The organism is Variovorax sp. V35 (assembly GCF_041154465.1).
Lineage (GTDB): Bacteria > Pseudomonadota > Gammaproteobacteria > Burkholderiales > Burkholderiaceae_C > Variovorax > Variovorax boronicumulans.
The window spans coordinates 5798025-5855167 of the sequence record NZ_AP028666.1; the positions used below are offsets into that span (position 1 = coordinate 5798025).

A 57143-nucleotide genomic window follows, 5' to 3' on the forward strand; every position below is an offset into this window, starting at 1 on the left:
CTGCCGCAGGTCGGGCACTTCGGCGTCGTCGCGCCAGTTGCGGCGAAGGAAGCGCGTGAGCGCGGCTTCCATCGGCAGCACCTCGCTGACGAACCAGGCATCCAAGTCACTGAGAACCACGAAGCGCTCCTGGAAATTGAAGGGCCGACACACAAAGCGGCAGGTCGCCGGGATTGGCGACAGACAGTGAGACGAACGGCCCGAAGATTTCCGGTAACGCGCGAAGGCCCGCCGGCGAAATTTCCTTGAATTCCCATGCCCGGCGGCGGACCCGGAAATTCTAGAAGGCCGGGCCCGAGGGCTTTTCCCCCTTGCCCCGTTACCGGAAAGTGCGCTCGAACTCGTCTCACCGGGGGCAGAAGAAAAACCAATTCGCGGAAAACAGACCGACATGATTCGAATCCGGAGGCAGCCCCCCACCTTCCTTGCCCTCTTGCTCACCCGCCCCCGCCTTGCCCTCGTGGCCGCCGCCGGCCTGCTGGCGACGGGGCTGGCCTGCGCCCACGCGCGGGAGTTCGACGTGAAGGGCGGCGAGCTGCGGCCCGCGCTCGACGCCTACATCGCGCAGTCGGGCGTGCAGCTCATCTACAAGATGGAAGACGTCAAGGACCTCTCGACCCGGGGCATCAGGGGAAAGATCGCCGCCGACGCGGCGCTGGAGCGCCTGCTCGACGGCACGCGCCTGCGCGTGCGGCGCGGACAGGACGGCGCGATGGTGCTCATCGCGCCGGCCCGCTCGCCCGCGGCCGCCCGATCGGAGCCGCCGCCGCGCGTCGAGTAATACGATTGGTTTCCCTCGCGCACCTGCGCAACACTCCGGCCCCCAGGAACCCCGCGAGATGCACCGCAATGGCGCGCATTTCTCGCACTTTCTGACACACTAGCTGCGCAACGCGCGAAGGGTGTGTGCCGTGCCCCCCTGGCCGGCCCGGCCGGTGGTCCCCGCCGCTTCGCTGCACCGCCCGCACGACGCCCATGAAACTCTTCGCGACCGCGAAACGCCGCATCAGCCTGAACACGCGCCTCAGCGTCGGCGTTGCGGCCGTCGTGCTGGCCACCACCTTCGTCATCGCCACGGTGGCGCTGCACCTGGTCAAGAGCCGCATGCAGGCCTCGATCGCCAACGAGGAGTTCGCGCGGCTGTCGGCCATCGCGAGCGCGGTGGAGCAGAAGTTCGCCAGCCGGCGCATCCTGCTGAAGACGATCGCCGAGAGCGTGGGCTCGCACGGCATCACGAACGCCGCGCCGCTGCAGGCCTTTCTCGAGAAGCACCAGTCCCTGCGGGCGGCGTTCGACAACGTCGCCTTCCTGGACACGGACGGCGAGCTGGTCGCCAACCTGAACGGCGCGCGACAGATCGGCAAGGTGAACGTGAAGGACCGCGCGTACTTCAAGGACACGGTCGCCGCGCGCACGGGCGTGATCTCCGAGCCTTACCGCAACCGGCTCAACGGCCTGGCGCAGGTCGCCATCACCGAGCCGGTGCTCGATGCGGCCGGCCGGGTGCTGTTCGTGATCTCGGGCTCCATCAACCTGAAGGACCGCAACATCCTGGGCGAACTGGCCGACGTGCGCTTCGGCCAGACGGGCTACGTGTTCATCACCACCGCCGACGGCATCGTGATCGACCACCCGCTGGCCGACCGCGTGCTCAAGCAGGCCAACATGGCCATGGCCGACGACGCGCCCGACCTGGACCGCGCGATCGGCGGCTTCGAAGGCACCATCGAAGGCGTGAACCATGCGGGCGTGCCCGGCCTGTACGCCTTCAAGCGCATCCGCCAGGCCGACTGGATCATGGGCTCGATGTACCCGCGCCACGAGGCCTTTGCCCGCATCGACGCCATCGAGCGCACCGCGTGGATCGGCGCCATCGTGCTGGCGCTGCTGGCCGGCGCGCTCGCGCTGGCCGTGGTGCGCCAGCAGCTGCGCCCGCTCACCGGGCTGCACCGCCACATGCTCGACGCCCACGCGGCGCCCGCGCAAACGGCCGTGGCGCGCACCTACCCGGACGACGAGATCGGCGACCTCTCGCGCACCTTCGACCGGCTCATGCAGCAGCACCAGGCCAGCGAGAAGTTCCTGCGCGACATCACCGACAACCTGCCGGCCATGATCTCGCACGCCGACGCGCAGGGCCGCTACACCTTCGTGAATGCGCGGCTGTGCGAGGAGCTGGGCTACAGCGCCGAGGAGCTGGTGGGCCAGCCCGTGCAGAGCATGAGCGGCCTGCACGACGACCCGACGCTCGAGCACAACCTGCGGCGCGTGCTGGCCGGCGAGGCCGTGTCCTTCGAGCGTCGCGGCGCCGCGCACCGCGACGAGGAAGAGCACTTCTTCCAGACCGACTTCATCCCCGAGCTCGACGCGCAGGGGCGGGTGTGCGGCTACTACGCGATGACCTTCGACATCACGCAGCGCAAGCACATCGAGCTCGAGCTGGCGCACAGCGAGGCGCAGATCCGCACCATCGCCGACAACATTCCCGCGCTGGTCTCGCACGTCGACGCCGCGCTGTACTACACCTTCGTCAATGCCAAGGTGCGCGCGCTGCACCACGGCCAGCCGCTGGTCGGCCAGTGGATGCCGGCGGTGCGGGGCGCGGCCGATTTCGCGGTGGTGCGGCCCCACATGGAGCGCGCGCTGGCGGGCGAGACGGTGATCGTCGAGAAGGCCGGCGACGCGGCGCTGGGCATCGGCGACCGCACCTTCAAGGCCCACTACATTCCCGACCAGGACGCCGAGGGCATGGTGCACGGCGTGTTCGCGATGACCTTCGACATCACCGACGAAGTGAACATCCGCCGCGCCCTCACGCAGCAGGAAAAGCGCCTGCGCGACGTGACCGACAACATCCCCGCGCTGGTCGCCTACTTCGACCGCGACGAGAACTGCCTGTACGGCAACAGCCGCGCGCGGCGCATGGCGGGCCTGGACGAGCGCGCGCCGCTGGACGGCGTGACGCTGCGCTCGGCCGTGGGCGAAGCGGTGTACGTGCAGCACACGCCCCACCTGCCCACGGTGCTCGCCGGCAGGGCCACGCAGTACCCGGTGCAGGTGCCGATCGATGACCGGGAGGCGCACTTCCAGGTGAACCTGATTCCCGACAAGGACCTGGCGGGCCACACGGCGGGCTTCTACCTCATGACCTTCAACGTCACGGCGCTGAAGGAGGCCGAGCGCAAGCTCATCGAGCTGGCGCGCATGGACGTGCTGACCGGCCTGCCGAACCGCCTGGCCTTCAACGAGCAGCTGCCCGCGGCGATGTCGCGCGTGCGCCGCGCCGAAGGCGGCATGGCGCTGATGTTCCTGGACATCGACCACTTCAAGGCCATCAACGACACGCTCGGCCATTCCACCGGCGATGGCGTGCTGGCCGAGTACGCGCGCCGCCTGCGCGCCAGCGTGCGCGAGACCGACACCGTGGTGCGCCTGGCCGGCGACGAGTTCGTGATCGTGCTGGAGAACGTGCACTCGCAGGACGCCGTGGCGGGCGTGGCGCACAAGATCGTCTCGCAGATCGCGGCGCCGGCGTTCCCCGTGGAAGGCCGGCGGCTGGACGTCACCACCAGCATCGGCATCGTGTTCGTCGAGACGGTCGATGCCACCGTCGGTGCCGGCGAACTGCTCGCGCGGGCGGACACGGCGCTCTACGCGGCCAAGTCGCAGGGCCGCAACCGTTTCGCGTTTTACCGTTAGCGTCGGCACACCCGCCGCGCCCCCACAACCACCAGGAGATCGATCCATGGCAGCCACCGAAGTCGTCATGCCCGAACAGCTCGTGCAGGAGCTCGACCTGCAAAGCCGCATGCCGATCGCGCGCATCGGCCAGGCGCTGATGTCGCTGGGCATGGTCACGCAGGCGCAACTCGACGCAGCGCTCCAGCAGCAGCAGCGCGAGCCCACGGTGCCGCTGGGCGAGACGCTGGTGCGCATGGGCGTCGTGAGCCGCGGCCAGCTGCAGACCGCGCTGGTGCGCAAGATGGGCTACCCGCTGGTGAACCTGCATGTGTTCCCGGCCGCGGCCGACGCGCTGCGCAAGGTGGGCCACGAGGCCGCGCGGCGCCTGCAGGTGATGCCGCTCATGCTGCACGGCGGGCGCCTGGTGCTGGCGCTCGACGATCCGGTCAACCGGCACGCGGTGATCGACGAAGTGGAGTTCATCGCGCAGATGAAGGTGCTCCCCGTGCTGGGCCAGTGCCTGGACCTGGACGGCGTGCTGCACAAGGCCTACGAGAAGGTCGGCCAGGTGGCGGCCGAGCGCCCGGTGGTCGACATGAACGACCCGATGCGTCCGCTCGAGTTCGACATGACGGGCACCAGCACGCTGCTGAAGACGCTCGAGAAGGAAGAATCGGCCGCCGCGCCCGCCGCCGGCGAGCCGCCCGTGGAGCAGTCGGACAACTCGCTGGTGCGCATGATCAACAGCATGATCCTCGAAGCGCACCGCGAGGGCGCCTCCGACATCCACATCGAGAGCGACCCGGGTCAAGAGAAGACGCGCATCCGCTTTCGCCGCGACGGCCGGCTCTACACCTACCTGGAGCTGCCGCCCAGCTACCGCAATGCGGTGGTGGCGCGCGTGAAGATCATGTGCGACCTGGACATCAGCGAAAAGCGCAAGCCGCAGGACGGCAAGATCAACTTCTCGAAGTACTCGCCGCAGCACCGCATCGAGCTGCGCGTGGCCACCATCCCGACCAACAACGGCCTGGAAGACGTGGTGATGCGCATCCTGGCCTCGGCCAAGCCCATCGCGCTCGATGCGCTGGGCCTGTCCGAGCGCAACCTGGCGCAGTTTTCGCAGGCGGTCGACCGGCCCTACGGCATGGTGCTGTGCGTGGGCCCGACGGGCTCGGGCAAGACCACCACGCTGCACTCGGCGCTCATGCGCATCAACACGCCCGAGCGCAAGATCTGGACCGCCGAAGACCCGATCGAGATCACGCAGCCGGGCCTGCGCCAGGTGCAGGTCAACCCGCGCATCGACTGGACCTTTGCCAAGGCGCTGCGCGCCTTCGTGCGCGCCGACCCCGACGTGATCATGGTCGGCGAGATCCGCGACGCCGAGACCGCCAGGACCGCCATCGAGGCCTCGCTCACCGGCCACCTCGTGCTGTCGACGCTGCACACCAACAGCGCGCCCGAAACCGTGACGCGCCTGCTCGACATGGGCATGGACCCGTTCAACTTCGCCGACTCGCTGCTGGCCGTGCTGGCGCAGCGGCTGGTGCGCTGCCTGTGCCCGCAGTGCGTGCAAAGCCGCCCGGCCACGAGCGAGGCGGTCGAGGAGCTGCTGGCCGACTACATGCACGCCTTCGGCGCGCAGGACACGCCGGCCGCGCGCGACGCCGTGCGCGCCGAGTGGGTGCAGCGCCACGGGCGCGACGGCCAGCTGCAGACCTACACGAGCACCGGCTGCAAGCACTGCAACGACACCGGCTTCCGGGGCCGCGTGGGCATCCACGAACTCATGGTGATGTCGAGGGAACTGCGCCGGCTGGTGCAGGGCGGCGCGCGCGCCGAGGAACTGCAGGACGCCGCGATGCGCGAGGGCATGCGCACGCTGCGTCAGGACGGCATCGAGAAGGTGCTGGCCGGCCGGACCACGCTCGAGGAAGTGCGCGCGACCAGCAACGTCTGACGCACAAGGTCAGAGGTCAGGGAAGGCTCAGGCGGCGGCGTCCCACGCCACCGCCGGCAGCGTGGCAATGGCCGGCCGTGCGAACAGGTAGCCCTGGAACAGCTCCACGCCGATCTCGCGCAAGGCGCGCACCTCTTCGGGCGCCTCCACGCCTTCGGCGATCACGCGGATGCGCAGCTCGTCGCAGGTGGCGACGAAGCCCCGCACGATGGTCAGCCGCACCGGGTCGGCATGGATGCCGCGGATCAGGCTCAGGTCGATCTTCACCACGTCGGGCTGGAACGCGGCCAGCAGCTCGAAGCCCGCGTAGGCGGCGCCGAAATCGTCGATGGCCGAGGTGAAGCCGTGGCGCTTGAAGGCGCGGAAGGTGTCGGCCAGGCCGTGCAGGTCGCGCACGCGCTCGCCCTCGGTGATCTCGAACATCAGCTGGCGCACCGGGAACTTGCAACGCTTGGCGGCGGCCATGGCGGTGCGGAAGCACTCGGCCTGCCCCGCGACGTCGTTGGGCATGACGTTGAGGCTCAGGCGCGACTTCATGCCCAGGCGCGAGGCGATCTCGATGGCCTTGACGCGGCAGGCTTCGTGGAAGGCGAAGCGGTCGACCGGATCGACGCGCCCCAGCACCTCGGCGGCGCCTTCGCCCGAGAGGCCGCGCACCAGCGCCTCGTGCGCATAGATCTCGTGCCGGCCCAGGTCCACGATGGGCTGGAACGCCATGGTGAACCCCGAGGCGAGGCCAGCAGGCGCGGCATCAGCATGTATTTCGGCGATCACGTTGGATGGACCTCGCGGGCAAGGTTGCAATGGCGTTGGATGGCGACTCCCAAGAGCGTAAATGTAAACGGTTCTATACACCGCACGCACCACCCCCCTGCGACAAGAGGTCGCGCCCCATGAAGACATCCGACCTAGGCCCGGCCCAGGCTGTAGACCGAAATCACTCATGAGCTCTCCCGGCCTCGAAAAAATCTGTAGCAAGCTGTCGACGACAGGGCTGCGTCCTATGTCCCATCGGGGAGAGATTGGTTAGAAAGGGGGCGCCCACTACTGGAAACGGTGGGTGGGTTTTCACTGTCGTTCCTGGGTTTCCAGTCACCGATGAAAGGTCCCGTCCGATGCGCCACCAGCCTCGCTCCCTCCTTCGCACACTGGCCCGTACCGTGCTGCCCGTCGGTGCCTTGTTGACATTGCTGCCCGCGCAGGCGGTCACGACGACCACGACCTTCCAGGTCACGGCCACGGTGCTCAAGGCCTGCCTCATGACCACGCCGGCCACGCTGGCGTTCGGGCCGTACGACCCGGCGTCAGCCACCGCGCTGGCCGGCACCACCAGCCTCAACGTGACCTGCACCTTCGGCACGCCCTACTCGCTCGGCCTGAGCGCGGGCGGCGGCTCGGGCGCGACGATCACGAACCGCCTGATGACCAGCCCCACGGCGGCCGCCGGCAACAACACGCTGGGCTACGGCCTCTTCAAGGACAGCGCGCACCAGACCAACTGGGACAACAGCGTCGCCGGCACCGGCTACGTCGGCAACGGGACGCCCCAGACGCAGACGATCTACGGCCTGATTCCCACGGGGCAGTACACCGCGGCGCCGGCCATCGACTACACGGACACGATCACGGTCTCGCTGACCTATTGAGGGCGCCGTTGACCGCCTTCACCGCAGGCCGCCACGGCATGCGTCGCGCCCTGCTGCCAGTCGCATGGGGGGCCGGCCTGCTGCTGGCCGCCCTTGCTCCCGCTCCCGCCGCGGCCACCAGCCTCAGCGTGGCGCCGCTGCGCATCGTGCTCACGCCGCAGCGCCCGGTCGCCTCGCTCACCATGGGCAACGCCGAGGACACCGAGGTCGCCGTGCAGGCCGAGGTGGTGGCGTGGTCGCAGCAGGACGGACGCGATGCCTACGAACCCACGCGCGACGTGCTGGTCAACCCGGCCATCTTCCGCCTGCCGCCGGGCGGGCGGCAGATCGTGCGCCTCGGGCTGCAGGTGCCGGCCGACGCCGGCGAGCGCAGCTACCGCGTCTTCCTGCGCCAGCTGCCGCGCGACCAGGCCCTGCTGGCGGACGGCACCGAGGGCGCGAAGGTGCAGACGCTGCTGCGCATCGGCGTGCCGATCTTCGTGCCGCCGCTGCAGCTGCGCCGCGCGCTGCAATGGTCGCTGCAGCCTTCGGGGCGCGCCACCGGCACGGCAGGCACCGCCTGGCGGCTGGTGTTCGACAACCAGGGCAGCGAACACATCCAGGTCACGCAGCTCGTGGTGCGCCGCGAGGACGGCACCGAGCTGCTGCGCAAGAGCCTGTCGCAGTACGCGCTGGCCGGGCAGTCGGCCGGCATCGACATCGAACTGCCCGCCCTGCCGCCCGACACCCGGCTGCAGGTCGAGGCCGCCACCGATGCCCCCGAGGCGTCGTCCAGCGCCACCGTGCGCGTGCCCCGTGCGCCCGCCACGCCACGCTAGCCTCTGGGTCTGCTGCGGCTGGCTGGGCCTGCGCGTGGCCTGCGCACAGACTTCGCCCACTGACGTGGCGGGCGAAGTGCAGCCCGCGATCCTCGATGTGCGCATCAACGGCCTGAGCCAGCCCGCGCCACGGCCGCTGCTGCGGCGCGGTGCACAGCTGCTGGCATCGGCGCCCGACTTCGCGGCCTGGCGCCTGGTGCGGCCCGCCACCGCGGCGTTGCAGCGCGATGGCACCGACTACTACGACCTGCGCGCGCTGCCCGGCGCGCAGCTGCAGCTCGACGAAGGCGCGCAGAGCGTGGACCTGAGCGTGCCCGCCGAGGCGTTCACGCTGGGCACCGTGCATGCGCACGCCGGCGACCGCCCGCCGCTGTCGGCGTCGGCCTTCGGGGCCTTTCTCAACTACGACCTGGCCTTGCAGCACGACCGCGAAGGCACGCGCGCCTCGGGCTACTTCGATGCGGCGGCCTCGGGCGACTGGGGCCTGGTGGGCACGAGCCTCGTCGCCGGCCAGTCCGCATTCGGCGGGCGCGGCACGACACGGCTGGACAGCTACTTCCGCCGCGACGACCCCGCGCGGCTCACGCGCCTCACGGTGGGCGACACCATCACGCAGGCCGCCGCGTGGTCCACGCCCTTTCGCTTCGGCGGTGTGCAGTTCGGCACCCGCTTCGGCTTGCAGCCCGGCTTCATCAGCTACCCGATGCCGACCCTGCGCGGCGGCGCGGCCGTGCCGTCGGCGGTGGAGGTGTATGTGAACGACACGCTGCGCTATCAACGGCGTGTGGACGCCGGCCCCTTCGCGCTCAGCGACGTGCCCGTGCTCACCGGCGCGGGCGAGATGCGCTTCGCCGTCACCGACGCGCTGGGCGTGCAGCGCACCGTGACCACGCCCTACTACGTGAGCTCGAACCTGCTGCGCGCGGGTCTCTCCGACTACTCGCTCGAAGCCGGCTGGACACGCCTGCGCTACGGCGAGCGCAGCTTCGACTACGGCCCGCCCTTCGTCGCCGGCACCTGGCGCCACGGCGTGAACGACGGCGTGACCGTCGAGGCGCGCGGCGAGGCCAGCTCGCGCAGCCAGACCGCGGGCGCCGGCGTGACCTGGGTCTGGGGCACGCTCGGCGAACTCTCGCTGCACGGCGCCGCCAGCCGCAGCAGGGACGGCGACAGCGGCCGCCTCTGGCGCGCTGCCTACACGCGCACCAGCGACGAATGGAACTTCTCGGTGAGCCGCCAGGTGGCCAGCCGCGGCTTCACGCAGATCGCCTGGCACGACAGCCCCGTGCACACCGACGCGCAGACGCAGCTCTTCGCAGGCCGCTCGCTCGGCCGCTACGGCACGCTGGGCGCGAGCCACACGCGGCTGCGCTACAACACCGGCGAGCACATCGGCGTGACCACCGCCAGCTGGTCGATCGGCCTGGGCGGCAACGCCTGGCTCGGCACCTCGGTGGCCCACACGCGCCAGGACGGCAAGCGTTCCATCACCTCGGTGAACGTGAGCCTCAGCTTCACGCTCGGCGATCGCCAGCACACCACGCTCTCGGTGCAGCATCAGAAGCCGGGCGGCCATTCGGCCGTGGCCGAGTGGGTGCAGCAGCCGCCCAACGACACCGGCTGGGGCTACCGGCTGCGCGCCGCCGACGGCGAGAACGCGCGCAGCGAAGCCGCGGTCGATTGGCGCGGTCGCTACGGCATGCTGACGGCCGAAGCTGCGCGCGCCCAGGGCCAGACCGCGGTGCGCCTGCGCGCCAGCGGCGCCGTGGGATTCGCGGGCGGCGTGGGCTTTGCCACGCGCCAGTCGGACGACGCCTTCGCGCTCGTGACCGTGCCCGGCGCCGCCGGCGTGAAGGTCTACCGCGAGAACCAGCCCTGGACCACCACCGACAGCGAAGGCCGCGCCGTCGTCTCGGGCCTGCGCGCCTACGAGCCCAACCACATCAGCATCGACAACGGCGATCTGCCGATCGAGGCGCAGGTGCGCAGCGACGTGCTGCGCGTGGTGCCGCGCTACAAGGGCGTGGCGCAGGCCAGCTTCGACATCGCGCGCGAGGCCATCGCGAACGTCACGGTGCTGCTGCCCGACGGCAGCCCGCTGCCGCCGGGCATCGACGTGATGCGACCGGCGCGTGGCACCTCGCTGCTGTCGGGCTTTCATGGCCTCGTGTCGGTCGACGACCCGCAGCCGAACGAACGCTTCGAGGCGCGATGGAAGAGTGGGCATTGCCGCTTCACGCTGGGCGCGCCCGACCGCGCCGCCGGCGCCTTGCCTTCAATGGGGCCCTACCGATGCGAACCCGTGTCGTCGTCCCCGCGCTGACGGTCGTGCTGGCGCTGGCGGGGCTGCTGGCCCCGGGCGCGTCGCGGGCCGCGTGCACGGGCCTGGGAGTGTTCACCTGCACTGTCACGGTCACTGCAGCAACGCCATTGGCCTTCGGCAACTACGATCCCGCCGTTGCAACGCCCAAGGACAACACCACGACCATTACCGTCGTCGGCAAGGTCACTTCCCTGGTCGCCCTGCTGGTGAACCTGTCCTACACGATCGGCCTCGACGCGGGCTCGGCCGGCGCCATCACCAGCCGGCAGATGGTGGGCCCGGTCAGCAGCACGCCGCTGGGCTACAACCTCTACACCTCCAACACGCACGGTACTGTCTGGAACGCCAGCAACGTCTCGGACAGCTACAACATCACGGCCTCCGTGCTGGGCACGACGGTGTCGAGGGACTACACCGTCTACGGCCGCATTCCGCCCGGCCAGTACGTGGCGCCGGGCCCCTACAGCAGCACGATCACCGTGACGGTGACCTACTGAAAGCTCAACCCCTCAGCATGCCCGCCAGGCGCTTGGCGATGAGCTCGTCGGCCTGCGCCATGATGCGGTCGATGAGCTCCGCGCAGCTGGGCACGTCGTGGATCAGCCCGGCCACCATACCGCAGCTCCAGGCGCCGGCGTCCATGTGGCCCTCGGTCATCACCTTCGGGTAGATGCCGGCGACCTGGTCCATGATGTCGTCGATCTTCAGCGCGTCGCCCTTGGCGCGCTCGATCTCCATGAGGCGCTCCACGCCCGCGTTGTTGATCACACGCTCGGTGTTGCGCAGCGAACGCATGATCAAGCGCGTGTCGAGCTCCGAGGCGTTGACGATGGCCTGCTTCACGTTGGCGTGCACCGGCGCTTCCTTGGTGGCGATGAAGCGCGTGCCCATGTTCATGCCCTCGGCGCCCAGGGCGAGCGCGGCCACGAGGCTGCGGCCGTCGGCCATGCCGCCCGAGGCGACGAACGGGATCTTCAGTTCTTCGGCCGCGCGCGGCAGCAGGATCATGTTGGGCACGTCGTCCTCGCCGGGGTGGCCGCCGCACTCGAAGCCGTCGACGCTCACCGCGTCGCAGCCGATGCGCTCGGCCTTGAGCGCGTGGCGCACCGAGGTGCACTTGTGGATCACCTTGATGCCCGCGGCCTTCAGCGCCGGCATGTAGGCCTCGGGGCTGCGGCCCGCGGTTTCCACGGCCTTGATGCCGCCCTCGACGATGGCCGCGATGTACTCGGGGTACGGCGGCGAGGCGAAGGTCGGCAGGAAGGTGAGGTTCACGCCGAAGGGCTTGTCGGTCATCTCGTGGCAGCGCGCGATCTCGCGGGCCAGCAGCTCGGGCGTCTTCTGCGTGAGGCCCGTGATGATGCCCAGGCCGCCGGCGTTGGAGACGGCCGCGGCCAGCTCGGCGAAGCCGACGTAGTGCATGCCGCCCTGGATGATGGGGTGGCGGATGCCGAAGAGTTCGGTGATGCGGGTTTTCAAGGGAACGTCCTTTGGTCGGGGTTGCTGGGAAAGAAAGAAAAAATCAGGGCGGCGAGATGACGCGCAGCACGTCGCGCGCCATCGCCTTCATCCAGGCCGTGTCGCTCTTCAGCGCGGGCTCGGCGAAGGTCTTGGCAAAGGTGGGCCGCGCCATCTTGGCGTAGTTCAGCGTGCCGAAGATGAGCGTCAGCACCACCACGGCCGACAGGTCGTCGCGCACGAGGCCGGCCGCCTGCGCTGCGGCCACCAGGCCCAGGCTGGCTTGCAGGAAGCCTTCGAGCGGCCGGGTCTGCGCATGCTGGATGCGTTCGGCGTTGTCGAGCAGTTCGCGCGTGACGAGCTTGAAGCCCGTGGGCCGCGCGTGCATCCACTCGACCTGCAGCGCGACGAAGGCCTGCAGCCGCGCGGGCAGGTCGGGGGCCGCCTCGACGCGCTTGCAGATGCGCGCCGTCAGGTCCTCCGCCTGCTTCTCGAGCACGGCGCGGTACAACACCTCCTTGCTCGGGAAGTGATGCAGCAGCCCCGGGTTGCCGACCTCGCAGTCGCGCGCGATGGCCGACAGCGACGCGCCCTGGAAGCCATGGTCGGCAAAGTGCTGCTCGGCGCGCGCCAGGATCGTTTCTTTACGGGAAGGGGCAAGGGTGGCCATCGGCGGTTCTGGAAGGCGTCACGCAGAAGAGCGCATGCCGCGAAGACGCGACCGGCGATCAGACGCGATGCGCGCCATTCTTTCTTGTGTCTTGTGGTCTGGTTGTTGCACGCGCGACACCCGTCCGCGTCAGCGTGCGGCCGGCATGGCCGCCACCTGCTGCGCGAGTTGCGCATGGAAGCGCGGCGCGCTGTACTCGAAGGTGCCGAAGCTGAGCGCGTCGTTCGCGCCCGACGCCAGCCCGGCCTGGATCGATTCGGCCAGTGCGTAGTCTTCCGCGAGCGTGCGCCGGTACAGCGCCACGTTCGCGTCCCAGTGCGCCGTGGCCTTCTCCGAGGCCGGCGCCTCGGGAATCAGCGTGAGTTCGTGCACGCGCGTGCGCGTGGCGCCCAGCGGCTCCAGCATGCTGAGCTGCGCGTGGTCGGGTTGCACAAGGATGGTCGTGTTCGGAAAGAAGAAGTAGGTCAGGTTGCCGTAGCGGCGCGGATCGAAACCGGCGGCGTCGGGCCGGTGTTCCTGGAACTTCGACTTGAGCAGGTACAGGCGCCGGTTCAGGTCGAACTCGTCGATGACCTGCAGGTTGTGCAGGAACATGTGGGCGATGGTCTCGCGGTGCGCCACCTTGAAGTGGTAGGCCTCGAAGGAACCGTCGACCAGCAGCTTCCAGTTGGCCTCGACCTCGTACGCGCGCGGCGCATAGGCCACGGGCGCGTGCAGCCCGGCCAGCGACTCGAGGTTGTCCATGAGCGGGCCCAGGTGCGCGCCGGGGTCGCTGTCCGCCTGCGACGGATCGCATACGACCCAGACCACGCCCGCGCGCTCGACGGTGGCCAGCCGGCGCAGGCCCGACTCGTCCTGCTTCAGGCAGGGAAAGCCGAAGGACTCGGGCACGCCGCGCAAGGCGCCGTCGGGCTTGTAGGTCCATGCGTGGTACGGGCAGACGAAGGCGCGCGCTTCACTGCCGCTGCCTTCGGGCACCACGCGCGCGCCGCGGTGGCGGCACACGTTGAGAAACGCCTGCACCTGCCCGTTCTCCTGGCGCACCAGCAGCAGCGGCACGCCGGTGTGCGTGAGCGACAGCCAGGCACCGGGCGACGCGAGCGACGCGCTGGCGGCCACCGGCTGCGGATGCCGCTGCAGCAGCCGCCGCTCGTCGCGTGCGATGGCTTCGTCGGTGTACTGGCCGACCGGCACGCGGTCGCCCTCTCCTTGCGCATCGGCGCGCCCGGCCTGCAGGGCCGTGGTCGCTCGGCGATGGAGTTCGGCTGCGAAGTTCTCGCTCATCGGGGGGCTTTCTGTGCGATGCCTGCAGCCCGGTGAAGCCCGGTGAGCTGCGCGATCGGCCCCAGTCTACCGACTGACCAGTCGGTACGTCAACCGCCCCCGAGACAGAGGTATCAGGCCGGCTTGCGCAGGAAGCCCTGCTGCGCCCCATTGCGGTTGGGCGCGAAGCCGTTGGCCTGCAGCGTCTCTTCGGTGGTCTCGTAGAACACGCCGATCTGCATGATCTCGCGCGCCTGCTGCGCGGTGGCGATGGGGCGGCCGAACTCGGTGGCGATGCGCACGAGCTGCTTGATCTGCTCGACCGAGCTCATCTTGCCGGTGCGGGTCTGGTTCCACAGCACGTCCTCGATGCCGCAGCGCACGTGCAGGCCCAGGGCGATGCCGATCATGTTCACGGGCAGCACGTTGAGCACCGAGCTCTCCACCGTGACCACCGCGCCGTCGGGTGCGGCGCGCAGGAAGTTGGCCAGGTTGTAGATGTTCGCCTGGTCCATGCCGCCGCTGATGGCCACCCAGTTCATCACCAGCGGACCCTTGTAAACGCCGCGGCGGATCATGCGTTCGATGGTCTCGAAGCTGTTGATGTTGTAGCACTGGAACTCGCTCTGGATGCCCGCGGCCGTGAGGCGGCGGATGTGCTCTTCCACCCAGCTGGGGTTCGAGGGCACGATCATGTCCCGGTAGGTCGAATACAGCCGCGGGTCGCCGCGCGACAGGCCCTTGAAGTCGTCCAGGCCCGCGTGCTCGGTCACGTTCATCTGCGTGGTGTTGACGGTCACCGTGACCTGGTCGGGCCTGGGCGTGAGCTCGGCCAGCATGTGGCGCGTGTCGTCGCTGAGCCACTTGGCGGCGGCGCCGTCGTCCTCGGGCGCGAAGCTGATGGAGCCGCCCACCTGGATGATCATCTCGGGCACGCGCGCACGCACGCCGGCGATCAGCTCGTTGAACATCGACAGGCGCTTGCTGCCCTTGCCGTTGGCTTCGCGCACATGCAGGTGCAGCACGGTGGCGCCGGCCTCGTAGCAGTCGACCGCCTTCTGGATCTGCTCTTCCATCGTGACCGGAATGTCTTCCGGGAAGTCGGCGGGAATCCAGCCCGGTGCATAGGGCGCGGCCGTGATGATCAGGGGCTGCTGGTTCTCGGGATACAGGTGGCCGTCGAGGAAGTTCATGGGGTTGTCTCCGGTGAAAAGGTTGCGCTTGCAGCCAAAGTTTCTGGCGCAGCTGCGAAAACTTCTTGCTCATCGGGGGCGCGGTTTTGTCTTTCTGGGGCATTGAAACGGCGCGTGCAAAGACAGGTGTCGCTGTCGCGATCCGGTAAGTGGCCGACGCGTGGCGCCAAGCATTCAGCAGCGGTGGCGCCACAGAATCCGCACGCCTTTGTCTCTTCCACCTGAGGACGAACTTCATGTGTCTGCATCTGCTGCGAGCCTCCCTTCTCTTCCTGGCCGCGCTGTGCTGCGGCACGGCCTCGGCCCAGGCCTGGCCCGACAAGCCCATTCGGCTGATCGTTCCCGCGCCGCCGGGCGGCATCTCCGACGCGGCGGCGCGGCTGCTCGCCGAACAGCTGCGCACGAACCTCGGCCAGACCGTGCTGGTGGACAACAAGCCGGGCGGCTCCGCCGTCATCGCCGAGCGCGCGCTGATGGCCGCGCCGGCCGACGGCTACACGCTGATGGTCGGACCGTCGAGCGTGCTGTCCGACATTCCGCTCACGGTGAAGACGCCCTTCGACCCGCTCAAGACCTTCACCTACGTCGGCGAGGTGACGGGCATGTTCCATGTGCTGGTGGCCAACGCCGGCTTCCCGCCGAACACCGTGAAAGACCTGCTGGCGCATGCCAAACAGAATCCGCGCTCGGTCAGCGTGGCCAACCTGAGCACGGGCACGCGCTCCAACCTGCTGGGCGAGATGCTGCGCGCGCGCAGCGGCAACGACATCCTCGTGGTGCCGTACAAAGGCTCGGCGCCGGCGCTGGTCGACCTCATGGGCAACCAGGTGCAGCTGACCTTCGAGGTGGTGAGCAACGTCACTTCGCTGATCCGCAGCGGCAAGATCAAGGCGCTGGCCGTGGCCTCATCGAAGCGCTCGCGCTTCCTGCCCGACGTGCCCACCTTCGGCGAACTGGGTCTGCCCGACTTCGTGATGCCCGACGCGAGCGTGGGCGTGTTCGTGCTCAGCAGCATGCCGCCGGCGCTGCAGGAGAAAATCCGCGCCGAGGTGGCCCGGGCCGTGCAGGCGCCGAAGTTCCGCGAGGCGCTGCTCGCGCAGAATTACGATCCGCCGCGCGAGGCGACGCTGCAGCAGCTGCGCCAGACGCTGGACGCCACGACCGCCCACAATCGGGCCATCATCGAGAAACTGCAACTCAAGATCAGCCCCGAGTGAACACGGGGCCTCTGCCAAAGAAGCCACCATGAAGCACCTCGGTCGACTGATGCGCAGCGCGAGCCTCAGCGGCTACGTGGAGCTGGTGCAGTCGCTCGGCCGCGACCCGCATGCCTTCATGCGCACCGTGGGGCTCAAGGCGCAGCTGCTCGAGCACCCCGAGACGCTGATCCCCGGCGACGCGGTGCGCGAGCTGCTCGAGATCACCGCGCGCGCCACGCGCACCGAAGATTTCGCGCTGCGGCTGGCGGCGCAGCGCAAGCTGTCGGCGCTGGGCCCCATCAGCGTCGTGCTCAAGGAAGAGCCCACGCCGCGCGACGCGCTCGACACGCTGGGCCGCTACCTGAAGCTGGTGAACGCCTCGCTGAGCTTTCGCCTCGAGGACACCGGCGACATGGTCATCATCCAGGAAGACCTGCTGCCCAGCCCCGGGCTGCCGATGCGCCAGTCGATGGAGCTGGCCGTGGGCATCATGTTCCGCATCCTCGGCGAGCTCATCGATCCGCAGTGGCGCCCGCAGCAGGTGTGCTTCACGCACCGCCCGCCGGCGGACATGGCGGCGCACCGTGCCTTCTTCGGTCGCAACGTCAAGTTCAACCAGGATTTCAACGGCCTCGTGTGCCTGGCGGCCGACCTGCGCAAGCCGCGCGAATCGGGCGACCAGGGCGTGGCGCGTTTCGCGCGCGAGTACCTCGAAGCCGCGCTGAAAGACCGCGGCGAGAGCACGCGCGAAGCCTGCCGCGAACTCATCCTGGCGCTGATGCCCGGCGGCGGCTGCACCGCGCAGGAAGTGGCGCGGCACCTGCGCGTGGACCGTCGCACGCTGCACCGCCGGCTCGAGGCCGAAGGCCTCACCTTCAGCCGCCTGCTCGACGATGTGCGCTCCGACCTCGTGAAGCGCCACCTGCGCGACAGCGACCTGCCGCTGAGCGAGGTGGCGGAGCTGCTGGGGTTTTCAGGGCCCAGCAGCTTCAGCCACTGGTTCCGCCACCACTTCGGCTGCAGCGCCTCGCAGTGGAGCAAGCAGACGGCCGGCGCGGTGGCTCAGGGCGCGGTGCGCGCGTTCTGAAGCAGGTCTTCGTGGCGCAGGGCATGTGCGATGCCCTCCAGCAGGCGCCAAGCGGCATGCGTGAAACGCCTCGTCATGATCGCCATCGTCCTTCTCAGGCCGCCTTGCGCAGGAAGCCCTGGTTGCCTCCGTTGCGGTTCGGCGCGAAACCGTTGGCGGCGAGCGACTCTTCGGCCGTCTCGTAGAAGACGCCGATCTTCGAGATCTCGCGCGCCTGCTGCGCCGTGGCGATGGGGCGGCCGAACTGGCGCGAAATGGCCACCAGCTGCTCGATCTGCGCCACGGTGCCGATCTTGGCGGTGCGCGTCTGGTTCCACAGCACGTCCTCGGTGCCGCAGCGCACGTGCAGGCCCATCGCGATGCCCATCATGTTCACGGGCAGCACGTTGCGCACCGAGCTTTCCACCGTGAGCACGGCGCCGTCGGGCACGGCGCGCACGAAGTTGGCCAGGTTGTAGATGTTCGGCGCGTCCATGCCGCCGCTGATGGCCACCCAGTTCATCACCAGCGGGCCCTTGTAGACGCCGCGGCGCATGAGCCGTTCGACCGACTCGAAGCTGTTGATGTTGTAGCACTGGAAGGCGCTCTGGATGCCGGCCTTCGTGAGGCGGCGGATGTGCTCCTCGACCCAGCCCGGCTGCGCCGGCACCGTCATCTCCTTGTAGGCCTCGAAGATGGCCGGGATCTCGCGCGAGGTGCCTTTGAAGTCGGCCAGCTCAGCATGCTCCGTGACGTTCATCTGCGAGGTGTTGACCGTCACCGTCACCTGGTCGGGCGTGGGCTCCAGCTCGGCCAGCATGTGGCGCGTGTCGTCGCTCAGCCACTTGGCCGCGGCGCCTTCGCTCTCGGGGGCGAAGCTGATCGAGCCGCCCACCTGGATGATCATCTCGGGCACGCGCGCGCGCACGCCGGCGATCAGCTCGTTGAATTTCGACAGCCGCTTGCTGCCCTTGCCGTCGAGTTCGCGCACGTGCAGGTGCAGCACGGTGGCGCCGGCGTTGTAGCAGTCGACCGCCTTCTGGATCTGCTCTTCCATCGTGACCGGGATCTCGCCCGGGAAGTCGGAAGGAAGCCAGCCCGGTGCATAGGGCGCGGCGGTGATGATCAGCGGCTGCTGGTTTTCGGGAAAGAGGTGGCCGTCGAGGAAGTTCATGGCGTGCGTCTGTCAGGTTGCGGGGCGGGGGCGATGTTCAGTACGGCACGTCGCCGACGATGCCGGCGCGTTCCATCTTTCGTGGCGCAGGCCAGTAGTCGTTCAGCGCGTAGTGCTGCGTGCTGCGGTTGTCCCAGACGACCACGTCGCCCGGCTGCCACGACCAGCGCACCTGGTACTCGGGAATGGTGGCGCGGCTGAGCAGGTAGTTCAGCAGCAGCGCCGCGCCCGGTGTCTTGTCGATGCCGTGGCGCACGTTCTCGGGGGTGCTGTAGTTCACGAAGTGGGTGGTGAAGCTGCCCACGTAGAGCACCTTCTCGCCGGTCTCGGGGTGCGTGCGCACCACGGGGTGCTCCACGGGCGGATGGTCCTGGCCCAGCTTGAGGCGCGCTTCCATCGGCATCACGGCGCCGAAGGAATGCTCGATGCTGGCCTTGGCGCGCAGCTTGCCGATCTTCTGTTTGATCTCGTCGGGCAGCTCGTCGTGCGCCTGCACCATGTTCACCCAGATGGTGTCGCCACCGACCTCGGGGCATTCGATGCAGCGCAGCACCGCACCCATCGCGGGGCTCTGGCGCCACAGGCCGTCGCAGTGGTAGGTGTTCTCGTAGCTGTGCTTGTTGTCGCTGCGGTAGATGCGCACGAGGCCCGGGTGCTCGGGGTCGCTGCCGACCACAGGGTGGTCTTCCAGTTCGCCGAAGCAGCGTGCGAAAGCGACGTGCTCGGCGCGCTCGATGTCCTGGCCGCGAAAGAAAAGCACCTTGTGCTTGAGCAGCGCGGCGCGGATCGACGCAAAGCATTCGGGGTCGCGCGAGGCCTCGCCCAGGTGGACGTCCGAGATTTCGGCGCCGATGGACGGCGTGAGGGGTCTGATCTTCATGAGGGGTCTCCGATGGAATGGCGCGTGCCGCTCAGTTCGCCTGGATGCGGTACTTCTTGACGATGGCCGCGTTGCGCTCGGACAGCGCCTTCGTCTCGGCGATGAGCGCGGGCGTGTCGACGCTGAGCTCGGGCTCCAGGCCCACGTCGAGCAGCTTCTGCTGCACGGCGGGCGCCTGGCCGGCCTTCTCGATCGCGGCATGGAGCTTGGCCATCACGTCGGCCGGCAGCTTGGCCGAGCCGATGAAGCCGACCCAGCCGCGAAACTGCAGGTCGGGGTAGCCGAGCTCGGTGGTGGTGGGCAGGTCGGGCAGGAAGCGCGAGCGGGTCTTGCCGGTGAAGGCATAGGGACGCAGCTTGCCGGCCTTGATGAGCGGCATCGAGGTGAGCATGCCGTCGAACATCAGGTCGACCTGGCCGCCCAGCAGGTCCTGCAGCGCGGGCGGCGAGCCAGGGTAGCCGATGTGCTGCAGGTCGAGCCCGGCGCGGTCGCTAAGGATGAGGCCCGCGTACTGCGACACGGTGCCGGGGCTGTAGCTGGCGAAGCTGGCCTTGCCCTTGCGCGTCTTGAGTTCGGCGACGAGGCCCTGGAAGTCCTTGGCCGGGAAGTTCGCGGCCGTGACGAGCACCACGCCCGAGCGCGCCACCGAGCCGATGGGCACCACGTCCTTCAGCGGATCGAAGGGCATCTTCACGACCTGCGGCGTCTCGGCCAGCACGTTGCTCGCGGCCATCACGATGGTGTTGCCGTCGGCCGGTGCCTGCAGCATGGCCTGCAGGCCGATGGAGCCGCCCGCGCCGGGGCGGTTCTCGACGATCACGGGGCGGCCGATGTCCAGCGCCATCTGCTGCCCGACGACGCGGGCGACGATGTCCATCGTGCCGCCCGGCGGCGCGGGAACGATGAGCTTGACGGGCTTGTCGCCCAGCGCCCAGGCCCCGAGGGCCATCGAGCATCCGACCAGCGCCACGGCGGCGGCGCGTCCAAATTGCAGCAGTTTCATGGGGTGTCTCCGGTTGTTGTCTTGCAGGCCTCGGTGGGCCGATGCCGTCAGTATCCGGCGCACCCCGTCCGCATTTCTTGCTTTATTGGGGCATCGATTTGCCAATTTGGGACATCGCCAAGACCACGCTTCCCGCCGCCGCCACGCGCCGCAAGAATCCGTTCCATGCAGCCCCCACACACTCCAGGAGACGCACCATGAACCAGGCCATCCGCTTCCACGAGACCGGCAGCGCCGACGTGCTCAAGCTCGAACACGTCGAGGTCGGCGAGCCCGGCCCGGGCCAGGCGCGCGTGCGCCACAGCCTCATCGCCGTCAACTTCATCGACATCTACTTCCGCACCGGGCGCTATCCGCTCGCGCTGCCCAACGGGCTCGGTTCCGACGCCGTGGGGGTGGTCGAAGCCGTGGGGCCGGGCGTGACCGACATCCGCGTGGGTGATCGCGTGGGCTATCTCATCGGGCCGCAGGGGGCGTATTCACAGGTGCGCGTGATGCCTGCCGATGTGCTGATCCCGCTGCCCGACGGCATCTCCGATCGCACGGCCGCCACATTGATGATGAAGGGCATGACGGCGCAGTACCTGTTCCGCCAGGTCTATCCGCTGAAGGGTGGCGAGACGATCCTGTACCACGCAGCGGCGGGTGGCGTCGGTCTCATCGCCTGCCAGTGGGCGCGTGCGATGGGCGTCACGATGATCGGCACCGTGAGCACCGACGAGAAGGCTGCGGTTGCCAAGGCCAACGGCTGCACGCACACCATCGTGACCTCGCGCGAGAACATCGCCCAGCGTGTGCGCGAGATCACCGAGGGCAAGGGCGTGCCCGTGGTGTACGACTCGGTGGGCAAGGACACGCTGGAGGCTTCGCTCGATTGCCTGCAGCCGCGCGGCACTCTGGTGAGCAACGGCACGTCTTCTGGCGCCGTGGTTCTCGACACCAAGCTGCTGGCGGCGAAGGGCTCGATCTGGCTCACGCGGCCGGCGATGGTGCACTACATCCACCCGCGCCCGCACATGCTGAGCATGGCCGACGAACTCTTCGACCACGTGCTGGCCGGCCGCATCGTGAGCGAGCCCCAGCAGAGCTTCGCACTGGCCGACGCCGCCGAAGCGCACCGCGCGCTCGAGGGCCGCAAGACCACCGGCGCCACCGTGCTCGTGCCCTGAGAACTGCCACGTGCGGACTTGCGATGTCTTCCCTGGTCCGCGCGGCAAGCCTCACCCACTACCGCGAGGTCGCCCGCGCCGGCGGCCTGGACCCGGCGCGCATGCTCCTGGACGCCGGCCTGAGCCCTCGCGTGCTGGACGAGCCCGACCTGATGATTCCGGTCGACCGCGTCGCCGCGCTGCTGCAGGCCTCGGCCGAGCGTTCGGGCAACGACAGCTTCGGGCTGTGCATGGCCGAGGGGCGGCGGCTGTCGAACCTCGGGGCCGTCGGCCTGCTGGTGCGCGAGCAGCCGACGCTGCGCGATTCGCTCGACGTGCTGATGCGCTACCAGCCGCTGCTCAACGGCTCGCTGTCGCTGATGGTCGAGGCCTTCGGCCAGGTGGTGGTCATCCGCGAGGAAGTGCAACCCGGCAAGGCGCACCGCGCCACGCGCCACCGCATCGAACTGGCGCTGGGCGTGATGCTGCGCCTGCTGCGGCAGTTTCTCGGCGCCGACTGGCAGCCCCGGCGCGTGTGCCTGGCGCACCCCGCGCCGCGCGACCTGCGCACGCACCACCGCGTGCTGGGCGCGGCCGTCGCCTTCGACCAGGACTTCCACGGCATCGTCTGCGCGCGCGACGACCTGGACGCGCCCAACCCCTCGGCCGACCCGGCCATGGCGCGCTATGCGCGGCAACTGCTCGACGCGGCGGCGCCGGCGCCCGGCGACGCGCTGCCGGGCGACGTGCGGCGCGCGGTGCTGCTGCTCCTGCCCAGCGGGCGCTGCAGCATCGCGCAGGTGTCGGCGCACGTGGGCGTGGAATGCCGCACGATCCAGCGCCGGCTCGCGGACGACGGGCAGAGCTTCTCAGCCATCGTCAACGACGTGCGCAAGGAACTCGCCGTGCGTCATGTGCTGGAGGGCGACCGCCCGCTGGCCGAGGTCGCGGGCCTGCTCGGCTTCTGTGCGCCCAGCGGACTGTCGCGCTGGTTCCATGCGCAGTACGGCTGCAGCGCGAAAGCCAGCCGCGCGCGGCGGGGGGCGCCGCGCCGCGCTTCGGCCTCGCGCGATTGACGTGGAGAATCGGGCCCGTTCTTCCCTCCACGCGCACGAACGAGCCTTGGCCACTTTCCCGCCCCCCGATGCGAGCGGCGCCCCGCGCGACCTGCTGCTCAAGGTGACGCCGCCCCGTGTCCCGCGTCACCTGGTCTCGCGCGCGCGGCTCCTGTCGAGCGCCGACGCGCTGCGCGACCACGCCGTGTGCGTGGTGCAGGCGCCCTCGGGCTTCGGCAAGACCTCGCTGCTGGCGCAGTGGCGGCTGGAGTACCTGGGCCTGGGCGTGCCGGTCGGCTGGGTCTCGGCGCAGAGCCAGGACGACCCGGGCCGGCTGGTGCAGAGCCTGGCGCTGGCGCTGCGCGTCGCCATGGGCCGCCCCGCGTTCGGGCGCAGCCTGTTCCAGGACGACCGGCCCGGCACGCTCGGCAGCGTCACGGCGCTGCTGGCCGAACTGGCGCAGGCGGCCTTGAACGTGGTGCTGGTCATCGACGAGGCCGACCGCCTGCCGCCCGCCTCGCGCGAGGCGCTGGCCTACCTGCTGCGCAACGCGCCGCCCAACGTGCGCACGCTGATCGCCACGCGCCCCGACGGCCGGCTCGACATCGAGGACCTCGTGGCCTACGGGCAGTGCGTGGAGATCGGCCCGGCGCTGCTGAAGTTCAGCCTCGACGAGACGCTGCAGCTGGTGCAGGCGCGCTTCGGCGCGCGTGTCGACCGCAACACCGCCGCCCGGCTGCACGAGCTCACCGAAGGCTGGCCGCTGGGCCTGCAGCTGGCCACGACCATCATCGCGCGCGGGGCCGACGCGCACGCTGCGCACACGGTGCTGGGCGACATGACGGCCGCCGCCGGCGAGCTGCAGGGCGAGCTGGTGCGGCTGCTGCTGGTGAACCTCGACCCGCAGGATCGCGACTTCCTGGCCCGCATCGCCGTGCTCGACCTGCTGCATCCCGAGCTGTGCCGTGCCGTCTCCGGCGTCGACGACGCCGCGGCGCGGCTGGCGCGGCTGAGCAACGACACGCCGGTGTTCGCCGCCGCCGAAGGGGGCGAGTGGCTGCGCATGCATGCGCTGGCGCGCGACGTGCTGCGCCAGCGTTTTGCCGCGCTCGACGCGGCCGAGCAGGTGGCGGCGCATGCGCGTGCGGCGCAGTGGCTGGCCGCGCACGAGCTGCTCGACGAGGCCGCCCACCACGCGCTGAGCGCGGGCCAGCACCAGACCGCCTACGAGCTCGCGGAGCGCAGCCTCTACGAATCGCTCATGCGGCGCGGCCGGCAGGCCACGGTGCTCGAATGGATGGCGCAGATGCCGGCCGACGAACTCGACCGCCGCCCGCGCCTGCTGCTGGCCGCGGCATGGACGCTCGCATCGAGCGAACGGCATGAAGAAGCCGGCCGCTTCGTGGCGCGCATCCTGGCGCAGCCCGGCGTGAGCGATGCACTGCGCTGCGAATGCGCGCTGATCCTCGGCGGCGCGGCCGTGTTCGCGGACGACCCCGACCGCTTCGTCGAGCTGCACGCGCCCTGGACCGAGGCCGTGCCGCTGACCGACCCGCTGCTGCTGCAGTCGCACGCCAACCGCATGGCCTACCGCGCGCTGCTCGAGGGCGAGCCCGCGCTCGCACGCCTGCGCCAGCAGCAGGCCCTGCGCGGGCACCCGGGCCACGGCGTCGACTACATCCGGCGCTGGAGCGAGCTGGTCATCGGCCTGAGCTATGCATGGGAGGGCCAGGTGCTGCTGGCCGAACAGCTGCTGCGCCCCGCCGTGGCCGGCGCCGAGGCCGAGATGGGCCGGCGCCACCGCTTCAGCTGCAACCTGGCCGCGCTGCTCGCGTCGGTGGCCTGGGAGCGCGACCTGCCGGGCGACGCCGCCACGCTGCTGGCCGACCGCCTCGACGTGCTGGAGCACAGCGGCCTGCCCGAGTCGCTGCTGCAGGCCTACCGCACGGCGGCGCGCATCGCGGCGGCCGAAGGCGCCGAGCACCGCGCGCTGGAACTGCTGGACGCACTCGACGCGGCCGGTGCCGCGCGGCGCCTGCCGCGGCTGCGCATCGCCAGCCTGGCCGAGCAGGTGCGCCTGCACGCGCAGCGCCACCGCGCCCAGACCTGCCGCGAGCTGTGCGAGCGCATCGACGCGCAACTGGCCGACCCCACACTGCCGCAGGGCCCGCTGTGGCGGCGCAGCGTGGAAGCACTGCGCGACGTGGCGCGCGCCCACGCGGCCATCGCCGCGCGCGACTGGCCCGACGCCCTCGCGAAGCTGGCGCGTGCCGACGAACAGGCGCGCCAGCGCAAGCAGGGCGGCCTGCACATCGAGCTGCTGGGCCTGCGCGCGCTGGCGCTGGAGCGCTGCGGCCAGCCGGCGCAGGCGCTGCTGCGCGAGGCCATGGACCTGGCGCGCGCCTACGGGCTGCAGCGCGTGTTCTCCGACGCGCACCCCGAGCTGGGCGCCTGGGTCGGCACGCTCGCGGCCGAGGGCGCGCAGGCCGAGATCGCGGTCGCGCCCCTCGCACCGGCCGTGCCGCCGGCACCCGCGCCAGCAACACCGGCGTCGCCCGGCGCCGTGCTCACGCCCAAGGAGGGCGAGGTGCTGGTGCTGCTGGCGCGCAACCTGTCGAACAAGGAAATCGGGCGCGCCATGCAGGTGGGCGAAACCACCGTCAAGTGGCATGTGAAGAACCTGTTCGCCAAGCTCGACGCCGGCACCCGCACGCAGGTGGTGCAGCGCGCGCGCATCCTGGGGCTGCTCGCCGCGGGGCACTGAGGGCTCGCCGCCGGGCACTGAGGGTTTCTCCCTCCCCTCCAGGGCCGCCTCCCCCTCCTGCGAGGAGGGGGCGCGCGCAGGGGCCCCGACCTATTCTTGCTTCCAGCACGGTCACCGCCGCACAGCGGCACCCCACGACCGGCACAGGAGACAAGACACATGGGTTCCACGATCCAGCCAGGCCTCTCGAACGGGGCCCCCGCCGTGCACACACGCGGCCTCCAGGTCCACCCCGTGACCTGTGCCATCGGCGCCGAACTGCGCCACGTGTCGCTGGCCGAAGCCTCGCGCGACGCCGGCCTGGCGGCCGAGATCCGCGCACTGCTGGTGCAGCACAAGGTGCTGTTCTTCCGCCAGCAGGAACTCACGCGCGCCGAGCACGTCACCTTCGCCCGCCACTTCGGCGAGCTCGAGGACCACCCCGTGGTGGGCAGCGACCCCGAGCACCCGGGCCTGGTGCGCATCTACAAGAACCCCGAGACGCCGGTCGACCGCTACGAGAACAGCTGGCACACCGACGCCACCTGGCGCGAGAAGCCGCCCTTCGGCTGCGTGCTGCGCTGCGTCGAGTGCCCGCCGGTGGGCGGCGACACCATGTGGGCCAACATGGCGCTGGCCTTCGAGAAGCTGCCCGCGCACATCCAGCAACAGATTGCGGGGCTGCGCGCGCGCCACAGCATCGAGGCCACCTTCGGTGCCGCGATGCCGATCGAGAAGCGCCTGGCGCTGAAGGCCCAGTTCCCCGACGCCGAGCACCCCGTGGTGCGCACGCACCCCGACACGGGCGAGAAGATCCTGTTCGTCAACGGCTTCACGACCCACTTCACCAACTTCCACACGCCGGCCAACGTGCGCTACGGGCAGGACTACCAGCCCGGCGCCGCCCTGCTGCTGGCCTACCTCGTGAGCCAAGTGCAGATCCCCGAGTACCAGGTGCGCTGGCGCTGGCAACCGGGCGACGTGGCCATGTGGGACAACCGCTCGACCCAGCACTACGCGGTCATGGACTACCCGCCCTGCCATCGAAAGATGGAACGCGCCGGCATCGTCGGCGACGCGGTCTTCTGAGCGGGCACGTCCTGCGCCCTCTCCCTTCCTTCTTCCTTTCTCCCGAGGTCCTGCCATGAATTTTCTCGACGGCCATCTGTTCCCCGAAAACCAGCAGCCGCTGGTCATCACCGCCGCGCCCTACGCACCGTCGTGGGTGCCCGCCGACTTTCCGGAAGACATTCCCGTCACGATGGAGCAGCAGATCCAGAAGGCGGTCGACTGCTACAACGCCGGCGCCACCGTGCTGCATTTGCACGTGCGCGAACTCGACGGCAAGGGCAGCAAGCGGCTGTCGAAGTTCAACGAGCTGATCGCCGGCGTGCGCAAGGCCGTGCCCGAAATGATCATCCAGGTGGGCGGCTCGATCAGCTTCGCGCCCGAGAGCGAAGGCGCCGCCGCCAAGTGGCTCAGCGACGACACGCGCCACATGCTGGCCGAGCTGGAGCCCACGCCCGACCAGGTGACGGTGACCATCAACACCTCGCAGATGAACGTGGTCGAGCACTGGGACGACGCCGACACCCGGGGCACCTCGATGGAAGACCCCGAGGTCTACCGCGCCTACAAGGAAATGACCGTGCCCGCGCAGCCGGGCTGGGCCGAAGAGCACATCCGCCGCCTCACCAAGGCCGGCATCCAGAGCGCCTTCCAGTGCTACAACATCAACAGCTTCGACTCGGTCGAGCGGCTGATGCGCCGCGGCGTCTACAAGGGCCCGCTGGTCATGAACTGGGTGGCCATCGGCGGCGGCATGGACGTGCCCAACATCTACAGCCTGGCCAACTTCGTGCGCGCCGTGCCCGACGGCGCGGTGCTCACGGTGGAAAGCTCCATGCGCAACGTGCTGCCCGTGAACATGATGGGCATCGCCATGGGCCTGCACGTGCGCTGCGGCATCGAGGACAACCTCTGGAACCAGTCGCGCTCCGCCAAGATGGGCACGGTGGCGCAGGTCGAGCAGCTGGTGGCCATCTCGCGCCAGTTCGGCCGCCCCATCGCCACCGCCAAGCAGGCGCGCGAGATTTCGAAGATCGGCGTGTTCTACGACACCGTCGAGGAATCGCTGGCGGCCAACGGCTTCGCGCCGAACCGCAACGGCGCGCAGCAGGGCTTCCTGCGCAAGGCGGCCTGAGCCCCCCACACCCCCGGCACCAGAACACCTGGAGACATCGCGATGAAAAAAACCCACAACATCCTTCGCCGCCTGAAGCCCTGGGCAGCCGCCCTGGCCGCCGCGCCCCTGCTCGCCCATGCCTGGACCACCAAGCCCGTGCGGATCGTGGTGCCGGCGCCCGCGGGCGGCACCATGGACGTCGTGGCCCGCGTGTTGTCCGACGCGATCTCGGCCGAGATCGGGCAGCCGGTGATCGTCGACAACAAGCCGGGCGCCGGTGGCGCCATCGGGGTGCAGGCGCTCAACAGCGCGCCGCCCGACGGGCGGACCATCATGTTCATGGTCAGCAACATCCTGACCGAGATTCCCCTGGTGATGAAGACCAGCTTCGACCCGGTCAAGGACGTGAAGCCGGTGACCATGGTGGCGCGCTCGGCGATGGTGCTGGTGAGCGCGCCGTCGGTGCCGGCCAACGACCTGAAAGGCCTCATCGCCTACCTGAAGACCGGCAAGGGCAGCCCGGGCAGCTACGCCTCGTACTCCGCGGGCACCAGCTCGCACTACGCCGGCGCCATCTTCGCCCGCAAGGCGGGGCTGGACCTGCAGCACGTGCCGTTCCCGGGCTCGCCGCCGGCGCTGCAGAACCTGATGGGCAGCCAGGTCGACATCCTGTTCGACGGCATCGTCACGTCGCTGCCGCTGATCAAGGCCGGCAAGGTGAAGGTCTTCGGGGTCGGGGCCAAGACCCGGCTGGCGCAGCTGCCGGAGGTGCCCACGATGGCCGAGCAGGGCTTCGACGAGATCGACTTCTCGAACTGGGCCGGCGCCATCGTGTCGGCAAAGATGCCCGACGACCTCGTCAAACGGATCAATGCGGTCCTCACGAAGGCCGCCTCCTCGCCGAAGGTGCGGGAGCGGCTCATCGCGCAGAACTTCGTGCCGATGACCAGCGAGAGCCCCGAGCAGCTCGCGAAGATCACGCACGACGAGTACGAGCGCAACGCGCGGATCGTCAAGACCTACAACATCCAGCTCAACCAGTGAGGGCGCAGGCCGACATGACCGCTCCCACCGTCCTCATCGTTCCCGGCCTGCGCGACGCCGTCGCCAGCCACTGGCAGACCCTGCTCGCCGCACGCCTGCCGCGCGTGCGCGCCGTGCCGCCCATGGGCCGCGACGACCTCGACTGCGCCGCGCGCGTGGCGGCCATCGAGCGCGAGGCGCAGGCGGTCGAGGGGCCGTTGGTCGTCGTGGCGCACAGCGGCGGCGTGGTGATGCTGGCGCACTGGGCGCAGCGCACGCGCCGGCCGGTGCGCGGCGCCCTGCTGGCCACGCCACCCGACTTCGAGCGGCCGATGCCCGAGGGCTACCCCACCGTCGAGGCCTTGCGCGCCGGCGGCTGGCTGCCCGTGCCCAGCGGGCCGCTGCCGTTCCCGAGCATCGTGGCGGCCAGCCGCGACGACCCGCTGGCGCCGTTCGAGCGCGTGGTGCAGATGGCGCAGGGCTGGGGCAGCCGCCTGGTCGACCTCGGCGAGGTCGGCCACCTCAACCCCGCCTCGGGCTACGGCGAATGGCCGGGCGCGCAGGCCTTCATCGACGAACTCTCGGCGGGCTGAAGCCTTTCTGCCCGCCTGCCCTTCACACCGAAAGAAATTCCCATGGTCCAAGCCATCCGCTTCCACGAGACCGGCAGCGCCGACGTGCTGAAACTCGAACACGTCGAGGTCGGCGAGCCCGGCCCGGGCCAGGCGCGCGTGCGCCACAGCCTCATTGCCGTCAACTTCATCGACATCTATTTCCGCACCGGGCGCTATCCGCTGGCACTGCCCAACGGCCTCGGCTCCGATGCCGTGGGCGTGGTCGAAGCCGTGGGGCCGGGCGTGACCGACATCCGCGTGGGCGATCGCGTGGGCTACCTCATCGGGCCGCAGGGGGCGTATTCGCAAGTACGCGTGATGCCGGCCGATGTGTTGATCCCGCTGCCCGATGGCATCTCCGATCGCACCGCTGCCACACTGATGATGAAGGGCATGACAGCGCAGTACCTGTTCCGCCAGGTCTATCCATTGAAGGGGGGCGAGACGATCCTGTACCACGCAGCCGCCGGTGGCGTGGGCCTCATCGCCTGCCAGTGGGCACGTGCGATGGGCGTCACGATGATCGGCACCGTGAGCACCGACGAGAAAGCCGCGGTCGCCAAAGCCAACGGCTGCACCTACACCATCGTGACTTCGCGCGAGAACATCGCCCAACGCGTGCGCGAGATTACCGAGGGCAAGGGCGTGCCCGTGGTGTACGACTCGGTGGGGAAAGACACGCTGGAGGCCTCGCTGGACTGCCTGCAGCCGCGCGGCACGCTCGTGAGCAATGGCACCTCGTCGGGCGCCGTGGTCGTCGATTCGCAGGTGCTGGCCGCGAAGGGCTCGATCTGGCTCACACGGCCCGCGATGGTTCACTACATCCACCCGCGCCCGCACATGCTTGCGATGGCCGATGAATTGTTCGGCCACGTGCTGGCCGGTCGCATCGTGAGCGAGCCCCAGCAGAGCTTCGCACTGGCCGACGCGGCCGAAGCGCACCGCGCCCTCGAAGGCCGCAAGACCACCGGCGCCACCGTGCTCGTGCCCTGAGGTTTTCATGACCGCCTTGTCTGTCGCCGCATGGCCGGCGCGCGGCCGCCTGCTCTTTCCGGGCGTGCTCGCCTGCGCGGTGGTCGCCGCCGCGTCCACCTTCCTGTCGCAGCACTACGGTGCGCCGGTGATGCTGTTCGCGCTCATCCTCGGCATGGCGATGAACTTTCTCTCGGCCGAAGGCCCGTGCAAGCCCGGCATCGAGTTCACCGCGCGCCACGTGCTGCGCTGGGGCGTGGCGCTGCTGGGGCTGCGCATCACGGCCGCGCAGGTGGTGGCGCTGGGCTGGCACCCGGTGCTGCTGGTGGCGGTGTCGCTGGTGCTGACCATCGGCGTGTCGATGGTCGTGGCGCGGCTGATGGGCTTCAACGTGCTGTTCGGCCTGCTCAGCGGCGGCGCCACCGCGATCTGCGGCGCCTCGGCCGCGCTGGCGCTGGCCGCGGCGCTGCCGCCGCATCCGCTGAAGGAGCGCGCCACGCTGTTCACGGTGGTGGGCGTGTCGGCGCTGTCGACGCTCACGATGATCGCCTACCCCCTGATCGCGCGCGCCCTCGGCATGGACGAACACACGGCCGGCGTGTTCCTGGGCGCCACCATCCACGACGTGGCGCAGGTGGTGGGCGCGGGCTACGGCATGTCGCAGGCCACGGGCGACACGGCCACGCTGGTCAAGCTGATGCGCGTGGCGGCGCTGCTGCCGGTCATCTTGTTCGCCGTGATGTTCACGCGCGCCACCGGCAAGGCCGTGGGCGGCCAGCGCCCGCCGCTGCTGCCGTGGTTCGCGGTGGCCTTCGCCGCGCTGGTGGCGCTCAATAGCACGGGCTGGCTACCGCCGCCCCTCGCCACCGCGGGCAGCGACCTGTCGCGCTGGTTCCTGGTGGCGGCCATGGCCGGCATCGGCATGAAGACGCAGCTGCGCGAGCTGGTCGACGTGGGCCTCAAGCCGGTGGTGCTGATGGTCGGCGAGACCGTCTTCATCGCCGCGCTGGTGCTCGCGCTGCTGCGCTGGGCGCCCTGACACGCAGCCCCCACGACGACAGAGACGACAACACACACAACAACCAGGAGACAAGACCATGAAGAAGAAGACCCTCATCGCCGCCGCGGCCGCGACCCTCGCTGCCGGCGCCACCCTCGCCCAGTCCTCGCTCACGCTGTTCGGCGTGATGGACGCGGGCGTGAGCCACTACCGCACCACCAGCAGTTCGTACAACCCGCTGCGCCCGGCCGAACTGCGCCAGAGCCAGACCGTGCTGTCGCCCTCGGGCAATGCGTCCAGCCGCATCGGCTTTCGCGGCACCGAGGACCTGGGCGGCGGGCTGGCCGCGAGCTTCTGGCTGGAGGCGCCGCTGAGCAACGACACGGGCAGCGGCATCACCAACTTCGGACGCCGCTCCACGCTCAGCCTCAGCGGGCCCTTCGGCGAAGTGCGCCTGGGCCGCGACTACACGGCCTCGTTCTGGAACGACGCGGTGTTCGACCCCTTCAGCGTCAACGGCGTGGGCACCAACCTGATCGCGGTGGTCAACAGCAACATCGCGGCCTCGCGCGCGCTGGCCACGGGCGGCCTGCTGAACGGCGGGCTCTCGGCCGGCACCGACAGCTACCTGCGCACCAGCAACGCCATCAGCTACTTCCTGCCGCCGAACCTGGGCGGCTTCTACGGCCAGGTGCAGTACGCGCTGCACGAGAACACGAAGGTCAGCAACACGCCCGACAGCCCCTCGCAGCGCGGGCGCTACGTGGGCGGGCGCATCGGCTGGGCCAGCGGCCCGGCCGACGTGGCGCTGGGCTACGGCGAGAGCACGCTGGCCAGCGCCGCCGCGCAGAGCGAGAAGATCAAGAGCCTAAACCTCGGCGCTTCCTACGACTTCGGCGTGGTGAAGGTGTTCGGCGAATGGTCGCGCGTGCGTGACGTGCGCCACAGCGCCACGCCGTTTGCCAACGCCTCGCTGCGCCTGAGCGACCGCTACGACGGCCTCATGGCCGGCGTGAACGTGCCGCTGGGCGCGGGCGTGGTGCGCGCCTCGTATGCGCGCGTGCGCTTCGTCAACGGCTTGGGCCTGCCCGACGGCAATTCGTCGGTGAACAAGCTGGCGCTGGGTTACGTGCACAACCTCTCCAAGCGCACGGCGCTGTATGCCTCGGTGGCGCGCATCCACATCGCCAACGGCCGCAACAACCCGACGGTGATGGGCGTGACGCCGCTGGTGCTGAGCCTGCCGGCGATCTTCCCGCAGCCGGCCTACGCGACCACCAACGGCATGCAGCCGCACCGCGCGCTGGGCTACGACGTTGGTATTCGCATGGCGTTCTGAGCGCCTGACAACAGCGGCGGCGCCCCCGCGCCGTCGCTTCGGTGTGGCACGATCCACGGATGCTTCAACCGTCCCGCCGCATCCCGTACCGCACCTGGCCGGGCGCGCTCGCGATCCTCCTGGCCATTGCCGCGTACGTCGGCGGCCTGACCTTCTGGAACAACCACACGCCCGGCAGCCGGCCGCTGCCCGCGGGCGAGACGGTGTCGGTCGCCCACGCGCGCTTCGAGCCCGCGCCGGGCTGGCAGATGGACGTGTCGCGCTCCAAGGCCGGCCAGTCGCTCATGCTCTTCAAGGGCGGCCACAAGTTCCTCGTGACCACGCGCCTGTGGATGGGCGGGCCCGACGGCCCCATGGTGCGCCAGCAGCGGCTCATGGAGCGCGGCCAGGGCCTGACCGTCGAAGGCGACGTGTCCGACTTCGTCACCGGCTGGGGCCTGCAGGGCAAGACTTTTGCCTACTACGGCGCCAAGCTCGCCGGCCGCTTCTGGCAGGTGGTCGACACGCCGCGCCGCTCGCTGGTGCAGATCGACGTGTACGGCCCCACCGACGGCTTCAACGAAGCGCTGGCCGACGCCCGCAAGATGCTCGACTCGATGGACCTGGAGGCACCGCTGTGAGCACCACCACCGAAGCCACTGAAGCCACTGTTGCCACGCAGGAAGACGCCGACTGGCCGATCGGCACAGACTCGTTCTTCCAGCCGCAGCGCGCCGCGTTCTGGCTGCTGGCGGCGCTGATCGTCAACGGGCTGTTCTACACGGTGTCGATGTTCTCTCTGGGCTTTCGCGTGGTGCCCGTCACCGCGCTGCTGGGCCTGCTGGTGTGGGGCGGCTACACGGCGGCGTTCGTGCTGTTTTTCCGCACGCTCGACCTGCTGGAGCAGCACCCGCCCGAGGCCTACGTGCTGGCCTTTGCGTGGGGCGGGCTGGGCGCGGTGTACTTCGCGGCGCCGGCCAACATCGCCATCCAGAGCCTGTGCGCCAAGCTGGTGTCGCCGGAGTTCGTGGCGGCGTGGGGGCCGGCCATCGCAGGGCCGATCACCGAAGAATTCTTGAAGCTCGCGGGCGTGATCCTGCTGGTGCTGATCGCGCGCAACCAGTTCGAAACCTACCTGTCGGTGCTGATCGTCGGCGCCATGGCCGGGCTGGGCTTCCAGGTGATCGAGAACCTGAGCTACACGGTGAACAGCGCCGTGAACTTCCCGCTCGAGAACCAGGTGTACCCGGTGCTCTACCACCTGCTGATGCGCGGGCTGCTGAGCGGGCTGTGGAGCCACGCGGCCTACACGACCATCGCCTCGTTCGGCGTGGCGTGGTTCCTGCTGAACCCGCAGCGCTCGATGGCGGCGCGCATCGGCTGTGCCCTTTTCTACTTCGCGCTGGCGTGGGCCATGCACTTCATCTGGAACTCGCCGCTGCTCGAGGACCGCTTCGACGACGGCTTTGTCGGCATCGCGCTGCTGCTCATCGTCAAGGGCATTCCGGTGGTGATCGCCGCCGCTTTCGTCTGGCGCGCCGCCGCGCGGGAGAACGGCACCTACCTGCATGCGCTGGCCGCCTACTTCGTGCCCGAGCGCGAGCTGATCCGCGACGACGAATGGGTGCGCCTGGGCGCGCCGCTGCTGCGCTACCGCGTGCGCCGCGACATGGGCAAGGAATTCGGCAAGCGCGCCCGGCGCCTGAAGGCGCAGCTGCAGCGCGAGCAATTGCGGCTCATCCTGAAGGCCGGCACGCATGGGCGCGGGCCGCAGACGCGGCGCCATGAAGTCGCGGTGCGCCGCCTGCGGGCCGAGCTCGACCTGCTCACCCGGCCGCAGGGCTGAGGGCCCGATCCGCTTACTTCGCCGGCAGGTACAGCCGCGGATCGACGGCCTTGCCGCGGTAGCGGATCTCGAAGTGCAGCTTGGCGCGCCCGCCCTCCGCCGGGCCGATCTCGGCGAGCTTCTGGCCGCGCTGCACGCGCTGGCCCTGCTTCACGCCCACGGTGCCCACGTTGGTGTAGATCGACATGTAGGAGCCGCCGTGGTCGACCATGATCACGCTGCCGTAGCCGCGCATGGTTTCGGTGGCGGCCACCGAGCCGGCGCCGATCGCGTGCACGGGCTCGCCGCTGCTGCCGCCGATGTCCAGGCCCTTGTTGCTGTTGCCGTTGAAGCCGGCGATGACCGCGCCCTGCGTCGGCCAGCCCCAGTCGCTGCGCCGCGAGGCGGGCGGCACCACGGGATCGCGCTCGCGGGGTGCGGGCGCGGGCTTGGCTTTTTCTGCACTGCCGCCGCTGCTGCTGCTGCTGCGCGGCGGGGGCGTGGCAGCCCCTGTCGTGGCGCCGCCCGGCGGCACCACGCGCAGCACCTGCCCGGCTTCGAGCTGGTCGGGGTCCTTGATCTGGTTCCAGCGGGCGATCTCAGCCGTCGTCCGGCCGTGCCGCTGCGCGATGCGGTAGAGCGTGTCGCCCGTCTGCACGACGTACTCGCCGGGGCCCGCCACCGGCGTGCTGGGCATGGTGGAGCATGCGCCCACCAGCAATGCCGCCATCAACGCGGCGCACGCGCCCCATCTTCTCCCTGTCACAACCACGCGCTGAGTCCTTTCTGATTCATCCGGATCGCGCGACCTCGCGGGGCGAGGCGCGCCTGAACAATCCGGCAAGGCTACCAGCAGTCGTTGCGCGGACATTGCGTCCGCGGGAGCGCCCCTATTTCTTCGGCTGCAGCAGCTGCTGCAGGTTGGCCATGTTCTCGTTCAGGCGGTCCTGCACCACCTTCCAGCTGTTGTTGCGCGCCTGCGCTTCCAGCTGCGCCAGTTCGCGGAAGTTGTCGACGGCCTGCTGCACGCCGCGCTGCGCGACCTCGGCCTGTTTGGAGATCGCGTCCTTGCCGGTGGCGTCCTTCAGCGCGTCCTGCCACTGGGCCAGCGTGTCGCGCAGGATCTCGCCGCGCCGCTGCGCCAGCGACTGGATGCCTTCGTAGGCCTGACGGTTGGCCTCGGCCAGGGCCTCCATGTCCTTGCGCTGCCACTCCACGAGCGCGCCGACGTCCACGCCGGGCAGCTTGAGCTGCTCGATCAGCTTGCTGAAATCTTCCATCGACGGCAGCGCCGTGGGAAAGAGCGGATTGGCGTTGGCTGCGGTCTTGCTGGTTGCCATGGATCGAATCTCCTTGTGTGAATGAAATAGCGGGTCACAAAAAATCAGGCCGTCGCGAGCTGCGAGCGGCGCGCGCCGGCGGGCCGCATGACGAGCAGCAGGACCACGCCGGACGACAGCCACAGCCCGATCGCAAGGAACATGCTGTTGTCCGAGCTGCCCGAGGCGGTGGTGATCCACGCGGTGATCACCGGCATCACGGCGGGCCCGAGGTTGCCCAGGCTGCTGATCAGCGCGATGCCGCCGGCCGCCGACTTGCGCGGCAGGTACTCGCTGATGGCCGCGAAGAAGATCGGCGTGTTGGCCGACTGGCCGATGCTCATCACCGCGAGGCCCGCCAGCGCCAGCACCAGGTTGCCACCGCTGAACACGGCCACCAGCAGGCCCGCCGAGGCCAGCGCCACGCAGAAGAAGAAATGCTTGCGCCGCTCCAGGTGCTTGTCGGAACTGCGTCCGACGAACACCATGCCCACGGCGCCGAAGACCGCCGGAATGGCCGACAGCAGGCCGACCATGAACACGTCGCCCACGCCCCAGTTCTTGATGAGCGTGGGCACCAGGAACACCAGCGTGTAGTTGGCGCCCAGGAACAGGAAGTACACGAAGGCCATCGTGAACACCTTGGGGTCGCGCAGCAGCGCCCAGAACGAACCGTGCGAGGCGGTCTCCACGGCATGCGGCTCGTTGTCCAGGTGGTTGCGCAGCGCGAGCTTCTCGGACGGCGTGAGCCAGTTGGCCTGCTCGGGCTTGTCCTTCAGGTAGAAGAACGCGACGATGCCGAGCAGCGAGGCCGGCAGCCCCTGCACCACGAACAGCCATTGCCAGCCGTGGTGGCCGCCCAGGCCGTTCATGTACTTCATGATCCAGCCCGACAGCGGGCCGGCCAGCAGGTAGCCGATGGCCGTGGCCGTCATGAAGATCGAGATCACCTTGCAGCGCCGCGCCGAGGGATACCAGTAGGTGAGGTACAGGATGATCCCCGGGAAGAAGCCCGCCTCGAACGCGCCCAGCAGGAAGCGCAGCACGTAGAACTGCGTGGTGGTCTCCACGAACATCATGGCCGAGGCCACGAGCCCCCAGCAGAACATGATGCGCAGCAGCGTCTTGCGCGCGCCGATCTTCTCGAGCATCAGGTTGCTGGGCACCTCGAAGAGGAAGTAGCCGATGAAGAAGATGCCCGCGCCCAGCGCATAGGCCTCGTTGCTGAAGTCCAGCGTCTGCTTCATCTGCAGCTGCGCGAAGCCGATGTTGATGCGGTCGATGAAGGCGACGATGTAGCAGAGGATCAACAGCGGCAGCAGGTGCCAGCTGACCTTCGAAAACAAAGCCTCGTCCGCCGCGTTGTACGGCGCGCGGGCGGGGACCTGCGCAGAAGTGGGAGTCATGGTCTTGCTTTCCTTTGAGGGTCGGTCGGTGAAGGAATCGGCGGGAAGGCTAGGCAGCGGCAGCGGCGCGCTTGCCCTTGGGGGGAGCGGCCGGCTTGCGCGGCGCGCGGGGCTTCTTGCTGGCGGGCGCGGCAGCCGCAGCAGCCACGCGCGGCTTGGCGGCGGCCGGCGCCTTCGCGCGGCGCGGGGCCTTGGCGGGCACGGCCTCGGCCTGCGCCTCTTTCGCGACCGCCGGCTTGGCCGCGCTCTCGACGCTGGGCAGCCGCTCGATCTGCCGCAGCGCCGCGCGCAGGTGGCCGATCAGCTCGTACGACTCTTCCTGCGACAGGATGCGGCGGCAGGCCGTGAGGCCGAAGTCGAGCGAGCCCGCGTAGCTCTGCACCGTGATGTTCAGCGCGCTGCCGTGGTACGGGATCGACACGGGGTAGAAGTGCATCATCCGCGCGCCCGCCACATAGAGCGTGGCGCCCGGGCCCGGCACGTTCGAGATCAGCACGTTGGCCGCGGGCGGCACGCGGCGCGCGAGGTTGGAGCGGCCGTACAGCGAGGCCAGGCTGGTCATGAGCCAGGGCGAGCCGGTGATCGGCATGTCGACGCCGAGCACGGGCTTGAGCTCGCGCACCACGGCCTTGGCCGCCTCTGACGAGGCATGGATCGCCTTGAAGCGCTCGGCCGCGTCGCCGATGTCGGTCGCCAGGTCCACGCGCACCATCGACACCTGGTTGTTCATCGAGTCGTCGCCCTCGGCGCGCAGGCTCACGGGCACGCCGGCGATCAGCGCTTCCTTCGGCAGCAGGTTGCGCTCCTTCAGGAAGCGGGCCAGCGCCTCGCTGCACATCGCCATCACGATGGTGTTGACGGTGCCGCCCACGCGCTTGCCCAGCGCCTTCAGTTCGTCGAAGGGCAGCGACATCGTGCTGTACGAGCGCTGGTTGGTGATGGCGTCGTTGAACATGCTCTTGGGCGCCATGCCCAGGCTCAGGCGCCGCTCGCCCTTGCCGGTCTGCTGGCTCGCCAGCACGCTGCCGGCCGCCGTGAGGGCGCGCGCGGCCGCCGGCAGCAGCTCGGCGAGCTTGCGGTACTGGCGCGCCGAGTTGGACACCGCCGCCTGCAGCAGCTCGGCCACGCCGAGCTGGTAGTGGCTGCCGCTGCCGCGCTTGCGGCGCGCGGGCGGCACCTCGCGCATCTGCGCCGTGGTGTCGTAGAGCACCTTGGCCAACTCGGTGCCGGCCTTGCCGTCGACGCCGCTGTGGTGGGCCTTGGTGTAGAAGGCCACCTGGCCGTTCTCCAGGCCCTCGATGACGTACATCTCCCACAGCGGGCGGCTGCGGTCGAGCAGGCTGGAATGCAGGCGCGCCACGAGGTGATGCAGCTGCTCCATGGTGCCGGGGCGGCGCAGCGTGAGGCTGCGCACGTGGTAGTCCAGGTCGATGTCGTCGTCGTCGATCCACACCGGCTCGGCCAGCTCGAAAGGCATCTGCGCGAGCTTGCGCGTGAGCACCGACGCCAGGTGCAGCCGCTTGCCCAGCATGCCCTTCACGTCTTCGTAGTAGTCGCCCCGGTAGCCCTCGGGCAGGTCCAGGAGCATGAGGCTGCCGACGTGCATCGGCGTCTCGGGGGTTTCAAGGTGCAGGAACGACGCGTCCATGCTGCTCAGGTGGTCCATGGCGTGGCCTCTTTCGTCGGTGGGATCGGTGGGAATTCGGGAATGCGCGCGCTCAGGCGGTGGCCGCGGCGACGGCCTGCTTGCGCAGCTCTTCGTCCACGAGGTCTTTCTTGGAGAGCTTGCCCACCGCCGTCTTGGGCAGCGCGGCGCGGATCTCCAGGGCCTGCACCATCTCGTGCTTGCCCACGCGTTCCTTGAGAAAGGTTTGCAGGGCCTTGATGTCGAAGGCCTCGGCGCCGGGTTTGAGCGTGACGAAGGCCTTGGGCGACTGGCCGCGGTATTCGTCGGGCACGCCGATCACCGCCACCTCATGCACGGCCGGGTGCTGGTAGATGGCCTCTTCGAGCACGCGCGGATAGACGTTGTAGCCGCTGCACAGCAGCATGTCCTTGCAGCGGTCGACGATGAAGACGAAGCCGTCCTCGTCCATGTAGCCCACGTCGCCGGTGCGAAAGAAGCCGTCGAAGGTGGTGCTGTCGGCCGTGGCCCCGGGCTTGTTCCAGTAGCCCTTCATCACGTTGGGGCCCTGGATGCACATCTCGCCCTTCTCGCCCAGTGGCACGTAGCGCGTGGGGTCTTCGAGGTCGAGCATCTTGATGACCACGCCCGGGTGCGGAATGCCGCACGAGCCCGCCTTGCGCTGGCCGTGCGCGGGCGAGAAGGTGCCGGTGGGCGAGGTCTCGGTCATGCCCCAGCCTTCGGCCAGCCAGGTGCCGGTGATGGCGCGGAAGCGCTCGCCGACCTCCATCGGCAGCGGCGCGCCGCCCGAGTTGCACAGCTTGAGCGAGTGCAGGTCGTACTGCGGCGTGTCGGGGTCGCCGATCACCGCGGTGAACATGGTGGGCACGCCGCAGAAGGTGGTGAGCTTCTTCTCGGCGATGTCGCGCAGCGCGGCCTTGGGGTCGAAGCGCAGGTGCTGCACGATCTCGGCCGCCAGGCGCACGCCCAGCAGCAGGTTGACCGTGAGCGCGTAGATGTGAAACGGCGGCAGCACCGCGAGCAGCCGCTCGGTGCCCATCTGCAGCACGGGCGGCGTGCCCGACTGCGTGATCACCACCTGCTCGCAGGCCGACGACAGGTTGGCGTGCGTGAGCATCGCGCCCTTGGGCAGGCCGGTGGTGCCGCCCGTGTACTGCAGGATGGCCAGCGCCTCGCGCGGATCGCCGAGGGGGTGCGGCGTGTAGCGGCCGTCGTTGTCGAGCAGTTCGGAAAAACGCAGGTGGTGCTCATCGCCCGAGATCTCGACCGTTTCGTTCTTCGCCTTCATCTGCGCGGCCACCTGCTCGGGCGCGCCCGTCATCTCGGCGAGGTTGCCGACGATGAGCTTCTTCAGCCGTGTCTTGCCGAGCATGGCGGCCATCTGCGGGTACAGCGCCGCCAGGTCGAGCGTGATGAGGACATCGGTCTGGCTGTCCTCGATCTTGTGCTCGAGCACCTTCGCCGCATCGAGCGGCGAGTAGTTGACCACCGTGCCGCCCGCCTGCAGCACGCCGAACAGCGCGACCAGGTAGTGCGGCGTGTTGGGCAGGAACAGGCCGACGTGCACACCGGGGCGCACGCCCAGGGCCTGCAGCCCCTTGGCGGCGCGATCGACCAGCGCGCCGAGCTCGCGGTAGTTCAGCCGCTTGCCCATGAAGTCGATGGCCGGCCGGTCGGGAAAACCGGCCACGGCGTCGGCCAGGATCTGCTGGACCGAGGTGGGCTTGATCGCGTGGTCCCACGCCACGCCTTCGGGGTAGGAAGCCAGCCAGGGCTTGCTGTTCATGTGCGTCTCCAGGAAGTGAACGGGTGGGTGAATGACTGACCGTTGAAGCGCGTCAGGCGGCCTTGCGCACGTCGCGGTGCGGATCGAGGTACAGCAGGCGGCGCAGGCCTTCGCGGCGGAACGGCTTCCACTGGCCCTCGGGCTGTGCGAGCCGGTCGGCGATGGCGTAGAGCACCACGGGGTTGTGGCCGAGGCCGCAGTGGCTGCCCTCGACCTCGATGTTTTCCGAGGTCGCGGTCTCGCGTTCGCGGCAGCCCTGCCAGGCCACGATGCCGTCGCTGCGGCTGTAGATGGCGCTGGCCGGCACGGGCGGCGGCGTGCGCATGCGTTCGCGCTCGGGCCAGTCCTCGACCTTGCGCTCGCTCACCATCTCGTACAGCCGCCACGCGTTGCTTGCGCGTGGCTCGCCGGCGAACGGACTGCCGAGCGTGATGACGCTGCGCACCTGCGAAGGCGCGCGCCGCGCCAGCTCGCGTGCGAACACGCCGCCCAGGCTCCAGCCGACGATGCTCACCTTGCGCTGGTAGCGTTCGTGCAGCTCGGCCAAGCGCTCCTGCATCTGGTCTTCCACACCGGGGCGCGGACCGAAGTTGGGGCCGAGCTTCCATCCGTGCGCGCGGTAGCCGCGGTCGCGCAGGAAGGCACGCAGCGGTTGTGTCGAGGCATCGCTCGCCGAGAGGCCGGGCAGCACGAGCACGGGATGCCCGTCGCCCGCGGGCGCCATGCGCAGCATCGGGGCCATGGTGAAGAACGCGGACAGCTCCGCCACGGCGCGCCACTCGAGCATCAGCAGGCGGCGGGACGGCGGGGCCATCGAAGAAGATTCGGTCATGGTCATCTCGGGAGTGGAGGGAAAGGGAAAAAGAGAAAAAAGAGAGGCGAAGAAAAAGCCCGACGTGCAGACGCGATGCACACGGCTACCCGGTCGGGCGGTCGTTCGAGAGAGGATCGAGGTCGGGGAAAAGGGGTGACGGCGCCGCGCAACGGCGGCGCCCGGCCTGTGCGGCGGCACGCATGCATGGTGTGAACCCGCCGCGTACGTCCAGTCCGTGCCGGGCATGCCGGCACGCGCGAGGTGCATCCATGTTGTTGTCTCCTGTCGGCCTCGTCCGGGCCTTCAGCGAGGCTCGGATCGGGCACTTTGTTGTCGTTGCTCTGGGCGCCATCTTTTCGCGGCGACGTCGACAAGGAAAGGTGCGATGCGACCACTTCGCGGTGATTTCGGGACGCGCATTTGAACGACGCGCAGGCGCGACTCACAACTGCGAACAGATGTGTGGATCGACGGCCACGCGAACGCCGCACGACGGCGCGCGCATGCGAATCAGCAGCGATGTTCACGATGCCCGATGCGGCATCGCGCAGGCGAGGCTCAGGCCTTCGCCGCGCGGTAGTCCTGCGGGCTGCGGCCGGTCCAGCGCACGAAGGCGTGGCGGAAGTTCGAGGCGTCGCTGTAGCCCAGTCGCTCGGCGATTTCCTCGGTGGTCATGCGCGTGGTGCGCAGGTACTCGATGGCCAGCACGCGGCGCACGTCGGCCAGGATGCCTCGGTAGGTCGTGCCTTCGGTTTCGAGCCGACGGCGCAAGGTGCGCGGATGGATCGACAGCTCCGAAGCCATCGGTTCGATGGTCGGAAAGCGCCACGGCATGTGGTCGATCAGCGTGCGCCGCACCACCGACGAGACACCGCCCGAGCGCGGCAGATCGGCCAGCACCTGCTGGCACATCTCGCTCACCATCGCATGCGTGACCGAGTCGGGCAGCCGCGAGGGATGGCCCACCCACGGCGAGCCCACATGCAGTTCATCGCGCGGCTGGCCGAACGCCACGGGGCAGCAGAACAGCGTGCGGTAGGCGCTCAAATCTTCGGGCTCGGCAAAGCGCACGTGCAGTGCGGAAAGACCGAACGAAGGACCGAAGAGATCGCGCCCCAGCCGCAGGTGCACCGCAAAGGCGAACTCGAGCGCGAAGCGGTACAGCGGGTCTTGCGGGTCGGACGACAGCAGCACCTCGTAGGGCAGCACCGCGGTGCCGCTGCTGCAGGTGTAAGACACCGGCCCGGCCACGGGGCCCATGACGCGGTTGTACTTGATGGTGAAGTCCATCAGGTCGGCATGCGTGGGGCTGCTCAGCAGGCCGTAGCCGTACATGCCGTAGGCCGTGAGGTGCATGCGGATGCCCGCGCGAAAGGCGATGCTGGGACCGGGCGCCAGACGCACCGCGTTGCGGAAGACCACGGCCGCCTGCTCGTAGGAAATCCGCGTCGCCGGTGCGCGCAGCTGGTCTTCCGTCAGGCCACTTCCGCTCAGGGTTTGTTCCGGTGCGATGCCTTCTTCGACCAGGGTGGCGACGATGGCTGCGACGCGCTGGGGTCCGTAGACGCGTGACGCGAAGTCGGGTGGCGAACGATGCACGACGATTCAATCCCTTCAGAACACATGCCTTCGATGGCGAGGCCGCCACTGGCCTCGCACTCCAAGGTCGTCGCAGGATATCGAAGCGTTCTGCACGCGCAGACTCGGAGTTTCCCGATAGCGCCAAATTGTCCCGAAGTCACTCCCGGTTGGTCTGAACGAACCTTTCTCACGCTGGTGCCCCACGGAAAGATCGTCCACGAAACACCGTCCCGGCCGCAGGGCACAAAGCGCAACGCGCGACGGTTGCCTTTCGCTTCTCTTCCTTTCTCTCCCCTTCCTTTTCACCGCCACGCCCCATGCAACGCGACCCCTCTTCCCCTTCGTTCGCTTCGTCCAACGGCATCGAGCTGGCCTACGACTGCTTCGGCGATCCGGCAGCATCACCGCTGCTGCTCATCATGGGCCTGGGCACGCAGATGATTGCGTGGGACGAAGCCTTCTGCGAGCGCCTGGCCGGTCGCGGCTACCGCGTCATCCGCTTCGACAACCGCGACATCGGACAGTCCACGCGCCTGAGCGCCGCGGGTATTCCCGACGTGGCCAAGCTGCTCGGGCAGGCGCTGGCCGGCGTGCCGGTGAGCGCGAGCCAGGTGCCGTACACGCTGGCCCACATGGCCGACGATGCGGTCGGCCTGCTCGACGCGCTGGGCATCGATCACGCCCACATCGTCGGCGCCTCGATGGGCGGCGCCATCGGCCAGGAGATCGCGCTGCGCCATCCGGCGCGCGTGCGCACGCTGGTGTCGATCATGGCCACCAGCGGCGCCCCCGACCTGCCGCCGCCTCAACCGCAGGCTCTGCAGGTGCTGCTCACGCCCACGCCGCTGGACCGCGACGGCTACATCGCGCGCCAGCAGCAGGTGATGAAGGTGCTGCGCGCAGGTTCGCATCCGGACGAAGAGGCGCTCGACGCCGCGCGCGCGGAACGCAGTTTCGAACGCGGCCTGCACCCGGCCGGCTATGCGCGCCAGCTCGCGGCCATCATCGCGTCAGGCAGCCGCAGGGAGCGGCTGGCGTCGCTGAAGGCGCCGACGCTGGTGATCCACGGCGATGTCGATCCGCTGGTGCCGATCGAATGCGGGAAGGACGTGGCGCGCCACGTGCCCGGCGCGCGGATGGTGACCATCGAGGGCATGGGGCACGCGCTGCCGAAGGTGACGTGGGCGCCGGTGATCGATGCGATTGCGGGGCATGCGGTCGAGGGCCGCTGATTTCGTTCGGGCCTCGGGCGGCCCGGCCCGTCAGCGCATGCGCGCCCGGTGCGCCGCGCCGGCGCGCTCGACGAGGTCGAGGTCGAACGCCGTCAGCTCGGCGATGCGCACGTCGGCCAGGGCAAGCACCTCGGGGCCGAGCGGAAACTCCGGCCCGGGCGCCGCGATGATGCCCATGCCGGCCGCATGCAGCGAACGGATGCCGTTGCCGGAGTCCTCGACGCCGACGGCATGCTCGGGCTTCACGCCGATCTTCTGCAGCACGTCGAGGTAGATGTCGGGCGCGGGTTTGCCGTTCGCGACATCGTCGCCATACGTGGTGGCCAGGAAGACCTTGTCGAGGCCCGTCACCTTCATCACGTGCGCCGCCAGCTCGTTCGGCGAGCCCGAGGCCAGCGCGACCTTGTAGCGGGTCGCCGCCAGGCGCACCGCGGCGATGGCGCCTTCGCGCTCGGGCAGGTGCACCTCGTACTTCGCCAGCAGGCGCGCCTTGATCTCGCGGGCGATCGCGGCCTCGTCCATGCCGAGCCTGGCGCGCAGGTCGAGCCGCTCGACCATGAGGCGCGACCACATGCGGGTGTTGCAGCCCATGGTGGCTTCCTGGTCCTCGGCGCTCCAGGTCATGCCGTGGTCTGCGGCGAACTCCTCCCGGGCCTGGCGCCAGAGCACTTCGGAGTCGATGAGGATGCCGTCCATGTCGAAGACGACGGCTTGGATGGTGGTCATGAAAAGGCTTTCCTTGCGTGTGACAGTCGAATTCAGGGGGCCAGCCGGCGCTGCAGCGAAGCCGCCAGCGTCTGCAGGATCAGGCAGCACGAGGTGGCGCCGGCGTCGAGCACGCCGATCGAGCGCGGACCCAGCCGCGCCGAACGGCCGATGCGGGCCTGCAGGGCCTTGGTGGCGTCGCGCCCCTGCTGTGCAGCAGCACCCATGGCCTGCAGGCAGGCAGCGAAACCTGCGCCGTTGGCGTGTGCAGCGGCGTAGGCATCGCGCGCCGGCACGAGCGCGTCGATCAGTGTCTTGTCGCCGACCTGGGCATTGCCCATCGCCTGCACGTTGGCGACGGCCACGGCCAGCGCCCCGCCGAACAGCGCCGCATCGAGTTGTTCATGCGGCGCCAGGGTGTCGACAAAGCCGAGGAAGAAGCGGCCATAGAGCGGCCCCATCGAGCCGCCGATGTCGTCCATCAATGCCTGCGACAGCTGCTCAAACGCAGCGGGCAGCGACGCGGCGCGCGGGCCGAGCGCGTCCAGGCGCGTGCCGCAGCCGGTGAAGCCCTTGGCCATGTTGATGCCGTGGTCGCCGTCGCCGATCAGGCCGTCGATCTCGCTCAGGTGCTGCCGGTTCGCGACGATGGCGTCGATGAGGTCGCGCACCACGGGGCCCGCCTCCGCGAGGGCCAGCGTGGCCCCGCTCACCGTGCGTGCGTGCGCGCCGGCGCCCGAAGACACGGCCGCCGTGGCCACGGCAGGGTTCATGCGGGCGCTCCCGCTGTAGGTGCGGCCCTGCGCGGCGTCGCCGGGCACGCTCAGCCCGACGCTGCGGCAGGGGTGCTTCAGGCAGGTCTCGAGTTCGTCGTCGAGTTTCATGAGGGTCAGCGTCACGCCCATCATCTCGAGCGAGGTGAAGAGGTTGCCGACCTGGTTGAACGCCACCGTGATGCCCCGGTCCCGCAGGCGCTGCGCGATCTCTCCGTAGAGGATGTACTGCTCCATCACCGGCGTGGCGCCGAGCCCCGAGATCAGCACCGCGACCCGGTCGCCGGCGCCGAACGGCAGGTCGGGCAGCACGACATCGAGCATGAGCTGCGCCATCTCGGCGGCGCTCGCCGTCGCCCGCACGTCGATGCCGGGTTCGCCGTGGTGGCCGATGCCGACCTCCATCGTGCCCGGCTCGATGTGGAAGTTGGCCTTGCCGACCGCGGGGATCACGCAGGCGGACAGGCCCACGCCGATGCTGCGCGTGTTCGCGATGGCCTTCTGCGCCGCGGCGATCACCTCGTCGAGGGAGGCGCCGAGCGCAGCCTTGGCGGCGCCGACCTTCCACATGAAGATCTCTCCCGCGACACCGCGGCGCCGCGCCTCGTCGCCCTTCGCGGCCGAGGGCACGTCGTCGTTGGCGACCACGGTCCTGACCACGATGCCCTCGCGCTCGGCCATCTGGCGGGCCATGCCGACGTTCATGTTGTCGCCGGCGTAGTTGCCGTAGAGGCAGGCCACGCCCGCGCCGCCGTCGGCGGTGCGGATCGCGTCCAGGAAGCTCTTGGCCGTGGGCGAGGAAAAAATCTCTCCGACAGCCACGGCATCGACCATGCCGTCTCCCACGTAGCCGAGGAACGCCGGCTCATGCCCCGACCCGCCGCCGGTCACCACACCGACCTTGCCGCGCTCGGGCGCCCGCGCGCGCTTGACGACACGCGGGTTGGCGGGCAGTGCCTCGACGCTGTCGCCGTGGGCCAGCAACCAGCCCCCGAGCATGTCCTCGACGACGCGATCGGGGTGGTTGACGACACGGTTCATGGACATAAGGCAGGTCTCCTGGGTAAGGGCGGAGCCGGACGCGGCCCGCGGGTGTGCGCGAAGGGATGGCTCTACAGGGCCGCGGCGAGCGTGGCAGGGGCAGCGGCAGGCGACACGGCCGGCGGCACGGCGGCGCCGGGGCCCAGCGCTGCACGCTCCGCCGCGATGAGTTCGCGGTAGGCCGCAAGCTGCCGGCGGGTGTCGTCGCTCGACCAGCCCAGGTACGGCGCGATGCACCCGGCTACGAACGGGGCCAGGGTCAGCCCGCCATCGGCGAGTTCGATCGACAGGTGGGTGCGGCGCGTCATCACGTCGGTCAGCGTGTGCGCGCCCTCGGCGACGACGGCATGCACGAGTTCGGCGACCAGGTAGTGCGGTGCGCCAGGCAGCGTCGCGCGCAGTGCGGGCCTGGCCCGCGCGAGCGCCCGCAGGTCGCGCACCCGGTCGCCGTGCCGCTGCAGCAGGCGGCCCGCATCGCCGATGCCCATGCCGAAGTGCCGCGCCAGGTCGCCGGCGCTGTCGCGCACCGCGGCCCAGTCGCCGGCCCCGACCAGCGGCAGCGAGGCCGTGGGCGATGCCGTGTTCACCCCCAGGGGCCGCACCGCGGCATCGACCGCGTCGGCCGCCATGCGGCGGTAGGTCGTGTACTTGCCGCCGACGACCGTGGTGAGGCCGGGCGGCCCGTCGATCACCGCGTGGTCGCGCAGCAGTGCCGATGTCGAATCGGTGGCGCCGACCGACTTCAGCAGCGGACGCAGGCCGGCGAAGGTGCCGAGCACGTCGGCGCGGCCGACCTTGCGTTCGAGGTAGGCGTTGAGGTTGTCGAGCAGGTAGTCGACATCGGCCGCTTCGGCGACCGGCTGCGACTTGTCGCCATGCCACGGCGTGTCGGTGGTGCCGACGAGCCAGTAGCCGTACCAGCGGCGCGCGATGATGACGGAGTCGGTGGCGCGGGCGAGGATGCCGGTGTCGGATTGCAGTGCCTCCGGCCGCAGCAGGATGTGCACGCCCTTCGCGGGTTGCACCCGGAAGCTGTTGGCGCCCGCGCGCTGCTGGATGTCGTCGGCCCAGATGCCGGCGGCGCTGATCACCGCGCGGGCGGCCAGGCGATGCCGTTCGCCGGTCAGGGTGTCTTGCACCACAACGCCCGCGACGCGCTCGCCGTCCTTGATGAACTCGACCATGGGCGCCCGCGTGATGACCCGGGCGCCGCGACCGGCCGCCGTGCGCACCACCGCGAGGGTGTGGCGCGCATCGTCCATCAGCGCGTCATGGAACTGGACACCGCCGACCACGCGCTGCGCATCGATCGAGGGGATGTGCCGCTTGAGCGCCGCCCGGCCGAAGTGGCGCTGGCGCGGGACGGCACCGCCCTTCAGGCCGAAAAGGTCGTAGAGCAGCACGCCGGCCGCGACATAGGGCCGCTCCCACCAGGCGCGGGTGAGCGGATAGAGAAAAGACTCCGGGCGGGCAATGTGCGGGCACAGGACCTTGACCATCAGGTCGCGCTCCTCGATCGCGTGCGCCACCAGCTTGAAGTTGAGCTGCTCGAGATAGCGCAGGCCGCCATGAAAGGTCTTGCCCGAACGCGACGAGGTGCCGGTGGCAATGTCGCCCGCCTCGACCAGCACCACCGAAAGTCCGCGCGCGACAGCGTCGAGCGCGGCGCCCGCGCCGGTCACGCCCGCGCCGATCACGAGCACGTCGGCCACGCTGCGCGAGGCTTCGGCCAGGTCGCGCCGCCGCTGCGCGGGATGGAGCCAGGTCGCGTCGGCGGGCTCGAAGGCCCGCGCCAGGACGGCGGGCGGGACGAAGTCGTTCATCGAATCTCCTGCGCGGCGGCATCGAGGTGGGCACGCCGGATGTCGGCCAGGGCCTGCCAGGGCGCCCTCGCCCGCTGTGCGGTCTCGCGGTACTGCCCATAGATCTGGTCGTAGAGCGCGGTCTGGCCCGGGTCCGGCAAGGTGACCGCCTCGTCGAGGTAGGCATCGACCCACTGGGGCAGCATCTGGTGAAGGCTGGCGTGGCTGTCGATCGACAGCGCGGCGGTGATGGCCGCGCCTGCGGCGCCGCACTCCTCGCGGTTCGACACGCGCACCGGGCGCCCGGTGACCGACGCGATCATCTGCCGCAGCGCCAGGCTGCGTGCGGCGCCGCCGGACAGGCGGATCTCCTCGGGCAGCGTGCCAAGCGCGGTGTAGCAGTCGCGCGTGGCCATCGCGATGCCTTCGAAGACCGCACGCGACAGGCCCGCCACGCCCAGCGTCGCACTGAAGCCGCTGAGCTGCGCACGGGCGCTCGCATCGACAAAGGGGCCGCGCTCGCCGCTTTGGGCGATGTAGGGGTGGTAGACCGCCTGTGCAGGTGCCGTGGAAAGCACCAGCGCATCGAGCCGCTCCAGCATCTGCGCGTGCGGCAACGCCGCGCCGCCGGCCAGTTCGGCCGCGCTGCCGAGCAGCCGGAGCAACCAGTCGATGTTCAGCGTCGCCGCCATGTGCGAGACCAGGCGGACCCGCAGACCCGGCGCGGGCATCGCGATGGTGTAGCCGGCTTCGGCGCTCGGCTCGATGGCCTCCGCGTTGTCGGTGACCCAGCCGTGCATCCCGGTGCTGCCAAGCACCGAGCAGCCGACGTGCCGCAGCCCGCCTTGCGCATCGAAGGCCATGCCTCCGGCACCGAGCACGCACAGCGGCACGTCCATGAGCGGCAGCACCACCGGCAGGCCTTCGGGCAGTCCGGTCTCGGTGGCGGCAGTGCGGGTCAGCGTCGCATGGCTGCGGGTGCCGTCGACGATCGGCGGCAGGAGGTGCTTGATGGCGCCCAGGCCGAGCAGTGCCAGGGTCTCGTCGTCGTAGGCCAGGCTTCGGAAGTTGCCGAAGGTGTAGACGCCTTCGCAGGGGCTGGTCGCACGCACGCCCGTGGCCTGGAAGAAGAGCCAGTCCTTGCAATGCATGGCCGATGCGGCCCGTGCCAGGCGCTCGGGCTGGTGCGCCTGCAGCCACAGCAGCTGGCCGCTTTGCATCGACGGGTTGAGCGCGTTGCCGGTGCGCGCGGCGACGAGCCGCGAGGCCGGTGTCTCGCGAAGCGCCTGCACGTGACGGCCGGCGCGCGCGTCGAGCCACAGCATCGCGGGCCCGACCGGGCGGCCGTCGGCATCGACGAGCCAGGTCCCGTCGCCCTGGCCGGTGGCCGCCAGGGCCACCACGCGCGCCGCCAGGCCGGGGACGCGCGCGGCCAGCGCGCGCAGCGTGGCTGCGGTGTCGGTCCAGGTTCCGTCGAGGTCCTGCTCGGCCGCGCCGTCGGGGCCGAGCAGCACGCGGTTCGGCGTGCTGGCCACCGCCACCTGCCGGCCCTGCAGGTCGAAGGCCACGGCCTTGATGACCGAGGTTCCGGCGTCCACGCCGATGATGAGGTCGCGTGCCATGCGCGTCAGTGCCGGCCGCCGAGGGAACGGGTTGCGTTCATCGGTGTTTCGCGTGGTACTTCTCGTCCAGCGCATCGATGGCGCGGACGTTGCGCGCCGACGTGCCGTGGGGATCGAAGTGGGAGGACAGGTAGGCCTGCGCCACCGCCTTGGCCAGTTCGGCCCCGATCACCCGCGCCCCCATGGTGATGACCTGCGCGTTGTTGGAGAGCGCGGCGCGCTGCGCCGAGTAGGTGTCGTGCGTCTGCGCCGCGCGGATGCCGGGCACCTTGTTGGCCGAGAGGCAGACACCGATGCCGGTTCCGCACACCAGGATCGCGCGGTCGTAGAGGCCGCTGAGGATGCCCTGGCAGACCCGGTCGGAGAGGTCGGCATAGAAGAAGTCGGCGTCCTCCTCGGGCAGGCCGATGTGGGTCACCTCGAGGCCCTCCCGGCCGGCGAAGTGCCTGGCCAGAACCTCGGCAAGGGGCGCGCCCGCGGTGTCCGCGGCAATGGCGATCTTCATGTGCTTTCCATTTCTTCGAATTGCTTCGAACCGGCTGCGCAACCGGCGGCGTCGCGTGGCGAGCGCCGCCGGGACCTTGCGGTGCCGGGGTGTCGTGACGTTGCGTGGGCTTACTTGTCCAGGACGAACGGCGAGGAGTACTTGGCGGCATTGCCCTTGGTGATCAGCAGGCAGTCGAACAGCTGCTTCTCGGTCTTGGCACCGGTCTTGCCGGTTCGGATGAACGAGTCGGCCTGCTGCACGGCAGCGGCGGCGAACACCGCGACGGGCTGGAGCACCGTGTAGGCCAGCTCGCCGGCCTTGACCGAGGCCACCGAGTCCGGCGAACCGTCGAACCCGCCGACGACGACCCCGTTGAACTTGCCCGCCTTCTTGAGCGCGGCGATCGCGCCGAGGGCCATCTCGTCGTTGCCGCTGATGACGCCCTTGATGTCGGGGTGCGCCTGCATCAGCGACTGCATCTTGTTGTGCCCTTGCGTCCGGTTCCAGTTGGCGACTTCCGAGCCGGCCTTGGCCAGGTCCGGGTACTGGCTCAGCACGGTCTTGAAGCCGTTCGACCGGGTCGCGGCGTTGTTGTCGGAAGGGGCGCCGACGAGCTCGACGTACTTGCCCTTGTTGCCCATCAGCTCGGCCCAGTGCTGGGCCCCGAGCGCGGCGCCCTGGGCGTTGTTCGACACGAGTTGCGCCTGCGCCAGGCCCTCCTTGTTGATCTCGGCGTTGACGAGGATCACGGGGATCTTCGCAGCCACCGCCTTCTGCACCGCGCCCACCGAGCCGCTCGCGTTCGCCGGGTCGAGGATGATGGCGACCGACTTGTTGGTGATGGCCGTGTCGATCAGACGGCTCTCGGTGTTGGTGTCGCCGGTGTGCGCGGCGACGACCGCGGTGTAGCCCAGTTTCTGCGCCGTGGCCTTGGCCACCTCGCCTTCGGTGAACCAGTAGGGGTTGGCGGGGTCGTTCACGATGATCGTGATCAGCCCCTTGCCCTTGCCTTGGGCCCATGCCGGGCTGGCCATCAGGGGCGTGAGCGAGAGTGCAGCAAGCAGCGTACGGCGGGTGGTGTTCAACATGACTTCGTCTCCTTGGTGGTTTCTTCTGGACAGATGCCGCGGCTGCGGCGAACGGGAATCTTTCAGGCCGTGGGCCGTGGCTGGGCGGAGACGGCCGGGGTCGCAACACGCGCGGGCCGACGGCCGTACCGGATGGCGTTCAGCAGCACCGCGAGCACGATCACGGCGCCCGTGAAGACGGTCTGCCAGTAGGAAGACACGCCGATGATCACGAGCCCGTCGGACAGGAAGCCGATGACGAAGGCGCCGAGCAGCGTGCCGCGCACGTTGCCGCGCCCCCCGGTGAGCGCCGCGCCGCCCACCACGACGGCGGCGATCGCGGTGAGCTCGTAGGTGCTGCCCGCCGTCGGGCCGGCCGAGGTCAGTTGCGACGACAGGACCAGCCCCGCAATGGCGGCACAGACACCGGACAGCACGTAGACGGTGACGGTCGTGAATCGCACGGGCACGCCCGACAGTTCGGCCGCCCGCGCGTTTCCGCCGCTCGCATACACCCAGCGCCCGAAGGCCGTGCGGTTGAGCAGCACGGCCGCCACCACCGCGACCATGGCCAGGACCAGCACGCCGACCGGCATGCCCAGGACCTGATCGAAGCCGAGCCAGTTGAAGCCCGTGTTGCCCAACTCGGGCCGGCCGCCGAGGCTATTGAAGGTCAGCCCGTTGGTGATCAGCAGCGCCACGCCGCGCGCGACGTACAGCACGCCCAGCGTGGCCACGAAAGCCGGCACCTTGAAGAAAGCGATCAGCACGCCGTTGACGGCCCCGACGAGGGCGCCCAGCGCGCAGGTCAGCACCACCACGACCCAGACCGGCGGGTAGAGCACCAGGCCGAGCGCGTCGATCGTGACGCCCTGCATCAGGTAGCCGGCGACGACCCCGCACAGGCCGAGGGTCGATCCGACCGACAGGTCGATGCCACCGGTGAGGATCACGATCAGCATGCCGATGGCCAGCAGCCCGAAGATGGCGACGTGCGACGACATGATCAGGAAGTTGCCGGTCGAGAAGTACACGGGCGACAGCAACGAGAACACGGCCACGATCGCGATCAGCGCGAAGAAGGCGCGCCCTTCGAGCAGCAGGCGAACGATGTCGATGCCGCCGCCTCCGCCGTTGGCAGAGCGGGAAGGCAGGGCTGGAGATGGGGCTTCGCTCATGGTGATGTCCGCTCGAAGGGCTTCATTCAGGCAACCATGGCTTCGCCCGAGGCGGCCATGATCATTTCTTTGGTGGCGTCGGCGCCGAACTGGGCCGAGATCCGCCCCCGTCGCATGACCACGATCCGGTGCGCGACACCCAGGCATTCGCTCACCTCCGAGGTCGAGAACACGACCGCGAGGCCCTGCCGCGCGCGCTCGGCGAGCAGGCGGAACACCTCGGCCTTGGCGCCGACGTCGATGCCCCGACTGGGCTCGTCGAGCAGCAGGACCTTCGGGTGCGTGGCGAGCATCTTTCCGATGACCACCTTCTGCTGGTTGCCGCCCGACAGCGATCCGATGGCCGCCTGGCCGCCGCTGGTCTTGACGGTGACGCGCCGGATCGACTCGTCGACGCATGCACGTTCCCGGGCCGGCGATGTGAAGCACCCGCGAACGAAGGCGCCGATGCTGGCCAGCGAGAGGTTCTGGCCGACGCTCATCGTCTGCACGAGGCCGTCGCGCTGGCGGTCTTCGGGCACCAGCGCCAGGCCCTTGGCGATGCGCTGCGCGATGCTCAGCTTCGACACGTCCTGCCCTTCGAGCAGCACGCGCCCGCCGTCGAGTGCGCACCGGCCGGCCACGGCCTCCAGCAGCTCGGTGCGCCCCGCGCCCATCAACCCGTAGATGCAGACGATTTCGCCCGACCGCACGTCGAGCGACACATGGTCGACGACGTCGGCGCCGGAGCTTTCGGTGAGGACGGCGTCCTCGATGGCCAGCGCGACTTCGCCGAAGTCGTAGCCACCGGGCGGGCTGCCGAGATCGAAGTTCTCGCCGACCATGTGGCGCACGATCCATTCGAGATCGATCTCGGCACGCGGCGCCCTGGCGGTCATGGCACCGTCGCGCAGCACCACCGCGTGGTCGGTGATCTGCAGCGCCTCCTCCAGGTGGTGCGAGATGTAGACGATCGACACCCCTCGCTCCGTGAGGTCGCGGATCACCTTGAACAGCGCCTCCACCTCCGTCGCCGAGAGCGCCGACGTGGGCTCGTCCATGATCAGGATGCGGCTGTTGACCGACAGCGCACGCGCGATCTCGACGATCTGCTGCTGGCCCAAGCGCAGGTCTTCGACCAAGGTCAACGGATCGATCGCTTCCTCGAGCTCCGCCATCAGCGCCCGCGTGCGCCGCGCCTCTTCGGCAAAGTCGACGCCGGTGGCGCTGCGCAGCTCGCGGCCCATGAAGACGTTGTCGCGCACCGAGAGGTTCGGTGCCAGGCTCAGCTCCTGGTGAATGATCGAGATGCCGCGTTCGCGTGCGTCGGCAGCCGACGCCAGGACCACCGGCACGCCGTCGAGCACGATGTCGCCCGACGTGGGCGTGACCACGCCCGAGAGGATCTTCATCAGCGTGGACTTGCCGGCGCCGTTTTCACCGAACAGCGTCGTGACCTGTCCGCGGTGGATGTCGAAGTTCACGCCCTTGAGCGCCTGCACGCTGCCGTACGACTTGGCGATGTTTTGCGCCGACAGCACGATCGCGCTGTCGGGATCCCGGGCGATGCCAGCGGCGCTCATTGCACGCCCAGCCGCACGGGCGTGACGAGCCAGCTCGACGGATTGATGAGCTGGAACACACCGACGACGTCGACCTTCCTGCCGGTGAGCGTGTCGCGCTCGAGCGTGCCGAGCACCTGCGCCTTGACCTCGTTGTTCAGTGCCGAGCCCGCGTCCTGGTAGTCGATCTGGTTGGTGAACTGGCCGAAGGCCACGGTGCCCGTCGCGTCCCGCACCTCGGTGCCGTTGAGGGCAGGCCCGGTTTGCACGCGAAGCTGCAGTCCCTGCGGCAGGCCGTCGACCACCACCGTGAAGATGCCCGCACGACCCTCGCCGACCGTCCCGGTGAACCGGACCGGGAAGATCGGCCCGACGCTTCCGGGCTTGCCGTAGGTCTCGCCGGCTGCCGCCTTGTCCGCCGCGAGGGCCTGCGCCAGCACCGGGGCGTCGACGGCCGCCTTCTCGATCAGGGCCCGAATGGGTGCGAATGCCTTCTTGCCGTAGGCCTCGGCCGAGAACGCGTCGACCCGTGCGTCTTCGGGGGAGCCGATGCGGACCGCCTTGGTGTCCAGCACCATCGCCACGCACAGCAGCAGGAGCACCGCCGTCCACACGCAGGCCGACGTCCGCAGACGGAACGGTCTGCGCGCGGAAATCTCGAGCTGGGCGCCCATGCGAACCTCCTCCCTGTTGATCTTCTTGAACCTGTCTGCTCCGGTCGACGTTGGCGCTCTAGGGGCACCGACTCCGACGGCCGGAAGATGGCGGCCCGGTCAGCGGCGCTGACTGGCCTGATGGCGCAGGCACAGCTGCGCGGTCGCCTCGTCGACGATCAGCTCGGTGATCAGGCCGGTGTTGAGCACCGCGCAGATCGCCTCGGCCTTGTACGTGCCACCGGCCACCGCGAGCACGTCGCGCCCGCGCAGGTCGTCCAGCGACGCACCGACCGCGCGTTCGTTCATCTCGCACTTCACCGGTTCGCCGTTCGACGCCACGAAACAGCCGGCGAGTTCGCCGACCGCCCCCGCCTTGCGCAGCGCCGCCAGCTCCTTGGCCGTGACCGACTGGGTGCGCAGCAGATGGGTGTCCGGCCCCAGGTCGCCGACACCGACGACGCAGAGCTGGCACTCGCGCACGAGCTCGAGCACGTGCTGCACGCCACGCTGGGCGCGCAGCACCTGAGCGTCGGCCCGGCTGTCGGCCAGGAACGGCACCGGCATGAAGTAGCACTCGCCGCCCGTGCGCTCGGCCAGCTTGGCAATCAGGTCGAACGGGTTGGCGGCGGAGCGTCGCGTGAGGCTGCCCAGGAGCGAGATGAAGCGCGTGTCCTTGCGATTCGCCGCGGGCATCCGCTCGACCATCGCGGCCAGCGTGCGACCGTGGCCCACACCGATGGTGCGCACCTCGCCGGCGTCGAGGACACGGGTCAGCTGGCGTGCGGCAGCCACTGCCAGCGCGGGGATCGCATCGGTCGCATCGTCCAGGTCGGCCTGGGTGGTCGGGACGACCACGCAGCGCTTCAGGCCGAAGGCTTCCACCAGCTTGTCTTCGAGCGCCATGCACTCGGCAGGCACACCTTCCACGAAGAACTTGATCAACCCGCTCTGCATGGCCGAAGCGATCAGCCGCTGCACCTTGACGCGCGACACGCCGAGGCGCTCGGCGATCTGCTCCTGCGTGTGGCCGCCCACGTAGGCCAGCCATGCGGCGCGGATGGAAAGACTCAGTTCGGGGTCCATGTCGTGTATTTTGTGAACATTTGATCTTCAACTGCTCAATTGATCAGATGGATGAACTTTAGGGATTGCGGGTGGGCCAGTCAACGAACGCGCTCTCGGTGTTTTCCCGCGCCATCACACACGCGGCGCCCTGACCAGGCGGAGCAATGGATGGGGAGGATGAGACCCGGCGCGAAGCGAGTCGCCCGGGGCTTTCAGCTACTCGCTCGAGACGCCCGTCCGCCGCCAGGCCTGCGCATGGCCCAGGAAGGCGCGAAGCTGCGAGGGCCGCACCGGCTTGACGAGCACCGGCAGGCGGGCCTCGCGTGCCGCCGCCAGCGAATCGCCGCCGACGTCGCCGGTCACGATCAACGCAGGCAGGTCGGCTTCGTTCAACGCAAGGCGCAGGTCCGCGATGGCCTGCAGGCCACTCGCCTGCAGGCCGAGCCGCAGGTCCACCACCAGCGCATCGGGCCGGAAGCCCGCCTGCAGGCACACCAGTGCGCTCGCCATGTCGCTCGCGGCGCGGACCTCCGCGCCCCAGGAGGCCAGCAGCCCTTGCAGCGCCTGCAACGAACTCTGGTCGTCGTCGAGCACGAGCACGCGCGCGGCCAATGCGGCGGTCGATGACGCGGCGAGCCGTTCGGCGTCGTCCGCCCGGCCGCTCTCGGCCGCATCGGCCAACGGCACCTGCACGTCGAACACGCTGCCCTGCCCCGGCTGCGAGCGCACGGTCACGCGCAGGTCGAGCAGTTCGCTCAGGCGCTTCACGGTCGCGAGGCCCAGGCCATAGCCCAGGCGGCGGTCGCGCGCGGGGTTATCGATTTGATAGAACTCGTCGAAGACGTGCGGCAGGTGCTCGGGCGCGATGCCGATGCCCGTGTCTTCGATGGCCAGCCGCAGCCGGCCGTTGTCGACCGAGCCGCCGATCCGCACCGTACCCTTGTGCGTGTAGCGGATGGCGTTCGCCAGCAGGTTGGTGACGACGCGCGTGAGCAAGGCGCGGTCGCTGCGGACGGTGGCGGGGTCGATGGCCAGCTCGAACGTCAGCCCCTTGGCCGCGGCCACGGCCTGGTGCGGCCGGCAGCAGTCGCGCAGCAGCTCGTCGATGGCGAAGAGCGACCATTGCGGGCTGATCGATCCGGCATCGGCGCGCGTGATGTCGAGCAGGTCGTCCACCACGTCGGTCATGCCGTCGGCGCAGGC

49 protein-coding genes (2 of these 49 cut by a window edge) are annotated in these 57143 nt (G+C 69.7%); 22 read left to right on the forward strand and 27 right to left on the reverse strand.

Annotated elements, in window-relative coordinates; translation table 11 throughout:
* Positions 1-120: the start of an RNA polymerase sigma factor gene (locus ACAM42_RS26665; RefSeq protein ID WP_223301388.1), read on the reverse strand. 453 nt of this gene lie to the left of the window's left edge; the window shows 120 of its 573 coding nt (coding positions 1-120); it begins with the start codon at positions 118-120; its stop codon lies beyond the left edge, outside the window.
* A gap of 313 nt (positions 121-433) precedes the next feature.
* On the opposite strand from ACAM42_RS26665, the gene ACAM42_RS26670 reads away from it, so the two are divergent.
* The 3 genes from ACAM42_RS26670 to ACAM42_RS26680 all read left to right on the forward strand — a co-directional run bounded on the left by ACAM42_RS26670 (position 434) and on the right by ACAM42_RS26680 (position 5644).
* On the forward strand, positions 434-781 hold the full coding sequence (locus tag ACAM42_RS26670) for an STN domain-containing protein (RefSeq protein WP_062477274.1): 348 nt from the start codon (positions 434-436) through the stop codon (positions 779-781).
* A 194-nt stretch (positions 782-975) separates the two neighbouring features.
* Positions 976-3699, forward strand: coding sequence for a diguanylate cyclase (locus tag ACAM42_RS26675; protein ID WP_369629933.1), 2724 nt, complete (start codon positions 976-978; stop codon positions 3697-3699).
* 46 nt (positions 3700-3745) lie between these two features.
* Positions 3746-5644, forward strand: a complete 1899-nt coding sequence (locus ACAM42_RS26680) for a GspE/PulE family protein (protein ID WP_369629934.1) — start codon at positions 3746-3748, stop codon at positions 5642-5644.
* A 27-nt stretch (positions 5645-5671) separates the two neighbouring features.
* Here ACAM42_RS26680 and ACAM42_RS26685 read toward each other — a convergent pair whose 3' ends face one another.
* Positions 5672-6361, reverse strand: a complete 690-nt coding sequence (locus ACAM42_RS26685; RefSeq protein ID WP_062477265.1) for an EAL domain-containing protein — start codon at positions 6359-6361, stop codon at positions 5672-5674.
* 398 nt (positions 6362-6759) lie between these two features.
* On the opposite strand from ACAM42_RS26685, the gene ACAM42_RS26690 reads away from it, so the two are divergent.
* From ACAM42_RS26690 to ACAM42_RS26705, 4 genes are read left to right on the forward strand one after another with little or no spacing between them, the layout of a single operon-like run.
* The gene (locus ACAM42_RS26690) at positions 6760-7290 is read left to right on the forward strand and encodes a spore coat U domain-containing protein (protein ID WP_070062075.1); all 531 of its coding nucleotides are present in this window, start codon (positions 6760-6762) and stop codon (positions 7288-7290) included.
* Between the two features lie 8 nt (positions 7291-7298).
* Positions 7299-8108 (forward strand): molecular chaperone, encoded by an 810-nt coding sequence (locus ACAM42_RS26695; protein ID WP_369629935.1) that lies wholly within the window; start codon positions 7299-7301, stop codon positions 8106-8108.
* The gene (locus ACAM42_RS26700) at positions 8086-10431 is read left to right on the forward strand and encodes a fimbria/pilus outer membrane usher protein (RefSeq protein WP_369629936.1); all 2346 of its coding nucleotides are present in this window, start codon (positions 8086-8088) and stop codon (positions 10429-10431) included. The genes ACAM42_RS26695 and ACAM42_RS26700 overlap by 23 nt, the downstream gene beginning before the upstream one ends.
* The gene (locus ACAM42_RS26705) at positions 10401-10928 is read left to right on the forward strand and encodes a spore coat U domain-containing protein (RefSeq protein WP_369629937.1); all 528 of its coding nucleotides are present in this window, start codon (positions 10401-10403) and stop codon (positions 10926-10928) included. The genes ACAM42_RS26700 and ACAM42_RS26705 overlap by 31 nt, the downstream gene beginning before the upstream one ends.
* A gap of 4 nt (positions 10929-10932) precedes the next feature.
* On the opposite strand, the gene ACAM42_RS26710 is transcribed toward ACAM42_RS26705, so the two are convergent.
* From ACAM42_RS26710 to ACAM42_RS26725, 4 genes are all read right to left on the reverse strand, one after another.
* The gene (locus tag ACAM42_RS26710; protein WP_062477251.1) at positions 10933-11910 is read right to left on the reverse strand and encodes a nitronate monooxygenase family protein; all 978 of its coding nucleotides are present in this window, start codon (positions 11908-11910) and stop codon (positions 10933-10935) included.
* A 43-nt stretch (positions 11911-11953) separates the two neighbouring features.
* Complete coding sequence (locus ACAM42_RS26715) at positions 11954-12559, reverse strand: TetR/AcrR family transcriptional regulator (protein ID WP_095948777.1); 606 nt, start codon at positions 12557-12559, stop codon at positions 11954-11956.
* A 129-nt stretch (positions 12560-12688) separates the two neighbouring features.
* Positions 12689-13843: an aromatic ring-hydroxylating dioxygenase subunit alpha gene (locus ACAM42_RS26720; protein WP_369629938.1), complete on the reverse strand. Its 1155-nt coding sequence runs from the start codon at positions 13841-13843 to the stop codon at positions 12689-12691.
* A 113-nt stretch (positions 13844-13956) separates the two neighbouring features.
* On the reverse strand, positions 13957-15015 hold the full coding sequence (locus ACAM42_RS26725; RefSeq protein ID WP_095948779.1) for a 3-keto-5-aminohexanoate cleavage protein: 1059 nt from the start codon (positions 15013-15015) through the stop codon (positions 13957-13959).
* A gap of 236 nt (positions 15016-15251) precedes the next feature.
* Here ACAM42_RS26725 and ACAM42_RS26730 point away from each other — a divergent pair, with 236 nt between their 5' ends.
* Together ACAM42_RS26730 and ACAM42_RS26735 are read left to right on the forward strand one after the other, a co-directional pair.
* On the forward strand, positions 15252-16232 hold the full coding sequence (locus tag ACAM42_RS26730; RefSeq protein ID WP_369629939.1) for a Bug family tripartite tricarboxylate transporter substrate binding protein: 981 nt from the start codon (positions 15252-15254) through the stop codon (positions 16230-16232).
* A gap of 28 nt (positions 16233-16260) precedes the next feature.
* Positions 16261-17301 carry an AraC family transcriptional regulator gene (locus tag ACAM42_RS26735; RefSeq protein ID WP_062477242.1) on the forward strand — a complete coding sequence of 347 codons (1041 nt, stop codon included), beginning with the start codon at positions 16261-16263 and terminating at the stop codon, positions 17299-17301.
* A 94-nt stretch (positions 17302-17395) separates the two neighbouring features.
* Here ACAM42_RS26735 and ACAM42_RS26740 read toward each other — a convergent pair whose 3' ends face one another.
* The 3 genes from ACAM42_RS26740 to ACAM42_RS26750 are packed head-to-tail and all read right to left on the reverse strand — an operon-like array spanning position 17396 to position 20337.
* A complete protein-coding gene (locus ACAM42_RS26740; RefSeq protein WP_070062068.1) occupies positions 17396-18454 on the reverse strand; it encodes a 3-keto-5-aminohexanoate cleavage protein in 1059 nt (352 codons plus the stop codon).
* A 37-nt stretch (positions 18455-18491) separates the two neighbouring features.
* The gene (locus ACAM42_RS26745; protein WP_070062067.1) at positions 18492-19334 is read right to left on the reverse strand and encodes a TauD/TfdA family dioxygenase; all 843 of its coding nucleotides are present in this window, start codon (positions 19332-19334) and stop codon (positions 18492-18494) included.
* A 31-nt stretch (positions 19335-19365) separates the two neighbouring features.
* Positions 19366-20337 carry a Bug family tripartite tricarboxylate transporter substrate binding protein gene (locus ACAM42_RS26750; RefSeq protein WP_369629940.1) on the reverse strand — a complete coding sequence of 324 codons (972 nt, stop codon included), beginning with the start codon at positions 20335-20337 and terminating at the stop codon, positions 19366-19368.
* Between the two features lie 197 nt (positions 20338-20534).
* Between ACAM42_RS26750 and ACAM42_RS26755 the strand changes: the two genes are divergently transcribed.
* From ACAM42_RS26755 to ACAM42_RS26810, 12 genes are all read left to right on the forward strand, one after another.
* Entirely contained in the window at positions 20535-21506 is a 972-nt protein-coding gene (locus ACAM42_RS26755) for a quinone oxidoreductase (protein WP_095746616.1), read from the forward strand.
* A 23-nt stretch (positions 21507-21529) separates the two neighbouring features.
* On the forward strand, positions 21530-22561 hold the full coding sequence (locus tag ACAM42_RS26760; protein WP_369629941.1) for an AraC family transcriptional regulator ligand-binding domain-containing protein: 1032 nt from the start codon (positions 21530-21532) through the stop codon (positions 22559-22561).
* Positions 22562-22607: 46 nt separating this feature from the next.
* The gene (locus tag ACAM42_RS26765) at positions 22608-25304 is read left to right on the forward strand and encodes a LuxR C-terminal-related transcriptional regulator (RefSeq protein WP_369629942.1); all 2697 of its coding nucleotides are present in this window, start codon (positions 22608-22610) and stop codon (positions 25302-25304) included.
* Between the two features lie 159 nt (positions 25305-25463).
* The gene (locus ACAM42_RS26770; RefSeq protein WP_070062062.1) at positions 25464-26372 is read left to right on the forward strand and encodes a TauD/TfdA family dioxygenase; all 909 of its coding nucleotides are present in this window, start codon (positions 25464-25466) and stop codon (positions 26370-26372) included.
* Between the two features lie 55 nt (positions 26373-26427).
* On the forward strand, positions 26428-27486 hold the full coding sequence (locus ACAM42_RS26775) for a 3-keto-5-aminohexanoate cleavage protein (RefSeq protein WP_062482971.1): 1059 nt from the start codon (positions 26428-26430) through the stop codon (positions 27484-27486).
* Between the two features lie 42 nt (positions 27487-27528).
* Positions 27529-28512, forward strand: a complete 984-nt coding sequence (locus ACAM42_RS26780; RefSeq protein WP_369629943.1) for a tripartite tricarboxylate transporter substrate binding protein — start codon at positions 27529-27531, stop codon at positions 28510-28512.
* Positions 28513-28526: 14 nt separating this feature from the next.
* On the forward strand, positions 28527-29084 hold the full coding sequence (locus ACAM42_RS26785; RefSeq protein ID WP_369629944.1) for an RBBP9/YdeN family alpha/beta hydrolase: 558 nt from the start codon (positions 28527-28529) through the stop codon (positions 29082-29084).
* A 42-nt stretch (positions 29085-29126) separates the two neighbouring features.
* Positions 29127-30098: a quinone oxidoreductase gene (locus ACAM42_RS26790; protein WP_369629945.1), complete on the forward strand. Its 972-nt coding sequence runs from the start codon at positions 29127-29129 to the stop codon at positions 30096-30098.
* A 7-nt stretch (positions 30099-30105) separates the two neighbouring features.
* A complete protein-coding gene (locus ACAM42_RS26795; RefSeq protein WP_369629946.1) occupies positions 30106-31116 on the forward strand; it encodes a YeiH family protein in 1011 nt (336 codons plus the stop codon).
* A 58-nt stretch (positions 31117-31174) separates the two neighbouring features.
* Positions 31175-32416 carry a porin gene (locus tag ACAM42_RS26800; protein ID WP_369629947.1) on the forward strand — a complete coding sequence of 414 codons (1242 nt, stop codon included), beginning with the start codon at positions 31175-31177 and terminating at the stop codon, positions 32414-32416.
* Between the two features lie 59 nt (positions 32417-32475).
* Entirely contained in the window at positions 32476-33036 is a 561-nt protein-coding gene (locus tag ACAM42_RS26805; RefSeq protein WP_095746625.1) for a hypothetical protein, read from the forward strand.
* Positions 33033-34241 (forward strand): PrsW family intramembrane metalloprotease, encoded by a 1209-nt coding sequence (locus tag ACAM42_RS26810; protein WP_369629948.1) that lies wholly within the window; start codon positions 33033-33035, stop codon positions 34239-34241. Before ACAM42_RS26805 ends, ACAM42_RS26810 begins: the two co-directional genes overlap by 4 nt.
* 13 nt (positions 34242-34254) lie before the next feature.
* Here ACAM42_RS26810 and ACAM42_RS26815 read toward each other — a convergent pair whose 3' ends face one another.
* The 7 genes from ACAM42_RS26815 to ACAM42_RS26845 all read right to left on the reverse strand — a co-directional run bounded on the left by ACAM42_RS26815 (position 34255) and on the right by ACAM42_RS26845 (position 42789).
* Positions 34255-34917: a peptidoglycan DD-metalloendopeptidase family protein gene (locus tag ACAM42_RS26815; RefSeq protein ID WP_369629949.1), complete on the reverse strand. Its 663-nt coding sequence runs from the start codon at positions 34915-34917 to the stop codon at positions 34255-34257.
* Between the two features lie 193 nt (positions 34918-35110).
* Positions 35111-35560: a TIGR01841 family phasin gene (gene phaP, locus ACAM42_RS26820; RefSeq protein ID WP_062482377.1), complete on the reverse strand. Its 450-nt coding sequence runs from the start codon at positions 35558-35560 to the stop codon at positions 35111-35113.
* Between the two features lie 44 nt (positions 35561-35604).
* Complete coding sequence (locus ACAM42_RS26825) at positions 35605-36945, reverse strand: MFS transporter (RefSeq protein ID WP_369629950.1); 1341 nt, start codon at positions 36943-36945, stop codon at positions 35605-35607.
* Positions 36946-36994: 49 nt separating this feature from the next.
* On the reverse strand, positions 36995-38611 hold the full coding sequence (locus ACAM42_RS26830; protein ID WP_159275469.1) for a wax ester/triacylglycerol synthase family O-acyltransferase: 1617 nt from the start codon (positions 38609-38611) through the stop codon (positions 36995-36997).
* 52 nt (positions 38612-38663) lie between these two features.
* Positions 38664-40376 carry a long-chain fatty acid--CoA ligase gene (locus tag ACAM42_RS26835; RefSeq protein WP_369629951.1) on the reverse strand — a complete coding sequence of 571 codons (1713 nt, stop codon included), beginning with the start codon at positions 40374-40376 and terminating at the stop codon, positions 38664-38666.
* Between the two features lie 52 nt (positions 40377-40428).
* Positions 40429-41208, reverse strand: coding sequence for a triacylglycerol lipase (locus tag ACAM42_RS26840; protein WP_095948796.1), 780 nt, complete (start codon positions 41206-41208; stop codon positions 40429-40431).
* 540 nt (positions 41209-41748) lie between these two features.
* Positions 41749-42789, reverse strand: coding sequence for an AraC family transcriptional regulator (locus ACAM42_RS26845; protein WP_369629952.1), 1041 nt, complete (start codon positions 42787-42789; stop codon positions 41749-41751).
* Between the two features lie 299 nt (positions 42790-43088).
* On the opposite strand from ACAM42_RS26845, the gene ACAM42_RS26850 reads away from it, so the two are divergent.
* A complete protein-coding gene (locus ACAM42_RS26850) occupies positions 43089-44003 on the forward strand; it encodes an alpha/beta fold hydrolase (RefSeq protein ID WP_369629953.1) in 915 nt (304 codons plus the stop codon).
* A 30-nt stretch (positions 44004-44033) separates the two neighbouring features.
* Here the strand turns inward: ACAM42_RS26850 and ACAM42_RS26855 are convergent, their stop codons facing one another.
* The 11 genes from ACAM42_RS26855 to ACAM42_RS26905 form a co-directional block, all read right to left on the reverse strand.
* Positions 44034-44729, reverse strand: coding sequence for an HAD family hydrolase (locus tag ACAM42_RS26855; RefSeq protein WP_369629954.1), 696 nt, complete (start codon positions 44727-44729; stop codon positions 44034-44036).
* Positions 44730-44761: 32 nt separating this feature from the next.
* On the reverse strand, positions 44762-46522 hold the full coding sequence (dhaL, locus tag ACAM42_RS26860; protein ID WP_369632806.1) for a dihydroxyacetone kinase subunit DhaL: 1761 nt from the start codon (positions 46520-46522) through the stop codon (positions 44762-44764).
* A 71-nt stretch (positions 46523-46593) separates the two neighbouring features.
* Positions 46594-48345 (reverse strand): glycerol-3-phosphate dehydrogenase/oxidase, encoded by a 1752-nt coding sequence (locus tag ACAM42_RS26865; protein ID WP_369629955.1) that lies wholly within the window; start codon positions 48343-48345, stop codon positions 46594-46596.
* The gene (locus tag ACAM42_RS26870; protein ID WP_369629956.1) at positions 48342-49946 is read right to left on the reverse strand and encodes an FGGY family carbohydrate kinase; all 1605 of its coding nucleotides are present in this window, start codon (positions 49944-49946) and stop codon (positions 48342-48344) included. The genes ACAM42_RS26865 and ACAM42_RS26870 overlap by 4 nt, the downstream gene beginning before the upstream one ends.
* 37 nt (positions 49947-49983) lie before the next feature.
* The gene (locus ACAM42_RS26875; RefSeq protein ID WP_369629957.1) at positions 49984-50451 is read right to left on the reverse strand and encodes an RpiB/LacA/LacB family sugar-phosphate isomerase; all 468 of its coding nucleotides are present in this window, start codon (positions 50449-50451) and stop codon (positions 49984-49986) included.
* Between the two features lie 110 nt (positions 50452-50561).
* Positions 50562-51521, reverse strand: a complete 960-nt coding sequence (locus ACAM42_RS26880) for a D-ribose ABC transporter substrate-binding protein (protein ID WP_070062044.1) — start codon at positions 51519-51521, stop codon at positions 50562-50564.
* A 62-nt stretch (positions 51522-51583) separates the two neighbouring features.
* Complete coding sequence (locus ACAM42_RS26885) at positions 51584-52678, reverse strand: ABC transporter permease (protein WP_369629958.1); 1095 nt, start codon at positions 52676-52678, stop codon at positions 51584-51586.
* 26 nt (positions 52679-52704) lie between these two features.
* Positions 52705-54240: a sugar ABC transporter ATP-binding protein gene (locus ACAM42_RS26890; protein WP_369629959.1), complete on the reverse strand. Its 1536-nt coding sequence runs from the start codon at positions 54238-54240 to the stop codon at positions 52705-52707.
* Entirely contained in the window at positions 54237-54893 is a 657-nt protein-coding gene (locus tag ACAM42_RS26895; RefSeq protein ID WP_369629960.1) for a DUF2291 family protein, read from the reverse strand. The genes ACAM42_RS26890 and ACAM42_RS26895 overlap by 4 nt, the downstream gene beginning before the upstream one ends.
* A 99-nt stretch (positions 54894-54992) precedes the next feature.
* Complete coding sequence (locus ACAM42_RS26900; RefSeq protein ID WP_159273027.1) at positions 54993-55958, reverse strand: sugar-binding transcriptional regulator; 966 nt, start codon at positions 55956-55958, stop codon at positions 54993-54995.
* Between the two features lie 198 nt (positions 55959-56156).
* A protein-coding gene (locus ACAM42_RS26905; protein WP_369629961.1) for an ATP-binding protein crosses the window boundary here: on the reverse strand, positions 56157-57143 show its 3' portion. Its footprint extends 873 nt past the window's final position; only the last 987 of its 1860 coding nucleotides appear in the window; its start codon lies beyond the right edge, outside the window; its stop codon occupies positions 56157-56159.

Excerpts from the sequence above, each read along its gene's own strand:
- ACAM42_RS26890 (WP_369629959.1), bottom strand. The coding sequence starts at position 54,240 with ATGAGCGCCGCTGGCATCGCCCGGGATCCCGACAGCGCGATCGTGCTG.
- ACAM42_RS26705 (WP_369629937.1), top strand. The coding sequence starts at position 10,401 with ATGCGAACCCGTGTCGTCGTCCCCGCGCTGACGGTCGTGCTGGCGCTG.
- ACAM42_RS26770 (WP_070062062.1), top strand. The coding sequence starts at position 25,464 with ATGGGTTCCACGATCCAGCCAGGCCTCTCGAACGGGGCCCCCGCCGTG.
- ACAM42_RS26745 (WP_070062067.1), bottom strand. The coding sequence starts at position 19,334 with ATGAAGATCAGACCCCTCACGCCGTCCATCGGCGCCGAAATCTCGGAC.
- ACAM42_RS26685 (WP_062477265.1), bottom strand. The coding sequence starts at position 6,361 with ATGGCGTTCCAGCCCATCGTGGACCTGGGCCGGCACGAGATCTATGCG.
- ACAM42_RS26805 (WP_095746625.1), top strand. The coding sequence starts at position 32,476 with ATGCTTCAACCGTCCCGCCGCATCCCGTACCGCACCTGGCCGGGCGCG.
- ACAM42_RS26775 (WP_062482971.1), top strand. The coding sequence starts at position 26,428 with ATGAATTTTCTCGACGGCCATCTGTTCCCCGAAAACCAGCAGCCGCTG.
- ACAM42_RS26755 (WP_095746616.1), top strand. The coding sequence starts at position 20,535 with ATGAACCAGGCCATCCGCTTCCACGAGACCGGCAGCGCCGACGTGCTC.
- ACAM42_RS26785 (WP_369629944.1), top strand. The coding sequence starts at position 28,527 with ATGACCGCTCCCACCGTCCTCATCGTTCCCGGCCTGCGCGACGCCGTC.
- ACAM42_RS26690 (WP_070062075.1), top strand. The coding sequence starts at position 6,760 with ATGCGCCACCAGCCTCGCTCCCTCCTTCGCACACTGGCCCGTACCGTG.
- ACAM42_RS26865 (WP_369629955.1), bottom strand. The coding sequence starts at position 48,345 with ATGAACGACTTCGTCCCGCCCGCCGTCCTGGCGCGGGCCTTCGAGCCC.
- ACAM42_RS26725 (WP_095948779.1), bottom strand. The coding sequence starts at position 15,015 with ATGAACTTCCTCGACGGCCACCTGTATCCCGAGAACCAGCAGCCCCTG.
- ACAM42_RS26840 (WP_095948796.1), bottom strand. The coding sequence starts at position 41,208 with ATGACCGAATCTTCTTCGATGGCCCCGCCGTCCCGCCGCCTGCTGATG.
- ACAM42_RS26815 (WP_369629949.1), bottom strand. The coding sequence starts at position 34,917 with ATGCCCAGCACGCCGGTGGCGGGCCCCGGCGAGTACGTCGTGCAGACG.
- ACAM42_RS26735 (WP_062477242.1), top strand. The coding sequence starts at position 16,261 with ATGAAGCACCTCGGTCGACTGATGCGCAGCGCGAGCCTCAGCGGCTAC.
- ACAM42_RS26850 (WP_369629953.1), top strand. The coding sequence starts at position 43,089 with ATGCAACGCGACCCCTCTTCCCCTTCGTTCGCTTCGTCCAACGGCATC.
- ACAM42_RS26895 (WP_369629960.1), bottom strand. The coding sequence starts at position 54,893 with ATGGGCGCCCAGCTCGAGATTTCCGCGCGCAGACCGTTCCGTCTGCGG.
- ACAM42_RS26720 (WP_369629938.1), bottom strand. The coding sequence starts at position 13,843 with ATGAGCGAGAACTTCGCAGCCGAACTCCATCGCCGAGCGACCACGGCC.
- ACAM42_RS26875 (WP_369629957.1), bottom strand. The coding sequence starts at position 50,451 with ATGAAGATCGCCATTGCCGCGGACACCGCGGGCGCGCCCCTTGCCGAG.
- dhaL (WP_369632806.1), bottom strand. The coding sequence starts at position 46,522 with ATGAACCGTGTCGTCAACCACCCCGATCGCGTCGTCGAGGACATGCTC.
- ACAM42_RS26760 (WP_369629941.1), top strand. The coding sequence starts at position 21,530 with ATGTCTTCCCTGGTCCGCGCGGCAAGCCTCACCCACTACCGCGAGGTC.
- ACAM42_RS26795 (WP_369629946.1), top strand. The coding sequence starts at position 30,106 with ATGACCGCCTTGTCTGTCGCCGCATGGCCGGCGCGCGGCCGCCTGCTC.
- ACAM42_RS26715 (WP_095948777.1), bottom strand. The coding sequence starts at position 12,559 with ATGGCCACCCTTGCCCCTTCCCGTAAAGAAACGATCCTGGCGCGCGCC.
- ACAM42_RS26800 (WP_369629947.1), top strand. The coding sequence starts at position 31,175 with ATGAAGAAGAAGACCCTCATCGCCGCCGCGGCCGCGACCCTCGCTGCC.
- ACAM42_RS26730 (WP_369629939.1), top strand. The coding sequence starts at position 15,252 with ATGTGTCTGCATCTGCTGCGAGCCTCCCTTCTCTTCCTGGCCGCGCTG.
- ACAM42_RS26835 (WP_369629951.1), bottom strand. The coding sequence starts at position 40,376 with ATGAACAGCAAGCCCTGGCTGGCTTCCTACCCCGAAGGCGTGGCGTGG.
- ACAM42_RS26750 (WP_369629940.1), bottom strand. The coding sequence starts at position 20,337 with ATGAAACTGCTGCAATTTGGACGCGCCGCCGCCGTGGCGCTGGTCGGA.
- ACAM42_RS26870 (WP_369629956.1), bottom strand. The coding sequence starts at position 49,946 with ATGGCACGCGACCTCATCATCGGCGTGGACGCCGGAACCTCGGTCATC.
- ACAM42_RS26740 (WP_070062068.1), bottom strand. The coding sequence starts at position 18,454 with ATGAACTTCCTCGACGGCCACCTCTTTCCCGAAAACCAGCAGCCGCTG.
- ACAM42_RS26880 (WP_070062044.1), bottom strand. The coding sequence starts at position 51,521 with ATGTTGAACACCACCCGCCGTACGCTGCTTGCTGCACTCTCGCTCACG.
- ACAM42_RS26900 (WP_159273027.1), bottom strand. The coding sequence starts at position 55,958 with ATGGACCCCGAACTGAGTCTTTCCATCCGCGCCGCATGGCTGGCCTAC.
- ACAM42_RS26830 (WP_159275469.1), bottom strand. The coding sequence starts at position 38,611 with ATGGACCACCTGAGCAGCATGGACGCGTCGTTCCTGCACCTTGAAACC.
- ACAM42_RS26855 (WP_369629954.1), bottom strand. The coding sequence starts at position 44,729 with ATGACCACCATCCAAGCCGTCGTCTTCGACATGGACGGCATCCTCATC.
- ACAM42_RS26885 (WP_369629958.1), bottom strand. The coding sequence starts at position 52,678 with ATGAGCGAAGCCCCATCTCCAGCCCTGCCTTCCCGCTCTGCCAACGGC.
- ACAM42_RS26780 (WP_369629943.1), top strand. The coding sequence starts at position 27,529 with ATGAAAAAAACCCACAACATCCTTCGCCGCCTGAAGCCCTGGGCAGCC.
- ACAM42_RS26680 (WP_369629934.1), top strand. The coding sequence starts at position 3,746 with ATGGCAGCCACCGAAGTCGTCATGCCCGAACAGCTCGTGCAGGAGCTC.
- ACAM42_RS26825 (WP_369629950.1), bottom strand. The coding sequence starts at position 36,945 with ATGACTCCCACTTCTGCGCAGGTCCCCGCCCGCGCGCCGTACAACGCG.
- ACAM42_RS26790 (WP_369629945.1), top strand. The coding sequence starts at position 29,127 with ATGGTCCAAGCCATCCGCTTCCACGAGACCGGCAGCGCCGACGTGCTG.
- ACAM42_RS26675 (WP_369629933.1), top strand. The coding sequence starts at position 976 with ATGAAACTCTTCGCGACCGCGAAACGCCGCATCAGCCTGAACACGCGC.
- phaP (WP_062482377.1), bottom strand. The coding sequence starts at position 35,560 with ATGGCAACCAGCAAGACCGCAGCCAACGCCAATCCGCTCTTTCCCACG.